This is a genomic window from Aquimarina sp. (assembly GCF_977115655.1).
In genome coordinates, this window is the sequence record NZ_CDSBKO010000012.1 from 1 (window position 1) to 57,671 (window position 57,671).

Sequence of the window (57,671 nt, forward strand, 5' to 3'; positions counted from 1 at the left end):
ATATAAAGTAAAGGTCACTCTAATTTCCAATATCATTATATAATAGAACTTTAAAAAAAGACCATATACAATGAATTACAAATGAGAAAATTATCTTATATTTTTAGTAAAATAGAATTAAAGAGGGAGCTAATTTTTTACCTAAACGGGAAAATATCAAACTTTTTCATTACTAATAATCAATTAGTTATCGATTTTAAGAAATATAACCTGATGAGGCAAAAATCGAATCAATTTACATATAACTAATTGATTTCAAGATAAATAAAAAGAGGTAAGTCTAATGCTTACCTCTTTTGTGACCGCGGAGGGATTCAAACCCCCAACCCTCAGAGCCGAAATCTGATGCGCTATTCAGTTGCGCCACGCGGCCATTTTGTTATTTTTATTTTTTTTATAATAGACCTCACAGGTTTTCGAAACCTGTGAGGTCTATTATAAAACTATGATAATTTATTTTTTACTATTGCAGATATCGTTTTTCCGTCTGCTTTCCCTGTTAATTCAGCATTTGCCATTCCCATTACTTTACCCATATCTTTCATTCCTTCTGCTCCTGTTGTTGCAATGATAGCAACTACTACTTTTTCGATATCTTCTTCGCTTAACTGTTCTGGCAAAAACTGCTCGATAACGGCTGCTTGCGCTAATTCTGGCTCTGCTAAATCATTACGCCCTTGTTCAGCAAAAATAGCTGCACTGTCTTTTCGTTGTTTAACTTGCTTTTGCAATAGTTTTAACTCCTGATCTTCTGTAAGTTCTTCTTTTGCACCGCTCTCTGTTTGAGCCAACAATATAGCTGATTTTATTGCACGTAGTGATGTTAATGCATTGGCATCTTTAGCTTTCATAGCTTCTTTCATTGCTGTCATCACCTTTTGCTCTAAACTCATGATAATTTATTTTTGATCTTTTGGTCTGCGAAGATAAAAATAAACTGGTAATCTACTCTAAGATTACCAGTTTAATTTTATTTCAACAAGAATTTTTAAGTTTTCTTGTTACAGTTATATAAAACTCCAAAAACAGATAATTTACATCTCTGTATTTAGTCTACATTGTCATGCAAAAAAGAATTATTTTTACGTAATTGGATATCATCATTACCATCTAGTCCTAAAGAAGTCCTGGATAATCCAGAATTACCGGGTCTGGTATCCACATCTATCCCTGCTCGTTTGTACGCTGGTTCTTTTTCTATTTCATCAATATTTGAACTATTTCTGAATTTATAATTAAATTCTTTCATCTTAGCTCTGCGTTCTGCAGCTCTGGCTTTTAACGTTTCAGAAATTGGCTGATCTACAGGATCTATATCTTCTGTACTTTCTGTTTGAGGGATCGAAACAATAGTTTTCTTTTCTAAAAGAATTTCTTTGTCTTCCTGTATGGTTTGCATTGGTTTTGCTTCGGTCAATCGTTTTTCCTCTTCCATATAATCTTCGAGACTATACCTGCGAACCCCTCCTTGTTTTGTCTCTCCAACAGGAACAACTTCTATTGGATCTTTAACTTCTAAATCTAAGATATCATCACTTAAATCAAAAACAACAGGTCCTTCTTCTTCTTCTTCTATTTTTGCAACAGGTTGTTTAAAAGATTTAATTTCTTTTTCTGGCTCTTCTTTATTTCCTTCAACCGGCATATCAAAAGCTAATGCAAATTGATCTTTTTTTTCTTGCTCTTCATTTATTTCTTTTTCATCGTTGACCTCGATTTGTTTAATTATATCTTGTGCATTAATAATCACAAAATCACTGTCTACAGAAAAAGGGTCTACTACTTCATAAGAAACGTCTATATTTTTTAATAAATTTGTAGTAGGTATAAGGTCTGTATCCTTATCTATTTCTTCGTCTTCTATAAGTTCATGCTTTATTATTTCCTCTTTTACAGGCAATGATGTACGTGTAGCTGTAGACTTAGGAGATAAATCTTGTACTGTAGCTCTTTGTTCATCTTCGAGAGTATGGATAATTTTTTTAGTTTCGGTATTTACAATTTCGTCTTGTTGTTCTACATTAAATCCTGTGGCAATAACTGTAACCGAGATAGAATCTTCTAAGGATTCGTCTTCTCCAACTCCCATAATGATATTAGCACTATGTCCTGCTTCCTGTTGGATGTGGTCGTTAATTTCTCCTATTTCGTCTATAGTAATTTCTTCTTTACCCGATACTATTAGTAAAAGTACATTTTTAGCGCCATTAATTTTATTATCATTAAGCAAAGGGGAGTCCAAAGCTTTTACTATAGCGTCATGAGCACGTTTATTACCAGAGGCATTAGCAGACCCCATAATTGCTGTACCACTATTGCTTAGTACTGTTTTAGCATCTCGTAAATCTATGTTTTGGGTATAATGATGTGTAATGACCTCTGCTATTCCTCTGGATGCTGTGGCCAGAACTTCATCTGCTTTAGAAAAACCGGCTTTAAACCCAAGATTACCATAAACTTCTCTAAGCTTATTGTTGTTTATTACAATTAGAGAGTCTACATGAGCACGTAGTTTTTCTACACCTAATTGGGCTTGCTCATTACGCATACGTCCTTCAAATTGAAAAGGGATCGTTACAATACCAACGGTCAAAATATCCAACTCTTTTGCCATTTTAGCTATAATTGGAGCTGCTCCGGTACCAGTTCCTCCTCCCATACCTGCAGTGATAAAAACCATTTTGGTATTGGTATCCAACATCCTTTTTATCTCTTCATAACTCTCTACAGCAGATTGCTCTCCTACTTCGGGGTTTGCCCCTGCTCCCAATCCTTCGGTCAATGAAACCCCTAATTGTATTTTATTTGGAATGGAGCTATTTTCTAACGCTTGGGCATCTGTATTACAGATTACAAAATCAACTCCTTTAATTCCTTGTTGAAACATGTGGTTAATAGCATTGCTACCACCTCCCCCTACTCCGATTACTTTGATCACATTAGATTGATTTTTGGGCAAATCAAACGAAATATTTTCGAATTCCTCGTTATTACTCATAATTGCTAATTTTCTGGTTCTCCTACTACTTTTATATATTTTTATTGCTTTGTTAAAAGCTGCTCTTTATTATTTTTCATTCTGCATTATCCAAAAATTCCTTAAATTTCTCTGTCCATTTTTCTAAAATATTCTTCCTTGGTTTTAGATTTACTTTTGGAATTTCCTCTTCGACAACTGTTTTATTTTCTACGATGTCTTGTTTTAATTCGACTACCGGTTCGTTGATTATGGTTTCTTTTTTATTTAATTTTTTTTGCCTTTTCATGTGCGTTAAACCATCCATTACCAATCCTACAGCGGTTGCATACATAGGACTTGTAGTTTCGGAATTACTGTTGCCTGCCAAATGCTCATTTGGGTATCCTATTCTGGTATCCATACCTGTAATATATTCTACCAATTGTTTTAGGTGTTTAAGCTGTGATCCTCCTCCTGTAAGCACAATCCCTGCTATTAGTTTTTTCTTTGGGGATTCGTGCCCATAGTTTTTTATTTCCAAAAAAACCTGTTCTATAATCTCTACTACCCTGGCATGAATAATTTTGGATAAATTTTTTAAAGTAATTTCTTTTGGTTCTCTGCCTCTAAGTCCCGGGATAGAAACAATTTCATTGTCTTTGTTTTCCCCGGGCCATGCGGATCCAAATTTTATTTTAAGCAGTTCTGCTTGTTTTTCAATAATAGAACATCCTTCTTTGATATCTTCTGTAATAACATTTCCTCCAAAAGGAATTACAGCGGTATGACGGATAATGCCATCTTTAAAAATAGCAAGATCTGTTGTTCCTCCTCCTATATCAATTAATGCTACCCCTGCTTCTTTTTCTTCCTGACTTAGTACTGCATTGGCAGATGCCAAGGGTTCGAGTGTTACATCAGACAGCTCTAATCCAGAGCTTTTAACACATCTTCCTATATTACGAATAGAGGTTACCTGCCCTACTACTACATGAAAATTAGCTTCTAACCTTCCTCCGTACATCCCTACCGGTTCTTTTATCTCGGCTTGACCATCTACTTTATATTCCTGAGGCAAAACGTGCAAAATTTCTTCGCCTGGCAACATAACCAATTTATGCACCTGATTGATTAATTTTTCTATATCATCTTCGTCTATAACTGCATCTGCATTTGGTCTGGTAATATAATCGCTATGTTGTAAACTACGAATATGCTGACCTGCTATACCAACAGTAACATTGCTGATTTTTGCTCCTGCCACACTTTCTGCCTCTTGTACTGCTTGTTGTATAGACTGGATTGTTTGGGTTATATTATTTACTACGCCACGATGTACCCCCAAGCTTTTAGATTTGCCAATACCCAATACTTCCATCTTGCCATACTCGTTGTATTTTCCTACCATAGCAACAATTTTTGTTGTCCCTATGTCTAATCCTACCGCTATTTCATTTATTTCTCGTTCCATACAGGTACTATTTTATTGTGCACACTACTTGATTACTAAATTGTAAACTAACTTTTTTATATGCATCAAGGCTTTTATCTTTTAATGCTTTTTGATAAAACGCTTTAAAATTTCTAATCTTACTATTTAAACTTTCTACTTTTCCCAGAACTAACTTAAATGTATATACCCGCAAGTCCAACTCATAATCTCCATCTGTATTAAGGTATACTCCTACAACATGTTTTTTTAAAAATTCATCTTCCTGAATTTTTTTTAACAATGGAAACACATTAGATATTTCTCGCTCTGAAACATTACTAACTATTGGCACATGTGCCGAATAGGTGTCTGACAAAGGCATTACATTTCCTGTAATATCAATATAAAAAGGAGTAACAGCATCCACCCTTGCGATTGGGGTACGCTGCTTTATTTTTGCCCTAAGTTCTCCATTTACAGTAAGATACACATCTGAATATTCCACCATTCTGTGTGCATCTAATTCTTTTTCTACAGTATTCAAAACTAAAATTTCTTTGCCCACGTTTGTTACCCTATTATGATTTTGTATTAACAATTTATTAACCGTTATTTCATTTATATAGGGATCTTGTTCTTCAATAAATTCTACGAGTACTTTATTAATTTTCCTTTGTTTATTACGTTTATTGGTAAAAGCAAAAAGAATAATTACAACCCCTAATAAGGCAATGAATTTCAGGTATGTGAAAATTTTCTTTTTCATGCTAAAAGAGCTTCTTTTATTTTGCCTACTTCTTCTCCAATATCTCCTGCCCCAATAGTTAAAATTACCTGAGCATCACTATTTACTATTTCTGCTATCAGGTTATCTTTTTTTACTATTTTTTTATCTACCATATCTACCATACTCAATAACCAGTCCGAATTTACACCTGCAATTGGCAGTTCTCTTGCCGGATATATATCCAAAAGCAATAATTGGTCGAATTGACTTAAGCTTTGAGCGAAGTCTGAAGCAAAGTCTCTGGTTCGGCTATACAAATGTGGTTGAAAAATTGCCAGTACTTTTTTATCCGGATGCATTTCTCTTACTGCCTGATATAATGCATTAATCTCTGTGGGGTGGTGTGCATAATCGTCTATATACACCATTTTTTCCTTTTTGATTTGATAACTAAATCTTCTTTGCACTCCTTTAAACGAAAATAAAGCCTTTGCTAAAGAGCTGGTCGGGGAGCCATAAAGCATCGCTATAGCAAAGGCTGTAACAGCATTTAACAAGTTGTGTTTACCTGGCAGGTTTAAATGCAAATCTTTAACAAATTCCTGAGGTGTTTTTAAATCAAAAATATATGCTCCATTATTGATTCTTATATTTTTAATACAGTAATCAGAATCGTCTTCGATACCAAATGTAATTCCTGAAAGTGGTAGGCCATTACGAACTAAAAGGTGGTCTTTTGCCCTTTGAGAAAACTCTACAAAAGACTCTTCTAATGCATTTGCTTTTTCATAAATATCTAAATGATCGGCATCCATAGAGGTTATTGCTACAATATCCGGGTATAGTTGCAAAAAAGATCTGTCAAACTCATCTGCTTCTACCACAATTACTTCATTGCCTTCCTGGATTAAATTAGAGTTATAATTTTCACTTATTCCTCCTAAAAAAGCGGTTATTTTTGCCCCGGATTCTTTTAGCAAATGCCCAAGGATAGCTGTAGTGGTAGTTTTGCCATGTGTACCTGCTACAGCAAGTGTATATACTCCTTTGGTAATAATTCCTAAAACTTCGGCTCTTTTCTTTATAAAAAAGCCTTTGTTTTTAGCATACACAAATTGTTTATGGTCTTTTGGAATTGCAGGAGTGTATATTATTAAGGTGTCTTCAATATTTAAAAATTCTTCAGGAATCTGATCTATTTTGTCCTCAAAATGAACGGGGATTCCTAAAGCTACTAAATCAGAGGTTATCTTGCCCGGAGTTTTGTCATATCCTGCCACATTTTTGTCAAGAGACTTAAAGTATCGTGCAAGAGCGCTCATGCCAATCCCTCCAATACCTATAAAATATATATTCTGTATGTTCTCTAAACTTTTATTCATCTACCTTTTAATTCTACTTAATTTTATTTTTCATTATCTCTTCAATTGCATCAACAATATCTATAGTTGCATTGGGCAATGCCAGTTCTTTTATTGCTTTTGACAATTTATCTTGCAACTCTTTTGATTCTAACATCTCTAAAATCGTGTACTGAAATTTGTCTTCAAGCTCACTTTCTTTTAACATCAAAGCTCCATCTTTATCCACAACAGCTTTTGCATTCTTAGTCTGATGATCTTCTGCTACATTTGGTGAGGGAATAAACAATGTTGGCTTTGCTACAATACATAATTCTGAAACAGAACTGGCTCCTGCTCTTGAGATAATTACATCTGCTGCTGCATACGCCAGATCCATAGTATCTATAAATTGAAGGACTTGTACATTTTTTTGATTGGTGTATTTTTTATATTCTGAATAATATAGTTTGCCACATTGCCATATTAGCTGAACGTCTTTTTTATTAAAAAAATCAAGTTCTTTTTCTATCAATTGATTGATTCTTCTTGCTCCTAAACTTCCTCCTATTACCAAAATTGTTTTCTTTTTTGGGTTTAGGTTATATTTTAAAATTGCCTGATCTCTCTTATCTTTGGTTTTTAACAGATCCTGACGAACCGGGTTTCCTGTTTTTATAATTTTATCTTTTGGAAAAAATTGCTCCATACCATCATACGCCACACAAATCTTGTTTACTCCTTTTGACAACCATTTATTAGTGATTCCGGGAAATGAGTTTTGCTCCTGAAGCACTGCTGGAATATTTTTGACATTAGCTACTTTCAATAAAGGTCCGCTTGCAAACCCACCGGTCCCTATAACTATATCGGGGTTAAATTTTTTAATAATCTTTCTTGATTTCCATAAACTACTTAATAATTTTAGAGGAAACATAAGATTGCTTAACGTAAGTTTTCTTTGAATACCACTTATCCAAAGGCCAACAATTTCATATCCTGCTTCTGGTACCTTTTGCATTTCCATTCGGTCTTTTGCCCCAACAAACAATACCGAAGCTTCCGGATGCCTTTTGCATATCTCGTTTGCAATAGCTATTGCAGGGTAGATATGCCCTCCTGTTCCTCCTCCGGATAATATGATTTTTAGCTTTTTGCTCATAAAACTTCACTCAAAACCTCTAATGGGTTTTCTTCTTTTTCTTTTATTTGTTCTTCTTCCAGAATTGCTTCTCTTTTGGCGCTAACACTTAATACTATACCTATTGCCAGACAAGTCATCCATATAGATGTTCCCCCACTACTAATGAGTGGCAATGTTTGTCCTGTTACCGGAAATAGTTCTACCGCAACTGCCATGTTTATTAATGCCTGAAAAACTATAGGGAGTCCTACTCCTATAACCAATAATTTTCCAAAAACGTCTACATTTTTATGTGCTACAATTACTAATCTTAGCAATAGCATTATATATAGCACCATTAAAAACACACCTCCTACAAACCCCCATTCTTCAATTATAATAGCATAAATAAAATCGGAAGAAGATTGCGGCAAAAAGTTTCTTTGTACACTTTTACCCGGGCCTGTACCAATAACTCCTCCTCTGGCAATTGCTATTTTTGCCCGCTCTATTTGATAGTCTTCTTGTGTGTCTTTATCATCTGCAAAATTTTCTATCCTGCTCACCCAGGTATCTACACGGTTTGGAAAAACCCCGGGAAATGCTTTGGCAAACAGAATAAAAAAAGTAAGTACCAGAAATCCTGTGCCTAAAATCACCGCAATATATTTTAATGGGTACCCTCCCAGAAATACCAAAACTATAACCATAGAAAACAGTATTGCTGTAGTTGAAAAGTTTGCTGGTAAAATCAAAATCAATATTATAAATACCGGTAGCCAAAGAGGTAGCAATGTTTCTTTAAACGAGATTGTCTTGTCTTTGATTTTTGAAAGATATCTTGCTACATAAGCCATTAAAACTACAGCTGCCAAAGTAGAGGTCTGAAAAGTAACTCCTACAAATGGCACACGAATCCATCTGCTTGCATTAGCTCCTTCTATAGTTGTGTTTTGCGCCATTGTAACCAGTAACAATATCACTACAACAGGTATCATAATAATAGAAAGTCCCTTGAAATAATGATGCGGTATTTTATGAACTCCATACATAATCAAAAAACCCAGAACCAAATGTGCAAAATGTTTAATCAGAAAAACAAAAGTATTACCATCTCCATATAGATATGCCAAATTACTACTAGCACTATATACGGGTAAAAATGAAAATAATGCCAACAAAGCTGAAACAGCCCAGATCATTTTATCTCCTTTTATATTTGCCAATAATTTAGTCATCTAATATTTTGTTATCTAAATTGTATTTTTATTTGCATTCCTCAACACCAATCTTGTGTTCCTACCTCCTCGAGTGCCTTAGAGGTCGGATATCAGCACTACTTTAATCCTTTATAATTCTCTTACTGCTTCTTTAAATTGTCTTCCTCTTTCTTCATAATTTTTAAAAAGATCAAAGCTTGCACAAGCTGGAGACAGTAATACATTTTCGTTTCTTTCGGCTATTTTATATGCTAATTCTACAGCTTCTTTCATGGATTGTGTTTCTATAATATTATCTACACAATTACCAAATGCATTAATAATTTTAGAGTTATCTACTCCTAAACAAATTATTGCTTTTACTTTTTCGTTCACCAAAGAATATAATTCTGAGTAATCATTTCCTTTGTCTACCCCGCCAACTATCCAAACAGTAGCTGATTTCATTGCATCCAAAGCATAAAATGTTGCGTTTACATTGGTTGCTTTAGAATCGTTTATATATTGTACGTTATTAATTTTCAAAACTTTTTCTAGTCTGTGCTCTACTCCATGAAAATTCTCTAAACTTTCTCTAATAGTGGCTTTTCTTATTCTTAATAAATGAGATACGGTAGAAGCCGCCATAGCATTTTTTACATTGTGATTTCCTTCTAAAGCTAAATCTGTTGTTGGCATAGTTATTTTATTGTTATCTATTGTTATTGTTATATTTCCATCTTCTAAATATGTTCCATTTTCAAATTTTTTAGTTAATGAAAATGGTAATAGCTTTGAACGAATGGGGTGCTTTATTAAATATTCTTCTATTATTTTATCATCTGCATCATAGATAAAATAGTCTTCTTCTGTTTGATTCATTGCTATTCTAAATTTTGATGCTATATAGTTTTCTAACTTATAGTCATACCGATCCAGATGATCTGGTGTAATATTGGTTAATACTGCAATATGCGGGGCGAATTTTATTATTCCGTCTAATTGAAAGCTACTTAGTTCCAGTACATAATACGAGGCTTCATTTTTTGCTACTTGTTTTGCAAAACTGTCCCCTATATTACCTGCCATATTCACTTTTAACCCACCTTGTTTGAGCACATGATACGTAAGCATCGTAGTAGTTGTCTTACCATTACTACCTGTAATACCTATGATTTGGGCATTGGTGTATCCTGCTGCAAATTCTATTTCGGAGATTACCGGAACTCCTTTTTCATGCAGTTTTTTTATTAATTCTGCTTTATCAGGAATCCCTGGGCTTTTCATAACCACATCGGCATTCAGAATTTTAGACTCTGTATGTTGCTGCTCTTCCCATTCTATTTCAAAATTTCTAAGAACTTCTTTATACTTTTCAGTGATTACTCCTTTATCAGAAACAAAAACATCAAATTCTTCTTTTTTACCCAGAATAGCAGTTCCCACTCCACTTTCACCGGCTCCCAAAACGACGAGGCGTTTTTTAATTTTTGAATTACGATCCACAATTTCCTTTACTGTTTAAACCTTACCTTACTTTTAATGTAATCACTGCAAGGATTGCCATAAAAATCCCTACAATCCAAAATCTTGTAACAATCTTACTTTCATGTATTCCTTTTTTTTGATAATGGTGATGTAAGGGTGACATTAAAAATATCCTTCGCCCTTCTCCATATTTTTTCTTGGTGTATTTAAACCAGCTTACCTGCATCATTACCGAAACTGTTTCTATAAAGAAAATACCGCATAAAATCGGAATAAGAAACTCTTTACGTATGGCAATAGCTATAACTGCAATGATACCTCCAATAGTCAAACTACCTGTGTCTCCCATAAATACCTGTGCCGGATATGTATTGTACCATAAAAACCCTACCAGAGCTCCTGCAAATGCTGTTATATAAATAGTCATTTCGCCAGAATTAGGGATATACATTACGTTTAGGTAATTTGAAAAAATGATGTTCCCAGATACCCACGCAAACAGAGCTAATGTTAAAACCATTATTGCAGAAGACCCTGCTGCCAGGCCATCAATTCCATCGGTAAGATTAGCTCCATTAGATACTGCTGTGATAATAAAAATCACAATAGGTATAAAAATTAACCATGCATATTTTGCCAACTCCGGACTAATCCAGGTAATTAAATCGGAGTAATCAAATTCGTTGTTTTTAAAAAATGGTATGGTAGTTTTTGTAGATTTTGTTGCGGGATTAAATCCGGATTCTTCTCCAACCTTTACAGATACTTGTTCTGTTTGTGTTTTTACTTTCTCTTCTTTTATAGTAATATCTTTATGTAAATACATAGTGCACCCTACGATAAGTCCCAAGCCTACCTGACCTATGATTTTAAATTTTCCTGCTAATCCTTCTTTATCTTTTCTTTTAATTTTTAAATAATCATCTGTAAACCCTATAGCTCCCATCCACAAGGTGGTAACGATCAGTAAGATGACATATATATTATCTAGTTTTGCAAATAGCAGCACAGGAATTAGTGTTGCCAGGATAATTATAACTCCTCCCATCGTTGGTGTTCCTGCTTTTTCGGCCTGCCCCTCTAATCCTAATTCGCGAATACTTTCTCCCATTTGTTTTTTTCTAAGAAAATTTATGATTCGTTTACCATAAATGGTAGAAATCAACAGAGATAGTATGATTGCCATTGCTGCCCTAAAGGTTATAAACTGAAACAGTGTTGCCCCGGGGAATTGGTATTCACTTTCTAAATATTCAAATAAATAATATAACATAAAATCACCTACCTTTTATTTCCTTTTCAAAAGAGGACAAAAGGGTTTATTTGTTTAATTTTTTCAGTTCTTTTTTTACAATTTCAAAATCGTTAAAATCGGTACGTTCACCATTTATTTCCTGATACGCCTCATGTCCTTTTCCTGCAATAAGTATGATATCGTTTGTATTAGCTAATTGACATGCTGTTTTTATTGCTTGTTTTCTATCTGTTATAGATAATGTTTTTTTGTAATGCTGTGGTTCTACTCCTTTTTCTATATCTTCAATAATTTTATTAGGGTTCTCGGTTCTGGGATTATCACTTGTAAAAATTGTTTTATTGCTAAGCTTTGCTGCAATATTACCCATTACCGGTCTTTTTGTTTTGTCTCTATCCCCGCCACAGCCTACAACTGTTATCAGGGTTTCATTGTTGGTCCTTATATTATTAATTGTTTCTAAAACATTTTTTAAAGCATCGGGAGTATGTGCATAATCTACTATTACTATAATTTTATGATCAGAAATCATATATTGAAATCTGCCACTTACACTGTGCAGATCACTTAATAGCTGAAGGGTTTCGATAGTTTCGAGTCCCAATAATTCTGCTGTTCCAAAAATTGCAAGTAAATTATATGCATTAAAAGTTCCTATTAGCTTTGCCCAAACTTCATGGTCATTTAATTTTAGCAATAGCCCACCTAAGCTGTTTTCTAAAATCTGCCCTCTGTAATCTGCATACGATTTTAAAGCATACGTATATTGTTTTGCTTTTGTGTTTTGAAGCATAAAGACTCCATTTTTATCATCTTTATTTACCAATGCAAATGCTTTTGGTGGTAAATTGTCAAAAAAGGTCTTTTTTACATCCCGATATTCTTTAAATGTATTGTGATAGTCCAAATGATCGTGGGATAAGTTGGTAAAAATACCTCCTGCAAATTTTAATCCTTCTGTACGTTTTTGATGAATCCCATGAGAACTTACTTCCATAAAACAGTATTCTACTCCTGTTTTATTCATTTGTTTGAGATAATAATTAATTACTAAAGAATCTGGTGTTGTGTGTGTTGCTTTATACTCTTCTTCATCTACCATAATTTTTACTGTCGACAACAACCCTACTTTAAAACCAGCTTTTTTAAAAAGCACATATAATAAAGTGGCTATAGTTGTTTTTCCATTTGTACCTGTAACACCTACCAGTTTTAGGTTTTCTGAGGGGGAACCATAATAGTTGGATGCCATTATTGCCAATGCAGATTGGGTATCTTGTACTTCTACATAAGTAACCCCTGTAACCAAAACATCAGGTACTTTTTCGCAAATCACTGCCAAAGCTCCTTGATTAACTGCTTTTTCAATAAAATCATGCCCATCTGAAACTGAACCCCGAATTGCCACAAACACATCGTCCTGACCTACTTTTCGGGAGTCAAATTCTATCTTATTAACGCTTGTAACGGTATTACCAACTACAGCATTAATAGCTACTTTGTATAATATATCCTTTAACTCTGTCACGATAATTCTAATCTTATAGTTTGGTTTGTTTGTACTTTAACTCCGGGTTCTATAGATTGTTTTTTTACTCTTCCCGATCCTTTCATTTCTACTTTTAACCCCATATTTTCTAATAGCGAAATAACATCCATTGCAGGCATTCCTGTTACATCCGGCATTATGGTTTTATATTTCTGAACATTGTGATAGTATTTATCATAGCTCTTTACAACAGGAACACTTTCTACAGCTGCATAAGACACTTCATCTATCACTGGTATATCGTTATATATTTTTGTGGCAATTGTTTTAAAAACAGGGGCTGCAACTTCACTACCGTAATATCCTCTTTCTTTATTTGGTCTGTGAATAACTACAATACATGAATAGATAGGTTTATCTGCGGGAAAATAGCCTGCAAAAGAAGATATGTACTCCCGTTCTTTATCTCTTCCGTAATTCCCCCAACACGTACCTGTTTTTCCTGCAATGTCAAAATTACTTGTTCGTATATTTTCTGCAGTTCCTCTTTTTACAACATTCTTCATCATCTCGCGGGCTATTCTTGCTGTTTGCTTAGAGCATATTGTAGGGTTCAACACCTCTTTATCAAATTTTTCTCTTATTTTGTCCCAGGTTTTTACTTCTTTAATAAACCTTGGTTTTACCATTTCGCCATCATTAGCTATTGCATTATAGAATGCCAATGTTTGCAAAGGAGTAATTGCCACACCGTACCCATGTGCCATCCACGGCAAAGTTGTACCATACCAATCTTTATCTCCGGGGTAAGGTATTTTGGGTTCTCCTTCTCCTTTGATGGACAACCCTAAAGTTTCTCCTAATCCCATATTAATTAAACGGTCTACAAATTTTCTGGGATTATCTTTATAATTTTCATCAATCATTTTTGCAAAAGCGGTATTTGAAGATAATTCAAATGCTTTTGCTACAGAGATTTTGCCATACCCTCCCCATTTGGAATCTTTTACAACCCTATCATAAAATTTTACACGACCATTTTCGGTATCAATAACGTAACTTGAATCAATTACTTTGTCTTCCAAAGCGGCAACCATTGTCATTAACTTAAATGTAGACCCCGGCTCGTGGGCTTCTCCAACAGCATAATTTAGTTTTTCATAATATTTTCCGATATCTGTACGTCCCAAATTAGAGATTGCTTTTATTTCTCCTGTTTTGGTTTCCATTACTACAACGGTACCATGTTCTGCATCAAATTTTTCTAATTGTGCCAATAATGCATGATGCGATATGTCCTGAATATTCACATCTATTGTTGAAACCACATCGTATCCATCCTGAGGCTCTACCTCATTGGAATCTCCAATAGGTTTCCATTGGTTTTTGGCTATTTTTTGTTTCTTTCTTTTTCCTTCTTTACCTCTCAAAAAAGGACCATAAGCCCCCTCTAGTCCTACTCTGGTATAGTACCCGTTTTCATCTCGTCTTTCATACCCTACTGTACGTTCTGCAATTTTACCTATAGGATGCTCTCTTACGGTACGTTGTTCTACAATTAAACCTCCTCTGTTTGTTCCTAACACAAACAAAGGAAAACTCTTAACCCTCATGTACTGAGAATATCCCAGATTTCTACTTATCAACAAATACCTGTTTTTATTACCTCTTGCTGTTCTTATTAACTTATCATAATAAGATACCGGTTTACCAAACTCTTTTGACAAGGACTCGCAAAGTGGTTTGATATGCGCTCTAAAATCTTTGTCTGTTACTGTAAGTGCATCAAATCTTATATCATATTTTGGAACCGAGGTTGCTAACAAATTCCCTTTACTATCGTATAAATTTCCTCGATTTGCAGGTATATCAAAAGTTTTAAAAACCCGTTCCTGAGCTTTTTTACGGTATGCGTCTCCTTCAACAAATTGTATATTTACCAGTTTTACCAATACTACAATTGCAAAAATGAACATACAAGCTGCTATAAAATACAACCGATTTAATATGTTTTTTTCTTTTGTTGCCAAAATAGTTTAGTTTTTTACTATTATTTTTCTTGGTGGTTTTGCCGGGCGTTTTAATCCTTTTTGCGTCATCTTTTTAATTATAGATGATTCCATTTTCAATCTCATTAACTCTGTTTTTCCGTCTACAAATTGTGTTCTTAGCTCTCTTACTTCATTGTTTAATTTTGCTATCTCATGTACTTTACTTTCGGCATTATGAGAACTTGCTATCATTATTATTGCTAAAAAAGAAAGAAACAATAACATTCGCCAATTTTTCATCGCATCGTCTGCGATAAGAAACTTTCCTTTTAATATGTCATAAATTTTTTGCTTCATATTTTTTGTTCTTCCTTGACACAGAAACAGCCTTTGCTTATTCTCTTATTTTTTCTGCTATCCTTAGTTTTGCGCTTCGAGCCCTGTTATTTTTTTTAATTTCATCATTTCCAGGAACAATCAATCCTCCTACTTTTTTAAAAGGCACATTTACATTACCATATAAATCTTTTTCTGGCTCTCCTTCAAACATTCCATTACGAATAAATCTTTTTACCAATCTGTCTTCCAGGGAGTGATAGGATATTAAACTAATCCTGCCTTTAGAATTAAGAAGTTCTTCTGTTTGTCTCAAAAATTCTTTAAGAGCCTCAATTTCTTGATTTACTTCTATACGAATTGCCTGATAAACCTGTGCCAATATTTTATGTTCTTTATGCTTTGGCAAAAATGGGCTTAGTACTTCTTTTAACTCTGTGCTCGTTTTTAAAGGCTCTTCTTTTCTGGAAGCTACTATCGCTCTTGCTAGTTTTGGAGCGTTTCTTAATTCTCCATATTCAAAAAACATAGTTCTTAAATCCGATTCGTCGTATTCATTAATTACATTATATGCCGATAACTCTCCATTTTGATTCATCCTCATATCCAAATCTGCATCAAACCGAGTAGAAAACCCTCTGTCTGCAACATCAAACTGATGAGAGGAAACACCAAAATCCCCAAGAATCCCATCTACTTTTTTTACTCCATGAAATCGCAAGAATCGTTTTATAAACCTAAAATTTTCATTTACCAAAGTAAATCTCTCATCCTTGATCGCATTATCCAACGCATCCAAATCCTGATCAAAAGCAAATAATCTGCCTTCTGGCCCCAATCGATTAAGTATTTCTTTAGAATGGCCACCACCGCCAAATGTAACATCTACATATATTCCATTTGGCTTAATGACCAACCCATCTACTGTTTCTTTAAGCAATACCGGATTATGATACTCCATCTGTTTTATTTCTTTTGTTTGTCTAAAATAGTGACAAGACTTTTTTACCTCCCTCTTATCCTTTACTATCTACTAATCAAGACTGATATCATCATCAAACCCCATTACTTCTTCTGCCAGATCTGCAAAATCATCTGCTACACCTTCAATTGCTTTTTCATATTGGTCTTTATCCCAAATTTCAACTATATTGACGGCCGAGGACAGTACCAAATCTTTTGTAATTGCGGCAAAGCTTATCAAATCCTTAGGTATTAACAAGCGTCCTGCTGTATCAATCTCTACTACTTTGACTCCTGCGGTAAATTTTCTGATAAAGTCATTGTTTTTCTTTTTAAAGCGATTAAGTTTATTCATTTTTTGCATCAAAAGATTCCATTCTGCCATAGGATACAACTCCAAACAAGGCTGAAAAACCGCTCTTTTTAAGACAAACCCATCTTCCAGTACTCCCGAGAGTTGCTTTTTAAAAGCAACAGGCATCATCAAACGTCCCTTAGCGTCTGCTTTGCACTCGTATGTACCAATTAGATTTACCACTTTACTTCCCTAAACGTTTAATAAGTCAAATATATTGAAAAAAATACCACTTTTTACCACAATCTACCACATTGTTAATAAGTTGTGTTTAAAAACAAGAAGTTTTTGTTACCCAAAACTTTAAGATTTTGTTTATCAATACACTACAAAAAGGCTTATGGATTCTTGGTTTTAATGAATTTGAAGTCAAAATAATCTGTGTTCAAAAAAATAAAAAAAATCATTCTGTAGTATTCATAAAAAAACTCGAAACTAATTATGAAAATGCTATATTTGCGTTTAATTCTTCTAAGAAGTATTAATGAAACACGAATTACAAAAAGACGGAAAATTTAGTTATCTAGATTTAGGGGAAGGCACACCAATTATCATCTTACATGGATTGATGGGCGGTTTGAGTAACTTTGAAGGTGTTAGTTCTTACTTTCCTCAGCATGGATATAAGGTATTAATTCCTGAATTACCTGTTTATACATTGTCTTTGCTAAAAACCAAAGTTGGTACATACGCTAAGTATCTTAAAGATTTTATAGATCATTTAGGCTATGGCGACAAAGAAGTAATTCTTCTTGGTAATTCTCTGGGAGGACACATAGCTCTTTTATGTGCTAAAATGTTTCCTGAAAAAGTAAGGGCACTTGTTATTACCGGAAGTTCTGGATTGTACGAAAGCGCTATGGGAGAAAGTTATCCTAAGCGTGGAGATTATGAATACATTAAAGCAAAGGCCGAAAATGTGTTTTATGACCCGACTATAGCTACCAAAGAAATTGTAGATGAAGTGTACTCTACAGTTAATGATCGAAATAAATTAATCAGAACTTTGGCTATAGCCAAAAGTGCTATCCGGCACAATATGGCAAAAGATTTACCAAAAATGAATATCCCATCCTGTATTATATGGGGTAAAAATGATAATGTGACTCCGCCAGAGGTAGCTGATGATTTTAACAGATTACTACCAGATTCTGACCTATACTGGATCGACAAATGCGGGCATGCCGCCATGATGGAACATCCTGAAGAATTTAACCGATTATTGCATAACTGGTTACAAGAACGCAACTTTTAACCTTAACTGAATATTATGAAGATTAGCAGCGCTGAATTTATAATGAGTAACAGCGACGTTGCCAAATGCCCAAAAGACAGACTCCCTGAATATGCATTTATTGGAAGATCCAATGTTGGAAAATCTTCTTTGATCAATATGCTTACCAATCGAAAAAGTCTTGCCAAAACATCGGGGAGACCCGGAAAAACGCAATTAATCAATCATTTTATCATTAACAAAAGCTGGTTTCTGGTTGATTTACCAGGATATGGATATGCAAAAGTATCTAAATCTTCAAAAAAAGTATTTCAAAAATTTATTACTGCTTATTTTTCTAAAAGAACTCAACTAGCTTGTGCTTTTGTATTGGTAGATAGCCGCCATGAGCCACAAAAAATAGATCTGGAGTTCATGCAATGGTTAGGTGAAAACCAAGTGCCATTTTCTATAATTTTCACCAAAGCAGATAAACTTACCAAGACCAAATTACCTGTTCAGATAAATAATTATATTGATGAAATGCTTAAGTATTGGGAAGAAATGCCTAATTATTTTATAACTTCTTCCTCTTCGGGATTAGGGCAGGAAGATCTTCTTAATTACATACAAGATATTAACGACCAGCTAGCTAAATCTTCTTAATTTTTTTTCTGCAAAAAACCAATTAATTGTTTTGTAGTTTGTATACTTGCTAATTTTTCTGCATCCAAAACTACCGTAAGATTTTTTGTGTACTTTTCAAAAACAACAGGAAACTTAAGGTTTTTGAATTTATCGGCAGGGTATGACTTGAAGAACTCATTTTTATACATAAACAAAAAATCAAGAGGTACATTTTTTCTAAAATCCCTCCATTCTTTCTTTTCAGAAAAACTATCATGTGTTAAGTTACAAAGATTGCAGGAATAGGTTTGCGGGCTTACTATTTTATGAATATTGTTCAAATATTTGCTCCACATATCAGATTTTGCATTATACACAAAAAGTAAAGTCTTTTTCAAAATTAAATTTTGACTGTTTAGTCACAATTAACTTAAAAACATTTCAATAAAACATGAATTACTTTTGTTCTAAATCTAATTTCTCTGCAAAATAATCGCAAAAATCTTTCATAGTAGCAGACATTTTTTCATCTTGGGTTGCTCTGTAAAAAGTATCACTCATGGCTACCAATGTTTGATGAAAAAAGATTTTCATTTCATCAACAGGCATATCTTTTGTCCACAAATCTATCCTAAGGCTTTCCTTACTTTTATTATCCCAAACAGATAAAAGCATTGCTTTGGTATCCTGATTTTCGACTCCCCCGTCTTTTGCTGTCCATTTTAACTTTTCAGGAATACGATTTTCATCTAATTCTATATCTATTTTGATTTCTGATTTATGCGCGCTTGCCATTATTTTTTGGGTTTATATTTTGATCTGTTAAAAATAGTTTCGGCATCTGCCAATATTAATTGGCGCAAAGATACGTTGTTATTTTTCATATACGAATCCACAATTTTCCATCCTACAAACTGGCCAATTCTATCCGGGGCTTCGTTATCTATTTCTTCTAAATAAAATTTTGAAAAAGGTGCCGGGTATAAAAATCTGGGCATTAAAGAACTATCTGTGCTATACAACAGTTTTTTATCTATAAAATACCTCCATATATGTTCTTCATTAGTCTCTGCCCAAGAGTATTGCTCTTCACTATACCCTATTTTTCTTGCACTGGAAAAATCAGGTAATAACAAATCTTTTATATACAATTCTTTTCCAAAAGATATCAGGTTCCCCAAAAATGTCCTGTCTCTAATCGGGCCTACCTGGTTTTTGGCATACATCGAAGCTACATCAGGAACCATATCTTTTTTTTCAAAATTTTGCCTTAGATATTTTTGTATTCCTTTATAAAAATGATGGTCTTTCCCCAAATATGTGTCTAAGGCAATAATTAACAATCCTTTTGAAAGCACTACTTTGTTTTTGTAATCTACATCATTGACAATGGTAACAACTTTTGGTGTTTTAATTTCCGGGAAGTAATATTTGATATGCTGAAAAAGTGAATACAGTTCTGTTTCTTCTTCAGACATATCCAAAAAAGCCTTTTTTACTTCTGTATTTACCTCTTGTTGTATTGTGTCCCGGGACCTTTTGATCCAAATACTGTCTGCATATTTTTCTGGAAACAAAAACGGGTATTGTTTTTTAAGTTCTGGAAGGGTTTCTGGAGTTACTACTGCAAATAAAGTATCAAAACGTTCTATTTTCAGGTCTATAGGGATTTTAGCAATTTCTTTCTCAACTTTATTTTTGTTTGAGCAAGAAATAAACATAAAAAAGACCAGAGTAAATTTTAAAAACTTAATAATACCCCTTTGTAAATTGTAATATCTATTTAAATAATTTCTATTCTTCCAGAACGCCATCTTTTTTTATTAATTTTATGATCGCAAAGATACTATATCCTTTTACGAAGTACAAAGCACAGGATAATCAAGTATCTGTTGAATTAAACTTATTTTTAGTTATATTATTTATAAATATAAAGTATGCAAACAGAAAAAGTAATTGATCATATTGTAAATTGGCTAAAAGACTATGCTGTAAACGCAAATATGGAAGGTTTTGTTGTTGGTGTTAGCGGAGGAATTGACAGTGCTGTTACTTCTTGTTTATGCGCAAAGACAGGTATGAAAACCCTTTGTGTTGAGATGCCTATCCATCAAGCACAAAGTCAGGTTACCAGAGCTCAAGAACTTATTGCTGAATTGAAAAAAAAACACTCTAATGTCTCTGACATCAGAGTTGACTTAACTCCTGTTTTTGAGGAATTAAAGTCTGTAGTCCCCAAATCTCCTGCCAGTGCACAATTAGATTTATCTCTTGCAAATACCAGAGCCCGATTAAGAATGTCTGCTTTATATTATTTTGCTGGTTTGCACAGATATCTGGTTGCGGGGACTGGTAATAAGGTCGAAGATTTTGGCGTGGGTTTTTATACTAAATATGGAGATGGAGGTGTTGACCTGAGCCCTATCGCTAATCTTTTAAAAAGTGAAGTTTATGCTATTGCCAAAGTTTTAAAAGTACCTGTTTCTATACAAAATGCTGCTCCAACCGATGGTTTGTTTGGTGACAGCAGAAGTGATGAGGATCAAATTGGAGCTAGTTATGATGAATTGGAATGGGCTATGAAAATGAAAGAAGAGGGCAAAAACAGCAATGATTTTAAAGGACGAAAGAAGGAGGTTTTTGAAATTTTTATACACTTAAATACCGTAAACCAACATAAAATGAACCCTATTCCTGTTTGTAATATACCCGTTGAACTGTTTTAATTATCTTTTTATCGATAAATTCATAAAAAAAAGTTTACGAGGGCTAGTTCTTAGTAATTTTGCACAAAGATTTAAAAATTACCCCTAGCCTAAAGATGTTAAACTCTTAAATTAAACTAAAACAATCGTAAACAAGAATGACTACCGTATTAATCGCAGATCATCATCCAATCACTAGGAAGGGGATCGTTTCTTTATTTCGCAACTCTGAGGATTATGAAATCATTGGCAAAGTAAGTAACGGAAACGAAATGTATGATGTTTTGAAATCTAACACTCCTGATGTTCTCATCATGGAGTTAGATTTACCACAAATCAATGGAATTATGGCATTGAGAACTATTAAAAAAGAATTTGCCGGAATAAAAGTAATTATTTTTAGTTCTCATCCTGAAGAAATGTATGCGTTAAGTGCTATTAAAGCAGGTGCTTCTGCTTATTTAGCAAAAACAGTTCCTACAAAAACCCTTAAAAAAGCAATTGAACGTGTTGCCAGAGGAGGTATTTATCTAAATGACAACCTTACCAAACAACTGGCCAATGGAAATGCCAGCGAAAATAATATGGTTGTAAAATACAAAAAACTGTCTTCCAGAGAAATAGAGGTTCTCAACTTATTATCTTCAGGAAAAAGGAATAAAGATATTGCAAGCACATTATCTATTAATGAAAAAACCGTAAGCACGTACAAAACACGATTATTAAAAAAATTAAAAGTAGACAACCTTGCAGATTTGATTCATCAATCAAGATTATTACATATTAGTTAAATCACCCGATTTAGTTTTCTGTATAATAATTTTTTGAGTGTTTGATAATCTCGAATATCTTCTAAAACACCTATGTTATTTTCAAAATTCTGGGCTTTCACTTCTTGTGAAAGCTCATTTATTTTTTGATCTATCAAAAACCCTCTCAAGCTTAATATAATATTATTTACATACTCTGCAACAGAGTCTTTTTTTTGCTTTACATGAATTTCTTTATCTACCCACCTATGAAGTTCATACCGTTCCTCGTTCATCATAATTTCTGTAATCTCTGAGGCTATTTCGGGTTGAATTTTATTTATAAAACTTTCAACTTTAAACTCACTTACCATATTTAGTTCTTCAATCAAAATCGTATATATGTCCTTAAATAGTTGATCTGTAAATTCTATTTCATCATCTTGCAAGTCCAGATATATTTTTTCAAAAACTTTTATTCTATGTATTTCCGGCTCTAAAATAAGTTCTCCCTCTTCATTTTCCTTCAATATCAAATCCTCAAAATCTGCATCGAGAGCACCATACATTAACAGAGCCTTTATTATATGGCGCTCCAACACATACTGCCTGTTGATTTTGGGTTGTTTTTGAGTTTCGCTTCTTACAATTTCAAGAGGTTTTTGTTGCTGGTCTTTTTGTTTATGCTGGCTTTTTATATCTGTATTATGTATTTGTGCCAAAGTATCAAACAGAACATCTTCTGAAACATCCATTATCCTTGAACACTCCTTAACATAAATCTCCTGCTTGATTACATCGGGTATTTTGGATATACTGGTTACCATATCCCTAACCAGTTCTGCTCTTTTTATAGGGTCATTTTTAGAATCCTGCAGTAATAAAGATGCTTTAAAGCTTATAAAATCCTGAGCATTTTCTTCTAGATATACGGTTAGCTCTTCTAATGTATTTTGTTTGGCAAAACTATCCGGATCTTCACCTTCTGGAAAACTACAGACCTTTACGTTCATTCCTTGCTCAAGAATAAGGTCTATACCTCTTAAAGATGCTCGCATTCCTGCTGCATCACTATCAAACAGTACCGTTATATTTTTAGTTAACCTGCTTATTAAGCGTATTTGGTCTGAAGTTAACGCTGTCCCCGAGGAAGAAACTACATTGGTAATCCCGGTTTGATTAAATTGGATAACATCTGTATATCCTTCTACCAAAAAACAGTTATCCTCTTTTGCTATTGTTTGTTTTGCATGATAAATACCATAAAGCACTTTGCTTTTATGATAGATTTCACTTTCTGGAGAGTTAAGGTACTTTGCTGCCTTTTTTTCATTAGTCAATATCCTGCCCCCAAAGCCTAATACCCTACCAGACATGGATTGTATTGGAAACATAACCCTGCCTTTAAAACGATCAAACTGTTTTTCTTCCTTGACTATAGTAAGCCCTGTTTTTTCCAGGTACTCTAACTTATATCCTTTTTTAATGGCTTCTGTAGTAAAAGCGTCCCAAGTATCGGGAGAGTATCCTAATCCAAACTTTTTTATAGTGTGTTCTGTAAATCCCCTTTCTTTAAAATAAGTTAATCCTATAGCTTTACCTTGTTCGGTTTTGAGTAGTGATTTTTGAAAAAAAACATTAGCAAATTCACTAACCAGATACATACTTTCTTTTTCATCTGCTTGTTGTTTTTGCTCGTCTGTTTGCTCGGTTTCCTCTACCTCTATATTATATTTTTTTGCTAAATATTTTATAGCTTCAGGATATGTAAAGTGCTCATGCTCCATCAAAAAAGCTACAACATTCCCTCCTTTTCCGCTAGAAAAATCTTTCCATATTTGTTTTACAGGAGATACCATAAAAGAAGGGCTTCTTTCATCGCTAAAAGGGCTCAACCCTTTAAAATTGCTTCCTGCTTTTTTTAATTGCACAAAATCTCCTATTACCTCTTCTAAACGGGCGGCTTCAAATACTGCATCTATAGTAGATTTATGGATCATAAAACAGATTATACTAATTTATATATTCAACAAAAATAATATAATTAAGCAAACGCAATCCTTTCTTCTAATTTTAATCCGCATTGTGGAGTTTAATCCTCTGAGGCTTTCCCCAAGGTAATTGTCCAAAAAAAGAAGGTTGTCCTGTTGGACAACCTTCTTAAAGTCTATAATTTTTTTACAAGAAATTATTTTTTAACCACAAAACTTCTTGTTACAATGGTCTCGTCTGCAGTGATTCTAACAAAATATGTTCCTTCTGAAAGATTACTTACATCTACTTGTTGTTTTGTTCCTTGGTTATTTTCACTGTGGATCAGCTGCCCAAACATTGAAAATATTTCTAAACTTTGGATAGATGTTTTGCCTACCGAAATATTTAAAACGCCACTTACCGGATTTGGATACAGTTTAAATCTTTCGTCATTTGCATTAACATCGGTCAATTCATGAGTATCTAATCTCATTCTTGCTCCTTGAGCACAGAATTCTGTGGCATCAGAACTTGTAAATTCTCCTCCTGATGCTATAGTACCGGCACTACTTGACAGGGTATATGCTCCATTACCATACTTACAGCACATACCATCTCCAAATGAATCTGATATTGTAAAAGTATATGCTCCTGAAGCCAAAGCATTAATGGTTTCTGTTACTGTAGAGCCATCTGCATTTGAAGATGAATAGCTTTTTGATGCTACTGTTGTTCCTGCAGCATCTTTCAACGTCCATGAAGTCTCTTCAGGGTAGTTGTCAAATGTTATTGTCAAAGTTAGCTCACCTGTAGCACAATCTCCTCCGGAAGAACCAGTTGTAAGAGATATTGCATCTATTGCTGCATCTGCCTGCCATGTGTTTCCTGTTAAACGATTAAATCTTAATTGTAGTCCAGAACCAAGATATGTTGCCAGATCTATAGTCGCAGTTCCCCAAGAGTTTCCTTGGTTTCCGCTTTTATTCCAAACACTAGTCCAGGTTACCCCGTCATCATTACTTGCTTCTACATCCAGAGAACCAAAATTAGCGGCTCCATACATGTGATATTTAAAAGAGAAAACTGCTGCTGTGGCATCATTAAGATCAAAACAAGGAGAATTAAGGATAGCTCGTTTATTGGGATATCCGGTACCGCTTCCTGATGCTTCTACAAATAAATAATTTGATCCGTCTGCTGCGCTTGCAGGTCCTGTTCCATTAGAGGGGGTTCCCCCTGATTTTCTTGTCCAATCCAGATCATCTCCCGATGCTTGAGTCCACGCACCTATGTTGCTTTCAAAGCTTTCATTGTAAGGTGCCACTAATCCATTTAAACACCCTGGGCCTGTAGTACTTTCTAACGTGGTTACACTTACTGTATTACTTGCTGAGGATTGATTTCCTGATGCATCTTTTGCTTTTACATAAAAAGAATATGTAGTAAGAGGAGTTAACCCATTAACAGTATGGCTGTTTGTAGCAGAATTAGCTACTACTGTACCATCTTGATATATATCATAACCTGTTACCCCAACATTATCTGTTGAAGCATCCCAACTTAGAGTAGTTTCTCTGGCCGTTGTTCCTGAAGCAGATAAATTTGCTGGTGTAGACGGAGCCTCATTATCGACTACTGCTGGTTCAATTTTAAAAGCTACTACATGACTCTTTCTAACATTAGGAGACGGTCCTTTCATATACTCACTGATATGCCAGAACGTTTTATCATCTAATGGGTCAATAGTTATTTGCCCATAATCTCCATATCTACCATCACTTCTGTTATTTTGGCTATCTCCGTTAGCCGAAACTTGTTCTGCAACCGTCATTGTACCTACCGGGTCACTTGCCAATCTACCAGTATATCTTAAAGAAGTATAAACACTGCTACTTACTACGGTATATGCTAATCCTATATTACCTTGAGAGTCCTGAGCAATACTTCCGCAAAATGCACTTAATCCATCTGGTTGTGTATATGTTCCTTCCTGATAGATTGTCCATGGCTGTCCATCTGCGGTTTGCCTAAGTTCGTACCAACGTATACCTGCCAAACTATCTGATCCATTAAGATCTACAACAAAGTTCATAACCACAGAGTTATGTGTACCAAAACGTCTGTAGTTAGTCATATACATCATGGTTGCCTGAAGTGCATCTATATCTGGCCCGTTGCCCGGTTCATCCAAATTCTGAAAAGATCCATTATCAAAGACACTATCAAAAGGTGCCGTTGTAATTTCTTGTGGTTGAGAAATTGTAGAGTTTGCCGGAGTAGTCCAATCTACGCTAGTAGTCCACACTTTTAAATGATCTGTTGAAATACCGGTCCAGCTATCATCTTGCATATATACTATAGAGCATCCTACACCTGCAGGAGGAAGCGTTGTTCCTGTTGCGTTAAACCCTCCCGGGCTATAGAAACCGCTTGTTTTTGCTCCTGGTAATGGGAAATTAATCATTTTAGCCGAAGCTGCTCCTGCAATCATTTCGTCTCTTTCTACTACAAATACTACATCATTGGTATCCGGAGCATTTTGATTTTTGTTTGCTGTGATATAGTACCCGTCATTCCAAATAGATAATTTTTCGTAATCCGGGAATGCATCGGTATTAAATCTATAAGTAGACCATCCATCATTTACCGGATCTGGCCCTTTACATACTGCTATTAAAAATCCGTTTGGAGAATTACTAAATTGCATTATAATAAATCTACCTGCAAAGTTGTCATAAACTACTACCGGATCCCCGAGTGATTCTCCCGGAAATAAGGTGGCTAACGATGCTTCTGCGAGTAAAACATTACCGGATCTGTCTAAGATCCCAAAACCAGAGTTAAATGCATACACATAGTGATTAGGTCCTATCGCTCCTGTTGCGTCATTTAAAACTGTTCCTACATGAGCATCAAAAGATGCCAATGGTGGGCTAATAGACATTTTATTAGCACTCTTTTGACGCTCAATAAGTGGATCATTTCCTTTAGGAAAACCTTTTCCAGGAACTACTGTGTTACTTCCTCTGTGTTTTGGGGGAGCATCCACCTCTAAACCTTTAGCAGAAATAATATTTTTCATTTGAGAAAAAGCAGGAATATCTTTTTTATAAATAGATTTACCTACAGAATTGGCTTTAACAGCTCCTCCTTTTTGTGCAAACAGCCCGAAGCTGCAAAACATGAATAATGTAAAATAAATAAAATTTGTTTTCATATAAGTGAAATTTGGTTAATTGTTCAATTTTATACCAGTTTTCAGCACAAGTAGTATCAACTACATTTTGAGGCAAAAAATGCAGAATCAATGTTCAATATTTGGGAAGAATTATTTCAATTATGACTTGGATAAATATAGAGTATTTAGTTAAGAAACAAAAAAATAAAATATCATAAAATATTTACAGTCAAATAGTTACGTTAAAACCACAATATAATTAAGGGTTTTATATTTACTTATATATTAAACACATATTATATTTAAGTAAATTATTTAACAAATCGAGAGCGCTTTAAGTATACTAATTTAATAGGATAATAACCCTACAGGGAGGTATAAATATAATCTGAGTATTACTTGGAGTAAAAAAACAAGACGGTATTTAAAAAGTTAAAACATCTTCAATTTTAACGGAGAATTTTTAATAAAACTACTCGAAAAACAAGTTTTTAACAAAATAATTGTATTTTCAAAGCTACCCATTAATAAATATCTAACTGATTTTTGCTAAAAAATCAGTTTTCGTAAACTTTTTTTGAATTGTTCTTTTATTTTTTTCGGTCAATAACATAATCAACCATCAACTCTAATGAAGATTTATAATCTGAGTCTGGATATTCTGATAAAATGGAAAGAGCATCGTTCTTAAATTGATGCATTATTTTAATGGCATACTCTAGCCCACCGTTTACTTTTACAAAATCTATAACTTCTTTAACCCTTCTTTTATCTTTATTATGATTCTTTACTGAGTTAATAAGCCATTTCTTTTTTTCATTAGTACAATTATTCAGGGTATAAATTAAAGGAAGTGTCATTTTTTGTTCTTTAATATCAATTCCTGTTGGTTTTCCTATGGTGGTATTTCCATAATCAAATAAATCATCTTTTATTTGAAAAGCCATCCCTATAAGTTCCCCAAATTTTCTCATTTTCTGGACGCTATCTGAATCAGGTTCTACAGAACAAGCTCCAAGGCTGCAACAGGCTGCAATTAGTGTGGCTGTTTTTTGGCGTATAATTTCATAATATACAGATTCTGTAATATCCAGATTTCTTGCTTTTTCAATCTGCAATAGTTCTCCTTCGCTCATTTCCCTAACTGCTACTGAAATAATCTTTAAAAGATCAAAATCCCCGTAGTCTATGGATAACAGCAGACCTTTTGATAGTAAATAATCGCCTACTAAAACAGCAATTTTATTTTTCCATAATGCATTAATAGAAAAAAAACCTCGTCTTTGATTAGAGTCATCTACTACATCATCATGAACCAGAGTTGCAGTATGTATTAGCTCTATAACTGAAGCTCCTCTGTATGTTCGTTCATTTACCTCTCCTCCTGACACCATTTTGGCTACTAAAAAGACAAACATAGGTCTCATTTGTTTACCTTTTCTATTCACAATGTAGTGAGTAATTCTATTAAGCAAGGCTACTTTAGAGGTCATTGATTGCGAAAACTTTTGTTCAAAAAGTTCCATTTCATCAACAATTGGTAATTTTATTTGTTCTACAACTTTCAATATACCGTAATTAGTTCTGTTTTCTTAACTTATGCGAATATAATGTAAATAGTTTTTTCTTTGAAACCGATATCCTTATATGTTGGTATTAATTCTAAATACATCATTATTTTTATCCAAACAAATAATTTCTTTATGATTTATTAGCTAATTGGCCGCAAGCCGCATCAATATCTTTTCCACGACTACGCCGAACATTTACAACGATACTTCGGGATTCTAAAGCATGGATATAATCATCTATTGCTGTTTTTGATGCTTGTTGAAAAACACCGTCATCAATAGGGTTATACTCTATCAAATTTACTTTACAAGGTACATAGGAACAAAATTTGATTAAGGCGTCTATATCTTCTGTTTTATCATTAATGCCATCCCAAACTACATATTCGTAAGTAATTCTACTTTTAGTTTTTTGATACCAATATTCTAAAGATTCTCTAAGTTCTTTTAATGGAAAAGTTTCATTAAAAGGCATTATTGATGTTCTCACCTCGTCTATTGCAGAATGTAAGGATACTGCCAGTTTAAAACGAACCTCATCATCTGCCATTTTTTTTATCATTTTTGGCACACCCGATGTAGACAGGGTGATTCTTTTTGGAGACATTGCCAACCCGTCTTCAGAAGTAATCTTATCGATAGCTGCCAATACATTATTATAATTCATTAAAGGTTCTCCCATCCCCATAAATACAATATTAGATAATGGTCTATTGTGATATAATCTACTCTCTTTATCAATAGCCATAACCTGGTCATATATCTCATCCGGATTAAGGTTTCTCATTCTTTTTAAACGAGCGGTAGCACAAAATTTACAATCCAGACTACAACCTACTTGTGATGATATACAAGCGGTTGTGCGTGTAGCTGTTGGGATCAATACCGATTCGACTATTAGACCATCATGCAACCTTACAGCATTTTTTATAGTACCATCTGTACTTCGCTGCATTTGATCCACTTTTATATGATTGATAACAAAGTTCTTTTCCAACATTTCTCGGGTTGTTTTAGAAATATTGGTCATATCATCAAAGTTATGAGCTCCTTTGTTCCATAACCATTCGTATACTTGGTTACCTCTAAAAGCTTTATCGTTATTATCCTCAAAGAAAACTCTTAATTGCTCTTTGCTTAACGCTCTTATATCTTTTTTCTTCGTATTCATAATATTTACAAAAGTAAAGGATAAAATGTTACTTTGCCTCATCATCACCTCTTTATTATAATGAACCAAAAAAACCCTGACAACTATATATCAGGGTCTTTTATATTATTTTTTTCACAAAACTAGTCTTCTATTCTTTTCCATTCATGGACTCCCCCTCCTCCTTTATACTTAACATAAAGTACATCTTTGTTATCTTCTTCTATCCAAATTTGGCAATCTGATACTTTACCGGTATTTATATCTGTAAATTTCCCATCTACATATCTATCTCCTTTGAGTTGTAAGTGTTTCAAAATGACTAATCCTTCAACGTTTTGATTTTTATCTGCTCCTTCGCATTCATAACAGATAGCATCTCTTTCGGATATACGCAACATTCTTTGTACAGAACCATACACTTTATCTTTTATGATATATAGTTGTACTATATTAATAGCTACTCCTGTTTTTTTATCATACGTTTTCCATCTTCCCAAGATAGGGTTTGGCTCATAAGATGCCAATAATCCTTCTTTCAATTCTGCATCTACAGGGTTTTCTCCTAACCAAATTTTAAATAATGCTTTTTTAAATTCTTTACTATTAATTGTGCCTAGTTCTTCTTTATTTTTAAATAAAGTTAATATTCCTCCTTTTACATAAAGGATTTTAAATATATCAAACCTGTTTATTTCACTTGGCAAAAGGCTTAGAAAATCACGTATTTGATTTTCGAGCAAATAGCTGTTCCCATCGGTAGCTCTTTCTAATCCATTTCTAATGATCTCTTTAAAATCACTGTCTGTTACAGAAGATGTTATTTTGATAGTCATTGCCATAGTAGCATCTTTTTCGGCCACCATTATCCCATCTTCTATCCCATCTACTTCAAAATCCAGATAAAGAGCCATTGCATATAATTTTTCTGTTTCCCCCGCTCCATTAAGCATCAATTCGGTATCTTTAAAAACATCTATATCATTAAAATGAACATCTCCCACTCTGGTTTGCGAAACAGAAAAAATAGCATTCAAAAATGCTAAATAATAAATTACTCTCTTCATATTTATAATCAGGTTTGTTATTCTTTTTATAATTTGTAACATACAAAAGAACAATACAAATCTATAAAAAGTACATTTATTAGCCCCAAATATTTTTTTTTTCGACGAAAATAGTTATTTATTATTTTCTAGTGTTTACAAAATTACGGTAATGCCGTAATTTCAAAGGCATCGAAAATAATACTTTTTATATAAAAAACATCATTTAACTTGTTAATTTATAATATTATACAAAAAACCCCTGCTAAACAAAGGTCTAGCGGGGGTTTCTATTTATTTATTTTTGAGATTAAATAATCAACATAGCATCACCATAAGAGTAAAATTTATATTTTTCTTTTACTGCTTGTTCATAAGCTTGCTTAAGAAAATCGTGTCCTGCAAATGCTGAAACCATCATCAACAATGTTGATTTGGGTGTATGAAAGTTTGTAATCATACAATTTGCAATACTAAAATCATAAGGAGGAAAGATAAATTTATTGGTCCACCCCCTAAATTCATTTAATGTTTTTTCTGACGACACAGAGCTTTCCAGAGCTCTCATTACTGTAGTTCCTACAGCACAAATTTTCTGTCTTTTTGCTATCCCACTATTTATTACATCAACGGCCTGAGTAGTAATATATGCCTCTTCACTATCCATTTTATGTTTAGACAAATCTTCTACTTCAACAGGATTAAATGTTCCAAGACCAACATGCAAAGTGATCTCTGCAAAATCAACCCCTTTTATCTCTAACCTTTTCATTAGGTGCTTAGAAAAATGAAGTCCTGCAGTAGGTGCTGCCACAGCTCCTTCGTTTTTAGCATAAATAGTCTGGTATCTTTCTTCATCTTCGGGTTCTGCTTCTCTTTTTATATATTTAGGAAGAGGGGTCTCTCCTAAGTCTGTAAGTTTTTGCCTAAACTCATCATAAGAACCATCATATAAAAATCGTAAAGTACGTCCTCTGGAAGTAGTATTATCTATTACCTCTGCTACCAAACTCTCATCATCACCAAAATACAATTTGTTTCCAATACGTATTTTTCTTGCCGGATCAACCAGCACATCCCACAGTCGGGTTTCTGAGTTTAATTCACGTAACAAAAACACTTCAATTCTAGCTCCGGTTTTTTCTTTATTTCCATATAACCTTGCAGGAAAAACCTTAGTATTATTAACAACCATTACATCGTTAGGATTAAAGTAATCTATAAGATCTTTAAACTGCCTGTGCTCTATGGTTTGTTCTTTTCTATTAAGAACCATTAGTCGGGATTCGTCTCTGTTTTCTGCAGGATATTCTGCTAATAATTCTTGCGGAAGGTTAAAATTGAAATGTGATAACTTCATTCTTATTTGTTTTTTTTTTGGAAGGTGCAAATATACAATCTTGAGATAGGCGTTGTCAAGTAAATCAGGATATATTTATTAGTTTTAAAAAGTTACCTTTTTTTTCTTAAATAAATGTATCTTGGTTATCTTTATAAATTATCACTTAAGTTTTCTAAATTTGTATTATACGTTTTTAACTTTGAAATAGCACTATTCAATTTATATACGCACGATTTAAAAGTTAAAATGGTATTATATTTCAGAAGTTCTGAAACCTAATTTTTCTAAATCCAGCCAAAAATCGGGATAGGATTTAGAAACGACATCAGCTTCGTTAATAAACAAGGATGTTTTAAGTGCCAAAGGAGCAAATGCCATAGCCATACGGTGGTCATTGTATGTTTCTAGATACACATCCTTTTTAATGGGTACAGAGACTGGTTCTAAATACAAAGAGTCTTCTGTTATCTTGACTTTACCTCCAAGTTTTTCTATCTCGACTTTAAGAGCTTCAAGCCTGTCTGTTTCTTTTATTTTTAGTGTATGCAATCCTGTTAAATAACACTCTACTCCTAATCCAAAACATGTTACTGCTATAGTTTGAGCTATATCGGGAGAATTAGACAAATCTAATGCTTCAGAAAATCCAGAAACATTGTTTGAGTTTTTTTTTATAGTGATTGCATTTTGGTTAAAAACAGTATCTACCCCAAGGTTTTTATATATCTCGACCAAAGAAGAGTCTCCTTGATAACTTTGTTTTTTATAACTACTTATCGTTACTGATGCATTATTTGACAAAGCCACTATGCTATAAAAATAAGATGCCGAACTCCAATCTGATTCTACAACTATATTTTTTGGCAAAATCTCTTTATGGCAATTTATTGTAATTGTATTATTTTTATAATTCCCCTCTATACCTGCTTCTTTTAACAAACTTAATGTCATATTAATGTATGGTACAGAGGTTACTTTTCCTTCTAGTGATATTTCGAGTCCATTAGGTAATGATGAGGCTATTAACATCAAAGCTGATATATACTGGCTACTAATATTTGCTTGTAAAGAAACTTTATTGGCTGTCAAGGTTTTGCCTTTAATCTTGATTGGCGGATATCCTTTTTCACCTTCATACATAATTTCACAACCCAATTGTTGTAATGCTTCGACCAATATCTTGATTGGTCTTTCTTTCATTCTTTTACTACCTGTTAATATAGTTTCTTTTCCTTCTTTTACCGCAAAATATGCGGTAAGAAATCGCATTGCTGTACCTGCATGATGAATATCCACAATAGTATCGACACTTTTTAATGCTTTTTGCATTAATTTTGAATCATCACTATTTGATACATTTTCGATACTTATATTTGGGTATAATGCTTGTAGGATAAGCAATCTGTTAGTTTCGCTTTTAGATCCTGTAATTTGCAGTGTTTTGTTTTCTATATTAGAAATATAATCTAGTTTCAAATTCATATTATCGATTTGATTTTCTTTTTCTTAATTCAAAGTAATATCCCATTACCATACCATACGCCAATCCTCCAACAAGTCTGGACAACACATATCTAATCCATTGTTTATTATGTATTCTTTGCTCTATAAAAGTTTCTAAAGTGCTTAATCCATATTGCATAAAATATTCTATAAGGCTAAATATAAAGACAAAGCCAAAACCTATAAAACATACAGATATCCAATACTTTTTTGATAAAATTATAGAGCTGAACATTATTTTAGTTTTTCATTATTATGGTGGCGATTATGATCTCGTTTTGTTTTGATATCCAATTTTTTATCAAAAGCTTCCTGAAGATCAACTCCTGTTTGGTTAGCCAGGCACAATACTACAAATAAAACATCGGCCAATTCTTCACCAAGGTCTTTATTTTTATCACTTTCTTTTTCACTCTGCTCTCCATAACGTCTTGCTATAATTCTAGCTACTTCGCCCACTTCTTCGGTAAGTTGAGCCATGTTGGTTAACTCATTAAAATATCGAACACCATGATTTTTGATCCAATCATCTACGGCTTGTTGTGCATTTTGAATATTCATTATTATATTTTTTTTAAAACTACTTGTTCTTTTTCTTTTTCAATGAGCTGCGTATAAAATTGTTTTAGAACAGGATAATATTCTGGCAGTAAAAAAGGAGTGTTAATAGTTTCGCTAACTATAACTTGTATCATTTGATTAGCAACTTTGGATCTAAAAGAAAAAGACCCTATGTTATCTGGTAATTTAAACATCTCTGATTTTGGAAATTCTAACACTTCATATCCTTCAGGAATTTTAACACTTATCATATATGTATTTGTATACCCATACCCAAAGTCTACGGGATATTCCCTTTCATTAGATTTAAAAATATTTTCTTTATCTCTCAAAAATAATAATGGAGAAAAATACATCTCACTTTCTATTAATTCTATCTGATTGTAGGATGTAAAATTAAAACTTTCGCTAACTCCTTTTCCGTATTCATTCACCCCCTTAACAGTATATTCTTCAATTTCATCTATATTGTATTTTTCTTTAAGCTGCTTACTTTTACTTTCATCGTCTTTTACCCCATTTGCTACTCTAAAATCATGTGCCTGATAATCTACATGACGTACATTAAACTTACCACTAACTATTCCTTCAGCATCAATTTCACATTGTATACTATACCTGTCCATAGAAGTTTTTACAGGTCTTAGATCAACGATTTGTGAAGTGTTATTTTTTGCTATCACCCTTCCCGATCCTTTAATCACCCTATCTGGCAAAATATTTGGCACTCCATATTTATCTGTAGCATCCATATATATGATATCATTATTTGGCAATTTAACCCTTGAAATCACATAGTTAAATCCGCTTAAGGTAGGAAACAAAGGAATGACCCTATCACTTGTACTTACTATAACCGGATTTGCATCGATACCTGCATAAGACAACATAGATGTTAGCATTAAATTAATTTCTGCAGAATTACCCATATTTTCTTTATATGCTTTTCTTACACCATCTCTTGTATATACAGATCGGTATTCATTCCATGTCATTTTATTTTTCACATAATTGTATATCAATTGAATCTTTTCTAAAGGAGTATTTATACCTTTAAGTAACTTGTCTATATCTTCTTCATAATAATTATTTTTATCTAATTCATTTCCAAAACTACTACTCTTATAGATAGTTTTTGCAACGTCTTCCCAAGTCGTAGAGTAACTCTTAACAGCCCCATTAGGGAATTTTGTAAATTGAAGTTCATAAATAATTGATGAGATATAATTTTTAGAATTCCCTGAATAAGGTTCTCTTTTAAAAGCAGGAACATGCACTGAATTTATAGAGTTAACAAAAATTCTATAATCCAAACTTCTCTGATTTGAACTACCAACTCTAGTTGCTACACTATGGGAAATACTACCATTTTTAATAGATTCTTTAAAATTAACAGGTAAATAACCTGTAGTAAATCTTTTAAAATTAAAATATTCAGGCATTTCCACCTTTACTTCTAATTTCTTTATTGGTATTTCATCCTGTAAACTAATCCTATTTATATTAAAAATAAAAGGAGATGTTATTTTGTATTTATATTCTACAACAGCCCCTTCTTTAAGAGAAGGCATAGTGAACTTTACTTGATCTAAGCTCTCTGAGTATTCGCTTTCAAAGACGCCTTCTTTTTTAAGCTTAGTCTCTATAATCTTATCATGCTCTAAAGTATAAGTAATAGCTTTTAAAGCACTTAATTTTTCTTTACTTCCTCCTTGATTATATAAGAGTAATTCATGACTACCATATTCAAACCCATTTTTATTATAAAACTTAACTCTCTTAAACACCTCAGTAACTAGCATAAAACCCTCTGAGTTATTATACTCAAAATGTACTCTTTTGTTCTCATAAAGAACTATTGCATTAGCAGTATTATCTAACTCATAACTAGTTTCTTCGAGTTCTTCTTTAGAAACTTTTCCAAATTCATAGTTTTGAGAAAAACTAGTAAGAGAACATAACAATACTATCTTAAATAGCATTTGTTTTTTAGAAAAAATATTCATTGTAAATTGATTATATTATTTATTGTTGTTTTAAGGCTATTCTGGATTTATCAATTTTCTGTATTTCAGATCTAAATTTTCTATAATCCTCGTATTGTTCTTTTGAAAAAGTCCCATCAATAATTTTAAGATATCGCTTAAATTTAATTTGACTTTCGTTTATTTTTTCTAATTCATACGTATACTCCCCAAAAATACTTTGTATTAACTTTTTTTCCGGAAGATCGGCTATCCCAAATCCCTTAGGCAAATTAACCATATATTCATCTGTATTAACATAACCTCTAGGGATAACAAACGACGTGGATCTTTCTTTATATTTAGGCAAGCTGCTTTTATCCCTATCAAAAATATTGAAACAAACCAACAACCTGTCCCCTACTTTTTTGGAATAAGAGGGACAGGAAACTTTTATATTTTCTATAAAATTTATTGCCTCTTTATCGTCTTTCAATTCTATTTTTTTTACTTCTAAGCCATTAATGTATCCCCAATGTTTTTTGTAATGCAGCGTTTGATCTTTTGGGGTTTCAAACTGCACATTATAGTTCCAATCATACTCCAATCCTTTTGACGTTCTTTCAATATCAGCTAGCAGAGATCCATTTTCACTAAGATTTACTATAGCAACAGTATGTTGTAAATTTTCTTCTGGCAGATATTTTTTCGTTTTTTTGATTTCACCTCCTTCCGGAGTTATTACCAAAACGTTTCTGTCATCTGTAAAACCGCCTATAAAATTAAATGGCATAGTCTGACTGGTACACTCCAACCAAATATCTTCATCTTTTTCATCAGGAATATTAAGGATAACATGATTGCCTTGCATAGCAACAAATTCGGTATCTATATTTCTTTTATTTCTATCTCCAAATACTATGGTATAATAGGATGTAATATTTTGGCTATCCAAAAGTGCTTTTGTATAATTAGTCAATGCTTTACAGTCTCCATACCCCAACCTATCTACATCTTCTGCCAAGAAAGGCATCCATCCTCCAATGCCTAATTGCACACTTATGTATCTTGTCTTTTTCTGCACATACTCATAGATCAATTTTGCTTTTTCTTTATTCGTTTTTGCGTTAGAAACCAATTCTTCAATTTGCTTAATGGTTGTGTCTGACAGTTTGCTTCGACCCAACAACAGGTTATTGTATTGCCATTTCCCGAATGATTTCCAATCTGTTGCAGAACCTTCAATCCCTTCAAGAGAAAAATCGTTTAACGCTACCCATACAGAGGGAACTATATCAGAAAAAGAAGGGCTATATACCTCTGGCAATCTTGCTTCTAAATTAGATATGGAATATAACACACCTGTATCGGTTTTATCATGACTTATGGGATATCCTTCAAAATTTTTCTCTTTAAACCTTAAAGCAATTTCATTGGGGTTTACTATTTCATAATTAGATTTTATAACACTTACCCTGTAAGAAGAAACAGGAAACCAAGGTTCTACAAAAGCTGTTGTAGAGCTTTGAACTTCACTTTCAAAAGCTAATGTATATGGGTATTTTAAAGGGGTATACTGTATATACTTTACTCTGTTATCTGTTGCTAAATCACCAGAACCTATTGCACTATGGTCTTCAAAATCTCCTTTTCTGTATTTTTTTATTTCTTCTCCTTCAGCATCATAAACTATTGCTTCTAATTTTTTTATTTTTGTTGAGGAATCGTATCTTTCATAAAAATCTGAATGTTTAACCCCATTTTTATTAAGTACTGTAACAATTCTTTTCGTTTTTACAACAATAGAATTAATAGAGTTAATTTCAATAATTACTTCTTCTGATCTAACAATAGCATCTGCATTTTTTGTAAGTAAAGAATCAATTTTAGAAGTCTGTAAGTCTGTTTTTTCTTGTGCAGATATTTTTAAATTTAATAAAGCTACCGCTACCAGAAACAAGTATATTCTTTTTTGCATATAAAAAATTTATCTTATGTGGGGTGGTTTATTCTTTGTTTTTAGTATCTATGATTATGGTAACTGGCCCATCATTAAGTAATGATATTTTCATATCCGCGCCAAATACACCAGTACCTACTTTTTTTTGCATATCTAATTCTAACTGATTTACAAAACTATGGTATATCGGAATAGCGATTTCGGGTTTCGCGGCATTAATATAGCTTGGTCTATTGCCTTTTTTAATACTGGCATGCAGAGTAAACTGACTTACAACTATAGCGTCTCCATATACCTCTAATACGCTTTTATTCATTACTCCATTCTCATCCTCAAATATCCTAAGCCGGGATATTTTTCCGGATAACCAAAGTATATCCTCCTTAGAGTCTGCCTCTTCTATTCCCACCAGAATAAGTAATCCTTGATGTATACTTGAAATAATCTTACCTTCTACAGTGACCGAGGCTCTGGAGACTCTTTGAATTACTGCTCTCATTTATTAATTAACTATTATTTATATAACCCAATTTTCACCAAGGACTTTATATAATTTTAAGTATCCTTAAATCTAAATTTATCTGGATCCATAGTTTTATAATGCAAGTATACGTTCTAAAAGTTTCGTTTTTCGGAACTTCGCGATTTTTTTTTATTTTTTTCAAGAAATTGACATCACCTTAGTTCTTTAATTACAATCAAAGACTATTCTTCATCATAATTATTCTTTCTATAATGCTCTTCTTCTCCTTCCAAAATCTGTAAATAGCTTTTATATCTGGACCATGCAATTTCTTCGGCATCCAAAGCTTCTTTTACTGCACACTTTGGTTCGTTGACATGTAAACAATTATTAAATTTACACTCTGGTTTGAGTTTAAAAAATTCTGGAAAATAATTCCCTAGCTCTTCTTTTTCTATGTCTACAATTCCGAAACCTTTTATACCTGGTGTATCTATAATTTTAGCGTCAAAACTTAAATCAAACATTTCGGCAAACGTTGTAGTATGTTGCCCTTGTTGGTGCTGGTCACTAATTTTTGCTGTTTTTAAAGATAGTTCTGGTGCAATAGCATTAACCAATGTAGATTTCCCCACTCCACTATGTCCGGAAAACATACTTACTTTTCCTTTCATAGCATCTTTTACCTTATCTATATTTTTACCAGATTTTGCAGAAATTCCAATACATTCATAACCGATTTTTCTATATAATGCGGCTAAGTATTTTACTTCTAAAAGCTCTTCTTCGTTATAAGTATCTATTTTATTAAAAAGTAAAACAGCCTTAATTCCGTATGCCTCTGCTGTAACCAAAAACCTATCGATAAATGTTGTGAATGTAGTTGGGTTATTTAAGGTGATTAACAAAAAAACTACATCTATGTTTGATGCTATAATATGTGTTTGTTTGGATAAGTTAACCGATTTGCGAATAATATAATTTTGTCTTTCGTGAATATTTTCAATAACTCCAGTTTCCTGGTCACTATTGGTATCTATTCTAAAATCCACTACATCTCCTACAGTTATAGGATTGGTACTTTTAATCCCTTTTATCCTAAACTTACCTTTTATTCGACATTCATATACTTTATTGTTATAGGTTTTAACCGTATACCAACTTCCTGTAGATTTATAAACAATACCTGTCATGAGTACAAAGATGCAAATATTAAAATTTTTGAAGCCATTATTTTTTTTCTTAATTAAAAAAACGCGATATAAACATATAATTTTCTGGTATGAATATTGAATTATCAGGCGATAATATTAATCTTACTTAATTATGAAACAAAAACTATTATTACTGACTTTGTTATTATTTGGCTTTCAATCTGCATTTGCCCAAGACATTTATGAATATCAAATTGTAACTGTTATTGAATCTATTGTCCCTAATGGATTAGGGCGATCCAGAATGCTTACTGCTAATGAAACCAGAGATTACAAAGATTTTACTTCTACCCGTACAGGAGAAGGTGACAAAAGAAACAAATCAGACCGTAGTGAAATTCGCGTAAAAGGGTTTGATGAAACCAAACTTTTAAACTTCTATAACTTAGGCGGAATTCGTTTTCAAAATATAGTTGCGAATGACGCGATAGTAATGTCAAAAATTAACACTATGGCTTCTGAAGGCTGGGATTTAGCTTTTGTTAACAGTGGTGTAGAAAGTTTTGGTGGTAAAGATGATGACAACGGAATCTATATTACTCGTTACACCTTTAAACGTAAAAAATAAACCTATACAATACACCTATAAACCTATCTGTCATTTTATCACAACAGATAGGTTTTTTTCTTAGCCTCTTGCTACTTTTTTTTGATGATTAATAGACTCTTGATGAATTGCTTTATAAATACGAAGTATAAATTCTTCGCTTAATCCATTTTCATTTCCTTCAAGGATCATTCTGCCAAGTATTTCATTCCATCTTTTGGATTGTAATATTGCAACATTTTGTTTTGCTTTTACTTGTCCTATTTCATCAGAAATCTTCATTCTTTTAGACAAAATTTCTAATAATTGATTATCTGCAATATCAATTTTTGCACGCAATTCGTTAAGTGCTTTTTGGTACGCTTCATCCACACCAATTTCTTTACGAATTTTCAAATCTTTCATATACTGAATTAATGTTTCTGGTGTTATCTGCTGCTTTGCATCACTCCATGCATTATCGGGATCATAATGTGTTTCTACAATTAACCCGTCAAAATTAAGATCTAATGCTGTTTGTGATAAATCAAAAATCAAGTCTCTCCTTCCTGCAATATGAGAAGGGTCTAAAATTAATGGCAAATCCGGAAACCGGTTTTGTAAATCAATCGGTATCTGCCATTCTGGTATATTACGATATTTAGTTTTTTCATACGTAGAAAACCCTCTATGGATAACTCCAAGGTTTTTTACATTTGCTGTATAAAAACGTTCTACAGCACCTAACCATAGTGACAAATCCGGATTAATAGGGTTTTTTATCAATACTGGATTATCAATTCCTTTACAAGCATCTGCTATATCTTGAACAATAAAAGGAGAAACGGTACTTCTTGCTCCTATCCATAAAACATCAACTCCATGCTTTAAGGCTAGTTCTACATGATGAGGGCTTGCTACTTCTGTGGCTATCTTCATTCCTGTTTCTTCTTTAGCTCGTTGCAACCATTTTAACCCCAAAACACCTACTCCTTCAAAATTTCCCGGTCTTGTTCTTGGTTTCCAGATACCTGCACGTAATACTGTGGCATCAGAGTCTTTAAGCTGGTGTGCTATTTTTACTACCTGATCTTCTGTTTCTGCACTACAAGGCCCCCCTATTACCAAAGGGTGATCTAAATTATAATCATCAAGCCAGTTTCTAAGTTCTTTCTTATTCTCCATGTTTAATTTTTATTTATTACGTTGTGTGTTTTATTATTATGCAATTCCTTTTAAAATTGTTTTTATATAATTGGTTTCTTCCATTTCTTTATGGACTGCCAGAAAATCATCATTTTCTATTAATTTCTTAAATTGTATAAGATTGGCTATGTACTCTTCCATGGTTTCCAATATATTTTCTTTATTTTGTTCAAAAATAGGTGTCCACATTGCTGGTGAGCTTTTTGCCAGACGAACTGTAGAAGCAAAACCACTCCCTGCCATATCAAAAATATCTCTTTCGTTTTTTTCTTTTTCTATTACTGTTTTACCTAGCATAAAAGAACTGATATGAGACAAGTGAGAAACATAGGCTATATGCTTGTCGTGTGATCCCGGATCCATATACCTAATCCGCATTCCTAATCTGGAAAAAATCTCCATCCCTCTTTCTTGTAGCTTAAATGCTGTTTTTTCTACTTCGCAAATAATATTGGTTTTACCTCTGTATAAATTTGCGATAGCTGCTTGTGGCCCGGAAAATTCTGTTCCCGCAATTGGATGCGCTGCCAAATAATTTCTTCTTTTATGATGGTTTCCGATTGTATCACACAGTTTTTTCTTTGTGGAACCAGCATCAAAAACCAAACAATCATCTCCAATTTTATCCAAAATAATTGGTAAAACCTCAACTGTTGCATCTACTGGTATTGCCACAATAACGACATCTGCTTTTTCTAAATCATTAAAACCTGACACATAGTCGACAAATCCTAATGACAATGCTTGTTCCAGATTTTCTTCATTTTTATCTACGCCATAAATTATTGATTCGTTAAAAGCTGCTTTAATATCTATCGCAAACGATCCTCCTATTAACCCTGTTCCTACTATAAATACATTCATTTATCTATTAGCTTTGATTTATCATAGTTAGATCATTTGTAAGCTGTACTTCTTTATTTTTTAATCTATCTATGGCTTCTTTTATATTTTCTTTAGTGATACATAATGAAAAACGTATATATCCTTTACCGTTGCTTCCAAAAATATCTCCGGGAGCAATAAAAATATCATTTTGATATAATATATTATCGATAAATTCTACTGCATTTATTCCATCACGAAGTTTAACCCAAACAAACATTCCTTTTGCTTTTTTATCATAGCTACCTCCCAACAGGCTTGCCAATTGCCATATTAGCTCTCTTCTTTCATTATAAATAAGATTCATCTTGTCGTACCAAGCATCCTTAATTTGTAATGCTGCAACAGCTCCTTTTTGAATCCCCAAAAACATCCCGCTATCCATATTACTTTTTACTTTAAGGATAGCTTCAATTTTATCCAGACTACCACTTACCATACCTACTCGCCATCCTGCCATATTAAACGTTTTGCTTAATGAATTAAGTTCCAGAGCTACATCTTTTGCTCCATCTATTGACAAAATGCTGATTGGGTTATCATTTAAAACAAAACTATAAGGATTATCATTTACTAATAGAATGCTATGTTTTTTAGCAAAATCAATTAGTTTTTTAAAAAGACTTATACTTCCAGAAGCTCCTGTTGGCATATTTGGATAGTTAACCCACATAACTTTTACCTTACTTAAATCCATTTTTGAAAGGCTATGAAAATCTGGTTCCCAGTTGTTATTTTCTATCAAATCATAAAATACTGGTTTTGCTCCAATCAAATTAGCTACCGCAGTATAGGTAGGATACCCAGGATTAGGAACCAGAACTTCATCTCCTTCATTTAGATACGCTAATGAGATATGCATAATACCTTCTTTAGACCCCATTAAAGGTAAAATTTCATTTTCGGGATTTAAAGAGACTTTATATTTTGCGTTATAAAAATCTGAAATTGCTTTGCGCAATTCGGGGATACCCTGATAGCTTTGGTATTTATGGGTTCCTTCTGCCAGTACTGCATCTTGCATTGCTTGTATTACTTCTGTTGGAGGGTTTAAATCCGGACTTCCTATTGCCATATTTAAAACTGGTTTTCCTGAAGCTACACGTTCTCTTACTTCTCTTAGTTTTTTTGAGAAATAATATTCTTCTATCGTTTCTAATCTTTTTGCAGTTGGTATTCTCATCCGTTCTGATTTTTATATTCTCCTAATATTTTAAGTTCTAATGCCATTATTTTTAAAATCGACATGGCTTTTTCATAATCTTTATATTCTGTAAATGTTACATCTACAAAAAAAGAGTATTTCCAGGGCATACTAATTACTGGCAAGGATTGTATTTTTGTTAAATTCAGTCCACAATCACTCATTACGTTAAGTACAGTTGCCAAGCTTCCTTTTTTATGATCTGTAAGAAACTTTAAGGATGCCTTGTTTATTTTTTCTTTTTCAACATTTACTTCTTTATTTTTATTTAAAATAAAAAAGCGGGTACTATTTGATTTTATAGTTTGAATTTCTCTTGCCAGAATATTAAGATTATACATATTTGCAGCTGTTTCGCCCGCTACAGCAGCTATTCCTTTTATTTGCTTTTCATAAATTCTTTTTGCCACATCTGCTGTATCTGCATCTTCTACCAATTTGATATGCGGTTGTTCCCTAAAAAAATCTTTGCATTGCAATAAAGCCATAGGGTGAGAATACACTTCTTTTATGTCTGATATTTTCTGATCTCCCAACGCCATAAGGCAATGATGAATAGGCTGAAAATATTCTCCTCTAATAGCCAGGTTATACTCATCGATATATGCGTAATTAGGGATGATAGATCCTGCTATCGAGTTTTCGATAGCCATTACTGCATCTGTACTTTTATCATTCTCCAGACTAAGTACTAATTCCTGAAAAGACATACATTCATTAACATCTACATTTTCTCCAAAATACGCTTGGGCAACTCCATGATGATAAGAGCCTTTTACTCCTTGTATCGCAACCTTTTGTTTCATTTTATTTATTATTTTTCAATAATTTTTAAACAATTCAGATATTATTAAATGGATCTGTTCCAAAAAAAAATCCCGATTTTTCATCGGGATTTTAGTTATATAAATTTTTGCTTATTTATTTACACAGCGATCCCGATCTTGCTTTTAAAATAAAAGAAGAAAAAATAAAATCGGTTCCAAGTAAATAAATTGCTCATTATTGTCTCATTATTACATTGCTAAATTAGCCAAAACTATTACGAATCAAAATAATTTTCATTTTTTTTAGCATATTCATCGTGATTATCATCAAATTTTAATATTTCGACTCCTATCTATGAACTATTTTAAATAAAATCATAACTATGCTGAGAATCTTCTACATTTTAAATTACTAACAAACGTTTGTGACTTATACTATATCAGGTCTTTACAAAAAAAAGAGCATTAATCTATTAGAATTAGCGTCAAAAAAAGGAGCCTGATTGGTTATAAATAAAAAGTTACCCTTGCCTGATAATATGCAGACAAGGGTAATTTTTATTTATATATTTTTTACTTTTTATAAAAGATATATGATTATATTACATTTAGCTCTTTACCTACTTTGGTAAATGCTTTTACTGCTTTTTCTAAATGCTGACGTTCATGCCCCGCAGACAATTGAACTCTAATTCTTGCTTTGCCTTGTGGAACTACAGGATAGAAAAAACCTATAACATAAATTCCTTCTTCTAGTAATCTGGCTGCAAATTCCTGAGCAAGTTTTGCATCGTATAGCATTACCGGGACTATTGGATGATCTCCTGGGATAATATCAAATCCTGCAGCAGTCATTTCTGATCTGAAATATTTTGTATTTTCTTCTAACTTATCGCGTAAGGCAGTTGATGAAGACAATATATCTAAAACCTTAATAGATGCCCCTACTATAGAGGGAGCAACTGTATTAGAAAACAAATAAGGTCTGGAACGTTGCCTTAACATTTCAACAATTTCTTTTCTGGCAGCCGTAAAGCCTCCAGATGCACCTCCTAGTGCTTTACCATAAGTACCTGTAATAATATCTATACGCCCCATTACATTACGATACTCATGAGTACCACGACCTGTTTTTCCTAAAAAACCTGTAGAATGACATTCATCAATCATAATCATTGCTCCGTATTTTTCTACCAGATCACATATTTTATCTAATTGCGCAATGGTACCATCCATAGAAAAAGAACCATCTGTTACCACAAGTACTCTTCGTGATCCTTCTGCTGCTTTTAACTGCTTTTCAAGATCTGCCATATTATTATGCTCATATCTAAAGCGTTTTGCTTTACATAACCTTACTCCATCTATAATTGAAGCGTGATTTAAGGCATCAGAAATAATAGCGTCTTCTGCTCCCAAAATAGGTTCAAACACCCCACCATTAGCATCAAACGCTGCTGCATACAAAATACAGTCTTCCATTCCTAAAAACTCGGCTGTTTTATGTTCTAACTCTTTATGGATATCCTGGGTACCACAAATAAACCGCACTGATGATAAACCATACCCATGAGAATCTATAGCTTGTTTACCTGCCTCAATAACCTCTGGATGTGAGGATAATCCTAAATAATTATTTGCACAAAAATTTAAAACATTCTTAGCATTTGTTGTATCAATTTGCGCTCCTTGCGGAGTTGTAATTATTCTTTCTGCCTTATATAAACCAGCAGCTTTAATTTCGTCCAGTTCTTTTTGTAAATCGTCTTTTATATTTGAGAACATAATTTCTTAACTATTTTATTATTTATGTGTTATTGCAAAAAACATATTAAATCAACTTGCTAATGCTTCTTGATTTTTAGATCCTGTTTTATATTTTTCTTTTAGTTTCTGGATCATAGTAACTGTTATCGATTCCAGATCAAATTTAGGTTTCCATCCCCAATCTTTGCTTGCGGCAGAATCATCTACAGAGTTTGGCCATCGAGAAGCAATTTCTTGCCTGAAATCAGGAGCATAAGCGACTTCAAAATCGGGGTATAATTTACGAATTTCTGCTACTACTTGTGCGGGAGAAAAACTAATTCCCGAAACATTATAAGAAGTCCTTATTTTAATATCTTCTTTTGGCGCATCCATCAACTCTAAAGTTGCCCGTATTGCATCTTCCATAAAGATCATGGGCAATGTTGCGTCTTCTTTTAAAAAGCAACTAAATTTTTCATTTAGCACCGCTTTATGATAAATGTCTACTGCATAATCTGTAGTTCCGCCCCCGGGCAATGATTGGTAGCCTATAACTCCCGGATATCTAATCGATCTAACATCTAATCCATATCGCATAAAATAATATTGTGCCCAGTTCTCTCCTGCTGCTTTACTAATGCCATATACTGTAGCTGGATCCAAATAAGCATTATTAGGGGTATTATCTAAAGGAGCGCCTTCTCCAAAAACTGCAATCGAGCTGGGATAAAACACTTTTTCAATATTATTTTTTCTGGAAACTTCCAGTACATTAAACAATGTTTGCATATTAATGTTCCAGGTTTGCAAAGGTGTTTCTTCTCCTTTGGCAGAAAGAATGGCGGCAAGGTGATATATCTGAGTTACTTTATATTGAGTAACTACTTCTTCTATTCTTTCTATACTGGTAGCATCTATTATTTCAAAATTACCAACATAACCTTCTCTGGGTCTTAAATCAGAAGCTATTACATTAAGATCGCCAAATTTTTCTTTAAGGGATTCTGTTAAAACGGATCCTAACTGACCATTTGCTCCTATTACTAAAACAACCGTTTTCATATTTTTAAAAACTTTTAATTAACTAAAGTCAAAAAATTAAAGTCTCAAAAATGTTGTAAAGCTATCTCTTCAAAACATTTTCTTCTCATTAATCATGACACATCACAGTATTATTTCCTTGCTAAAGTAGTAAATAAGGCTTTTACAGTTTCGTATTTAAAAAAATTAAGTAACAATCCCTTTATTCTAAAATAATATCAGCTATATTTACTTTTTATTAGGTTTTAACTATATTTTTAAAGTAATTTTTTTGAGACAAAATGGAAGAATTAGACCCAACAGACCTTACTATCCTTAGGATTTTACAGGAAGATTCTAAAAAAACAGCTAAAGAAATTGCCAATATTCTTAATTTAACTACGTCTCCTGTTTATGAACGAATACGAAGGTTAGAAAAGCAAGGTTTTATCAAAAAGTATGTTGCCATACTGGATAAAAAATTAATTGATCGTTCTATGACCACCATTTGTCAGGTTTCTATGCGATATCATAATGAAGCTTTTATAGAAAAGTTTGAAGAACAAATACAAAATTTGCAAGAAGTACAAGAATGTTACCACATGGCCGGTCAGGTTGATTTTGTTCTAAAAATACACACCAAAAGTCTTGAAGAGTATCACGATTTTATAAAAACCAAGCTTTCAAAAATTGAAAATATTGGTGTCTTAAACAGTACTTTTGTTCTTAAAGAAATAAAGCATACTTCTGAGTTTTATATATAATTTTCATTAGTGTCCAGTAAAGATTCTAGATCGCTATCTCTCCAAGAAACAAGAGCTTACACTAAACTTAAGATACTGATAACTATCAACTTAAAATAGTTTATATTAAAAACAGCATCCTTTTAATAAAAGTTGAAAAGCAACCTTTCAAATCATTAAAACCCTGAAAACTTAATCCTTTAGGGGGATTAAAGATGTTTTTCTATTTCAACTGAACGATACTGTTTAATTTTCAATATTAAAAAACAATATGGTCACAATAAAAACAACCATTTTATGTATCTGATATCCATTATTATCACTCCTCTAAATACTTTTTTAACCAAATTGCAGATTTTTTCATTTGTCTTTGCAAAGTATTTCTATCCAAACTAATTATTCCGAATTTAGGTAGATATCCTTCTGCCCATTCAAAATTATCGACCAAGGTCCATAGTAAGATCCCTTTTACATCTACTCCTTTACTAATTGCATTTTGTGTTAAATCAATTACTTTTTTATAATAATCAATTCTTTTCTGGTCATCTTCATTATGTGACAGAGCAATCCCGCACTCTGATAACCATAATGGTTTTTCCGGGTTATATTTAGAGAATCTTTCTAAAAAATACTGTGTTCCTTCAGGATACGTTTCCCATCCCATTACAGAGGTTTCTACACCTCTCTTTTCTGGTTTTACCTGTATTACCCTTAAATAAGGGATATACCATGCAGATTTAACAACTTGTTTGGTATATGTTTGTATTCCCCAAAAATCAAAATTGGTTTTTAAAGTTTCCAAATCCTCTTCTTTATAGTACTTTGCTATTCGTTTTAAAATCGGCAAATCGTCAACGGGGTAACCCATCCCCAAATGAGGTTCTATAAATAAGCGATTCATTAGTGCGTCTATTCTATTTACTGCTTTTTTATCTGCATTTGTATTTCTATAAGGTTCAATTTTAGTACAACTTAGTGCTGTCCCTACTTCAAGTCCTTTTATTTGTTTTAACACTTTAAAACCTTCGGCTTGTGCCAACAAAATATGGTGTACCCCCGAAATAAAGTTATCAATTCCTCTTTTACCAGGAGCGTGTACTCCCAAAAAATACCCTCCACCTATACAAACAACACCTTCGTTAATTAATATCCATTTTTTTACTTTATGCGCATAATTATCTCTTAATATAGTAACATAGGTGGTATACCAGTCTATAATTTCGCGATTGCACCAACCTCCTTTATCTTGTAATTTTTGTGGTAAGTCCCAATGATATGTAGTAACCCAGGGCTCAATTCCTGATTGCAAACAATAATCAATCACTTTGTTATAAAATTCAATCCCTTTTGGGTTTACCTTACCAGAGCCATCGGGCAATATTCTGGGCCAAGAAATAGAAAAACGAAATATTTGCAAACCTATATTTACTGCAAGATCAATATCTTTTTTATATCTGTGATAAAAATCTGTAGCTACCCTGGCATCTGATCTATCCTTTATTTTATGTTTTTTTTGTGTAAACGTATCCCAAATAGAGATACCTTTTCCATCTTTTTTATAAGCTCCCTCGGTTTGAGCAGCAGAAATTGTAACCCCCCATTTGAAGTCTTTATTTTTGTTCATCGATTGTAAAAAAACCAGAAAACACAGTTAGTATATTGACATAAAACTAGTGTTTAAACAATTCTTTTTTTAGGAATACCGAGATTACAAAAAAAACAACTTGCTGCACCCAACAAGTCAGTTTATGAAGCAGGTGATATATTGTTTGTTTTAACATAAAGGATTCTTATATCTATAAAAGTACCTCATAAAACACTGTATTACTTTATCTCAACATTATTTTAGTGTTAATCCCAAATTATCAATATCATTGCGTTGATCTCTATCTTTTTGATTGGTCAATTACCCCAGGGACAATCCCGCAATGCATTCAGCAAAAATTTTCTCTTTCTTTTCTCGGGGCAAGCCAGAAAAGGATTAAACTCTGCGATGTGGACTAAAATCATTAATTTAACGACATTATTAATTGCAGGTTACTATCTTTTTTCCTGTATTTATTATAAAATACAGTTGTTAAATATGTATTTTTGAGGGCAATCAGGTTTATATGTGATTTATATGTCGATAGTAGTATCAAATATTTCTAAATTTTATAGTACTCAAAAAGCTCTTAATTCTATTTCTTTTGAAATACAACCAGGAGAAATTGTCGGTTTTTTAGGTCCAAACGGGGCAGGAAAATCGACTATGATGAAAATTCTGACAACCTATATCGATCCTTCTGAGGGTACTGCTATGGTAAATGGTTTTGACACACAATCCAATCCTATTGATGTAAAAAAAAATATTGGGTATCTTCCTGAACATAATCCTTTGTACCTGGATATGTATGTACGAGAATATATGAAATTTAATTCTAGTATATACAAAATATCTAAATCAAGGATCGAGGATATCATTGCATTAACAGGACTAACGCCAGAGGCTAACAAAAAAATCGGTCAATTATCCAAAGGATACCGCCAAAGAGTTGGATTAGCTTGCGCGTTACTTCATGACCCTAAAGTTTTGATTCTGGACGAACCAACAACAGGTTTAGATCCAAATCAATTGGTAGAGATAAGGGAGCTTATTATATCTATAGGCAAGGAAAAAACTGTTTTTTTATCTACTCATATTATGCAGGAAGTAGAGGCTATGTGCGATCGTGTTATTATTATCAACAAAGGAGAAATTGTTGCTGACAAACGACTTAATGAAATAGCAGATAAAGCCAGACAAGTAATTGAAGTTGAATTTGATTACCGCATAGAAGAAGCTTTTTTACTAAACTTACCCCATGTTAGTAATGTAAAAAACACAGAGGGTTTTTATTATCAAATTACTTTTGATACTACAAAAGATATGCGCACTACCGTTTTTGATTTTGCACATGACAATCAATTAAAGATTTTACAACTAGCAAGAAAGAATAAAAATCTGGAAAGTTTGTTTAGGGAATTAACGGGTTCCTGATCGAGTGCATAAAGATCAACACTGATCTACTTTCTCTATATGTTTTAAAATTTCTTTGAGTTTTTCTACTGAAATTGGTTTAACAATATAATCACTTACATTATCAAAAGATTTGGCTCTTAAAATATCTTCGGGGTCTACTGATGATGAAACTACATAAATTATAATTTTCTTTTTACAAGGAACTTTAGTAAACTCTTCTAAAAATTGTATCCCGTCAAGTATTGGCATATTCAAATCCAGTAAAATCACATCTGGTAATTTTTCATTGGCAGAAATAATAGCTTTTATATTATTTAATGCTTCTTCTCCATTACGAAAAACCATAAAGTTTTTACAAAAACCAACAAGCTCCATTATTTTTTTAATCCCAAATACAAAAATTGGATCATCGTCAATAATACAGGCTATATCAATTTTTTTCATATTTCATATATATTTTAAAAACAGTTCCTTTATTTACTTTACTCTCCACTTCTATTTTCCCTCCCATTGCTTCTACCTGGTTTTTTGCTATAAACAAACCAATGCCCCTGGCTTCTTTATTATGATGAAAAGTTTTGTACATCCCAAATAGTTTTGCTCTGTGTTTTTTTAAATCTATACCCAATCCATTATCTGCAATGCTTAACACTACAAACCCCTCTTTTATACTACTGCTTAAAGTAACATAACTATCTCTTTGATTTGAGCTATATCGTATACCATTGGTAATAAAATTAAGCAAAATACTATCCAGGTATGCCGGTATCCCCAAAACCTTAATATCTGGCTGTACTTCGTTACTAATTTTTATTTTCTTTTCTTTTGCTATGGCCGAAACACTTTTGATCACTTTGCCTATTGTGTTATGCAAATTTAATCCTGCTAAATTTTCATCGACAGAAGAGTTCATTAAAACAACTTCACTTAAATGCGCTATGGTTTCGGTAAGGTTATCTGATGCTGTTCTAAAAAGCTGTATAATTTCATTATCTTCAACATCCGGGTTTTCCTGAATAAATAAATCCAGGAGCATCTGAAAATTTCCGGAATGTGACTTAAGGTTATGCGAAACTATATGTGCAAAGTTCTTAAGTCTATTATTTTGATCTTTGGCAAGTACCAACCATGATTTTAAATCTTTTTCTGCTTTTTTAATTTCGCTAATATCTACTGCTACCCCCAAGTACCCAGTAGTTATGTTGTTTTCTTTTATTGGTGACACTGTTACTTGAACAGGAAAACAGGTTCCGTCCTTTCTTACGTTTGTCCACTCCCTTACATCGTATTCTTGTCTGTTTAACAATGCTGTAAAAAACTCAAAACCTTTGATCTCCTTGCTTAGCAACAAGGATAGTTCTTTTCCTCTTTTTTCTACTTCTTCTTTTTGAAGAAATTTTAAAGGGGTTTCTTTTAATAGCACTTCCTCTTTGGCATATCCCAATAAGTTTTCTGCTCCTTTATTAAAAGTAGTTATTAAGCCATCTTTATCTGTACCTATTATAATTACCTGAGTAATATCATCTATTATACTTTTTAGTTTACCCAGTGTATTTTGTAATTTTTCTCTGGCTTCAATTTTATGGCTTATATCTGCAATTTGCGCAATAAAATAAGAAGGTATATCATTTTCGTTTTTAGCAACCGATACAGACATATCTACATGTATGATCTCTCTGTTTTTATGAAAACATCTCTTTTCGATCTGGTGGTATACTCTTTCTCCTGTAAAAAGCAATTGAAACATTTTTTCGCTGTTTTCCATATCATCCGGATGAATAATATCTTTAAAAGCTAATTTTGTTAGTTCTGTATCAGAATATCCCAAAATTTCACAAAGTTTATAATTTACTTTTGTAAAGTATCCATTTTCATCAAACATTAGCATCCCAATCGCAGCATTTTCAAAATTTCTTCTAAACATATCTTCACTAATTCGCAATCTAATTTCTGTTTCTTTTGCTTTGGTAATGTCTGATGTGTGCATTAAGATACCGCCTATTTTATTTTCATCGGTATACCATGGTCGCAGCTCCCAGGTAAGCCACTGTACAGACCCGTCTAATCTCTCAAAACGATCTTCTTCGCTTTTTAATATTTCTCCGTTAAGACATCTTCTATGATCGTCTTTCCATTTTTCTATAATTTCAGGAAAAATATCATAATGTGATTTTCCTATAATATTACTTTCTTTAATACTATAGTCTTGATACCATTTTTGAGAGACTGCCAAATAGCACATATTTGTATCTAACATAGCTATAGCGCTAGGTGCTTGTTGCACAAACAACTTACTTTTTTCTAAATCTTTTTTGGCTTTTGTTATTTCCTGGTATGAACCTATCATCCATTCGGGATTTCCGTTAGAATCCCAACTCACCACTTTGCCTCTGTCCAACACCCATATCCATTCTCCATTTTTATGTTTCATTCTGGCTTCACATTCATAAAAAGGTGTTTTTTTTGCAAAATGATCTTGTAAAAGCTGATTGGATTTTTCTAAATCTTTGGGGTGTGTATATTTTGTCCAGGTATCTATAGATAGTGGTTCTAATTCTGCCAGTGTATGTCCTGTAATACTAGCCCACCTTTCATTAAAAATGGCCTCTCCTGTTTTAACATTCCACTCCCACGTACCCAGATTTGTTCCTTCTATAATATGTTTGTATCGTTCTACTTGTCGTTGCAGCCTTAATTCTGCTTTTTTTAATTTGGTAACATCTATGTGCGTCCCCAACATTCGTTTAGGTTTTCCTTTATCATCTCTTATTACCAAACCTCTGCATTGAATCCATACGGTATGCCCTTTTTTATGCCTGTATCTTACAATTTGATCAAATGGATATGATGGATCTTTACAATGTTTGGCAAAATTACTGTATACTTGTTTTAGGTCTTCTTTATTAATAATATCTTGCCATGCCGAAGATTTATGAGACTTCTCTTTGGGATTATATCCTAATGTTGTCCAAAATTTAGGGTTCATCCATTCATTATCGGGGCTATCTAAATCCCAAAACCAAAGTCCGTCAAGACCTGCCTGTTGAATAAAATCAAAAATTAAATCATCTTTTTTGATAAGATCGTACAACTCCTTTTTAAGGTAATTTTCTTTTATATTCTCTACATTTTGGGAACTATTAATCCTTTCCATAATCCTTTATAAAAATTGCGGGGTAAAACATATTGGAGTTTTATAAAGTTAGATATTAATTCTTTATTAACAAGGATCGGAAATCCGCAAAGTTTTTATGGATATACCTTAACCCTGCTTTCTCTCTTCTTAGATATGTTTTTGTTTGATTTTTGGATGTGCCATTAACATCCCTCTATATCTCCCAAAGGGATACATTATAGGGATATTTTTTTAAATAGGATACGACTTTTACTTTCGTTACCTTTTGGCTGTATAAACCGCTGGCTTTTCTTTTCTAAAAGAAAACAACCCCAATTTAACACGTAAAAAAACGGTAGTATAAATGGAATAAACATTATTGAAATATAAGCTTGCCTGTAAAAAACTCTTCTACAGTTACAACCGGAGGTTTGTTAACCGAAATCACATCTCCTGTGCTTCGTATTTCTACTTTTATAGATTGCTGTGGGTTTACTATAACCTTATTGGTCCCCCTGTGATAAACCGAAACATTTTTGGCTACTAAACTTTCTCCTTCAAATCTTCCTGTGCCGGAAGCTATAGTAATATTTAAAGTTTCTGTTGCCCCTTTTACAAAAAAGGAAGCTATACTGTTGCCTACTGCGGATACCGATGTATTGTTTATCTGGATATTAAAGGTACCGTTTGTGTTTTTGGTATCTTCGCCAAAATCCTCTGACAGTAATGTCAATGAGGGGTATTGTAATACTCCGTCTGAAGAAATATCAAACTGAGTATTACTTCGTATTTCGGTAATATTGGGAGCTGTAACAAAAATTTTTGTTTGGTTAAAATCCCTAAAAAAGCCACAATCATTAGTATCACTAAGGATTAAACGATCTTCTTGTACCACGGCAGAAACATCATTTAAAAGATTATCCCCTGTTTCAATTATAACCGAAGTTTCTACTCCTTCTTTTAGAACAAGTTCTATATTTGGATTTACCAAAATTCGATTAAAACCAGAAACTACAATCTCTTTTTTTACTATAGTACCCGTTCTTTGAAAGCAATCGGAAGCGTTTTCAGAATCGCAACCAAATAAAAGCAATATTCCTAAAATTATTATAATTCTACTCACAGTATATTTTTAAAAAAGGCTTTGACAATACTACCTTTATATTTTTTGTTTGTACATAAAACCAGACCAAGATAACTTACCTGTGTTTTTATAACCTATATCCTATTGAAAACTCCATTGCTTCTGCTTTTGCTGCATGAGATCTAACAGTTAAGGATCCAAATATATTTTTAGTAAAATGATACCGTACTCCTGCTCTAAGGTATATTTGTCCTTCAAAATCATAAGGATAGTATACATAATACCCTAATTGTGTTACTACCGAAATTTTATTTACTCTTAATTCATGCCCAAAAAACACCCCTACTCTTTTAGAGTCTTCTTCTCCTGTTGTTCCATCATTAAATCCTCCTGCTGCCCTGTAATCAATATATCTTGCCAGGGCTTTAGAAAAAAACACTTCTGTACCCAGCTGTAATGCACTTTTTTTGCTTAATCGTTTATCTGCATAGGCCGTAAAAGTATAAAAAGGAAATCGTCCTGATCCTACTATATCGCTTTCATTAACCCCGCTCCTAAAAATAAAGCCATACCCTACAGGCTCCGCTCCTTTAACGGCGTCTTTTTCTTTTTCTATGTATTCTGGATTATCCTCTTTCAGGTTATAGGTAATTCCTGCATTTATAAACAAAGTGTTTGTACTTTTATTTGGAGCTTTAGAGTTTCCGTTAGAATAATGAACTACTCCCAGTCCTGCCTGTACTCCTAATCCTTTAAAAATATTTTCTTTTTTAAGGTTTAATAATGCATACGTAGCACTGGATAAATGGGTGCCGTGCGCTATATTTCGATAGTTTTTATCTTCATCATAAGGGTTTGTACTATACCCTGCCCCCTGGCCTATTCTTAGTGTTACGTATCGTTTTAAGAAATAAAAATTATAATGAACAAATAATCCCAAATGCGTTCCTAAAAATTCATTATCCATATCCTGATATATAAATGAAACCCCATAATCGGGATAGTTATATAATCGTTGCCAGTTTTCTTCTCCAAATGTTTTACGTTGAAAAGACACTATCATCCCATAAGGGTGTCCTGTAATTAAATGAGAAATTCCCGGGTTGTGGTTTAGTATAGTGCCATAAAAATTATTAGCATCCAGGGTATAGCTATTTTTAGAATCTATCTGGGCATAGATACCAAGATGTACTATACAAAAAAGTAAACAGATCTTTTTTATCATCCGGCAAAAGTATGGCAGACCTTTAAGGTTTGCAAGGTCTTAAAGATATTTTTAAAAAACAGCTTCTGCAATCTTTTTTATATTATCAGATTTCCCCATTGAATAGTAATGTAATACAGGCACCCCATACTCCATTAATTCTTTGGATTGCTGTATTGCAAATTCTATCCCTACCTCACGAACTTGTTGGTTAGAACTACATTTTTCTACTGCTCTAACCAATTCATCCGGCATATCTAATTTGAATACTTGTGGTAACAACTGCAAATGTCTTTTTACTGCTACTGGTTTTATTCCTGGTATAATAGGTACATTAATCCCTGCTTTTTTTGCTTTTTCTACAAAATCAAAATATCTTTTATTATCAAAAAACATTTGGGTCACTACATAATTTGCTCCTGCATCTACTTTATCTTTTAATCTTCTAATATCAGAATCCATAGAGGGGGCTTCTATATGTTTTTCGGGATACGCGGCTACACCAACACAAAAATCAGATTTATTTCCGGTTTCTATTACTTCATGAAGAAATTGCCCATTGTTCATATTTACAATTTGTTTTACCAACTCGTTAGCATACGCATGCCCTCCTTTTGCAGGTGTAAAATATTTTTCTTCCTTCATAGCATCTCCCCGTAGTGCCATTACATTGTCAATTCCCAGATAATGGCAATCTACCAACAGATATTCTGTTTCTTCTTTGGTAAACCCTCCACATAAAACATGTGGTATTGCATCTACATTATACTTGTGGGTGATCGATGCACAAATCCCAACTGTACCGGGTCTCATTCTTGTTAATTTTTTATCCAGCAGACCTTCTCTGTCTATATAAATAAATTCTTCTCTTGAAGTAGTTACATCTATAAAAGGAGGTTTAAAATCCATTAACGGATCTATATTATCGTATAGCTCTTGTATGCTTCTTCCTTTTTGTGGTGGTATTAATTCAAAAGAAAATAAGGTTTTTCCTTTTGCATTTTTTATGTGGTCTGTTACTTTCATTGTAATCTATTATTCTTAATTGGTATTTCTTTTAATGTTTAGAGTTGATATTAACCTGTTTTATTTTAATTGACTATAGGTCATATTTATTTGTCCTAAATGATATATATCATGTTGTAGTATCCCTCTAATCATATATTCGTTCTTATATACTTTTCCTGCAACTTCTTCATGTCTCCATTCCTCTGTTTTTTTCTTAAGCAATTCACATATTACATTTTGAGTTCCTACCAGTTCTTTAATAACCTCTTTCTTTTGCTTTTC

Annotated in this window: 50 protein-coding genes and 1 tRNA gene (1 of these 51 running past the window's edge); 7 read left to right on the forward strand and 44 right to left on the reverse strand. The window is 33.0% G+C overall.

Annotated features, from left to right (window positions below):
* Positions 1-299: 299 nt before the first annotated feature.
* The 15 genes from ACZIYX_RS06955 to mraZ form a co-directional block, all read right to left on the reverse strand.
* Positions 300-373, reverse strand: a tRNA-Arg gene (locus ACZIYX_RS06955).
* 70 nt (positions 374-443) lie between these two features.
* The gene (locus ACZIYX_RS06960; RefSeq protein ID WP_462681487.1) at positions 444-893 is read right to left on the reverse strand and encodes a GatB/YqeY domain-containing protein; all 450 of its coding nucleotides are present in this window, start codon (positions 891-893) and stop codon (positions 444-446) included.
* Positions 894-1,048: 155 nt separating this feature from the next.
* The gene (gene ftsZ / locus ACZIYX_RS06965; protein ID WP_462681488.1) at positions 1,049-2,998 is read right to left on the reverse strand and encodes a cell division protein FtsZ; all 1,950 of its coding nucleotides are present in this window, start codon (positions 2,996-2,998) and stop codon (positions 1,049-1,051) included.
* Positions 2,999-3,074: 76 nt separating this feature from the next.
* Positions 3,075-4,430 (reverse strand): cell division protein FtsA, encoded by a 1,356-nt coding sequence (gene ftsA / locus ACZIYX_RS06970; protein ID WP_462681489.1) that lies wholly within the window; start codon positions 4,428-4,430, stop codon positions 3,075-3,077.
* A 7-nt stretch (positions 4,431-4,437) separates the two neighbouring features.
* On the reverse strand, positions 4,438-5,157 hold the full coding sequence (locus tag ACZIYX_RS06975; RefSeq protein WP_462681490.1) for a cell division protein FtsQ/DivIB: 720 nt from the start codon (positions 5,155-5,157) through the stop codon (positions 4,438-4,440).
* Positions 5,154-6,500, reverse strand: coding sequence for a UDP-N-acetylmuramate--L-alanine ligase (gene murC, locus ACZIYX_RS06980; protein ID WP_462681491.1), 1,347 nt, complete (start codon positions 6,498-6,500; stop codon positions 5,154-5,156). Before murC ends, ACZIYX_RS06975 begins: the two co-directional genes overlap by 4 nt.
* Positions 6,501-6,513: 13 nt before the next feature.
* Entirely contained in the window at positions 6,514-7,620 is a 1,107-nt protein-coding gene (gene murG, locus ACZIYX_RS06985) for an undecaprenyldiphospho-muramoylpentapeptide beta-N-acetylglucosaminyltransferase (RefSeq protein ID WP_462681492.1), read from the reverse strand.
* Positions 7,617-8,819 carry an FtsW/RodA/SpoVE family cell cycle protein gene (locus ACZIYX_RS06990; protein ID WP_462681493.1) on the reverse strand — a complete coding sequence of 401 codons (1,203 nt, stop codon included), beginning with the start codon at positions 8,817-8,819 and terminating at the stop codon, positions 7,617-7,619. The genes murG and ACZIYX_RS06990 overlap by 4 nt, the downstream gene beginning before the upstream one ends.
* A 111-nt stretch (positions 8,820-8,930) precedes the next feature.
* A complete protein-coding gene (gene murD / locus ACZIYX_RS06995; RefSeq protein WP_462681494.1) occupies positions 8,931-10,286 on the reverse strand; it encodes a UDP-N-acetylmuramoyl-L-alanine--D-glutamate ligase in 1,356 nt (451 codons plus the stop codon).
* Between the two features lie 22 nt (positions 10,287-10,308).
* Positions 10,309-11,541 carry a phospho-N-acetylmuramoyl-pentapeptide-transferase gene (gene mraY / locus ACZIYX_RS07000; protein ID WP_462681495.1) on the reverse strand — a complete coding sequence of 411 codons (1,233 nt, stop codon included), beginning with the start codon at positions 11,539-11,541 and terminating at the stop codon, positions 10,309-10,311.
* A gap of 46 nt (positions 11,542-11,587) precedes the next feature.
* Positions 11,588-13,051, reverse strand: coding sequence for a UDP-N-acetylmuramoyl-L-alanyl-D-glutamate--2,6-diaminopimelate ligase (locus tag ACZIYX_RS07005; RefSeq protein WP_462681496.1), 1,464 nt, complete (start codon positions 13,049-13,051; stop codon positions 11,588-11,590).
* A complete protein-coding gene (locus tag ACZIYX_RS07010) occupies positions 13,048-15,042 on the reverse strand; it encodes a penicillin-binding protein (protein ID WP_462681497.1) in 1,995 nt (664 codons plus the stop codon). The genes ACZIYX_RS07005 and ACZIYX_RS07010 overlap by 4 nt, the downstream gene beginning before the upstream one ends.
* A 6-nt stretch (positions 15,043-15,048) precedes the next feature.
* A complete protein-coding gene (locus ACZIYX_RS07015; RefSeq protein WP_462681498.1) occupies positions 15,049-15,360 on the reverse strand; it encodes an FtsL-like putative cell division protein in 312 nt (103 codons plus the stop codon).
* 37 nt (positions 15,361-15,397) lie between these two features.
* Positions 15,398-16,300: a 16S rRNA (cytosine(1402)-N(4))-methyltransferase RsmH gene (gene rsmH, locus ACZIYX_RS07020; protein WP_462681499.1), complete on the reverse strand. Its 903-nt coding sequence runs from the start codon at positions 16,298-16,300 to the stop codon at positions 15,398-15,400.
* 72 nt (positions 16,301-16,372) lie between these two features.
* The gene (mraZ, locus tag ACZIYX_RS07025) at positions 16,373-16,840 is read right to left on the reverse strand and encodes a division/cell wall cluster transcriptional repressor MraZ (protein WP_462681500.1); all 468 of its coding nucleotides are present in this window, start codon (positions 16,838-16,840) and stop codon (positions 16,373-16,375) included.
* A 301-nt stretch (positions 16,841-17,141) separates the two neighbouring features.
* Here mraZ and ACZIYX_RS07030 point away from each other — a divergent pair, with 301 nt between their 5' ends.
* Positions 17,142-17,912 carry an alpha/beta fold hydrolase gene (locus tag ACZIYX_RS07030; protein WP_462681501.1) on the forward strand — a complete coding sequence of 257 codons (771 nt, stop codon included), beginning with the start codon at positions 17,142-17,144 and terminating at the stop codon, positions 17,910-17,912.
* A gap of 15 nt (positions 17,913-17,927) precedes the next feature.
* Positions 17,928-18,536, forward strand: a complete 609-nt coding sequence (gene yihA, locus ACZIYX_RS07035; protein WP_462681502.1) for a ribosome biogenesis GTP-binding protein YihA/YsxC — start codon at positions 17,928-17,930, stop codon at positions 18,534-18,536.
* Here the strand turns inward: yihA and ACZIYX_RS07040 are convergent.
* From ACZIYX_RS07040 to gldB, 3 genes are read right to left on the reverse strand one after another with little or no spacing between them, the layout of a single operon-like run.
* Complete coding sequence (locus ACZIYX_RS07040; protein ID WP_462681503.1) at positions 18,533-18,895, reverse strand: GTPase; 363 nt, start codon at positions 18,893-18,895, stop codon at positions 18,533-18,535. The two genes, yihA and ACZIYX_RS07040, sit on opposite strands and share 4 nt — an antisense overlap.
* Positions 18,896-18,953: 58 nt before the next feature.
* Positions 18,954-19,292, reverse strand: coding sequence for a gliding motility protein GldC (gldC, locus tag ACZIYX_RS07045; RefSeq protein ID WP_462681504.1), 339 nt, complete (start codon positions 19,290-19,292; stop codon positions 18,954-18,956).
* On the reverse strand, positions 19,292-20,218 hold the full coding sequence (gldB, locus tag ACZIYX_RS07050; RefSeq protein ID WP_462681572.1) for a gliding motility lipoprotein GldB: 927 nt from the start codon (positions 20,216-20,218) through the stop codon (positions 19,292-19,294). The genes gldC and gldB overlap by 1 nt, the downstream gene beginning before the upstream one ends.
* A 216-nt stretch (positions 20,219-20,434) precedes the next feature.
* On the opposite strand from gldB, the gene nadE reads away from it, so the two are divergent.
* Both nadE and ACZIYX_RS07060 read left to right on the forward strand, forming a co-directional pair.
* Positions 20,435-21,223, forward strand: coding sequence for an NAD(+) synthase (gene nadE, locus ACZIYX_RS07055; RefSeq protein ID WP_462681505.1), 789 nt, complete (start codon positions 20,435-20,437; stop codon positions 21,221-21,223).
* 137 nt (positions 21,224-21,360) lie between these two features.
* Positions 21,361-21,993, forward strand: a complete 633-nt coding sequence (locus ACZIYX_RS07060; protein WP_462681506.1) for a response regulator — start codon at positions 21,361-21,363, stop codon at positions 21,991-21,993.
* Here ACZIYX_RS07060 and dnaG read toward each other — a convergent pair.
* From dnaG to rsgA, 13 genes are all read right to left on the reverse strand, one after another.
* Complete coding sequence (dnaG, locus tag ACZIYX_RS07065) at positions 21,990-23,951, reverse strand: DNA primase (RefSeq protein WP_462681507.1); 1,962 nt, start codon at positions 23,949-23,951, stop codon at positions 21,990-21,992. The two genes, ACZIYX_RS07060 and dnaG, sit on opposite strands and share 4 nt — an antisense overlap.
* A gap of 188 nt (positions 23,952-24,139) precedes the next feature.
* Positions 24,140-27,142: a T9SS type A sorting domain-containing protein gene (locus ACZIYX_RS07070; RefSeq protein WP_462681508.1), complete on the reverse strand. Its 3,003-nt coding sequence runs from the start codon at positions 27,140-27,142 to the stop codon at positions 24,140-24,142.
* 551 nt (positions 27,143-27,693) lie between these two features.
* Positions 27,694-28,671, reverse strand: coding sequence for a polyprenyl synthetase family protein (locus tag ACZIYX_RS07075; RefSeq protein ID WP_462681509.1), 978 nt, complete (start codon positions 28,669-28,671; stop codon positions 27,694-27,696).
* A gap of 133 nt (positions 28,672-28,804) precedes the next feature.
* The gene (gene rlmN / locus ACZIYX_RS07080) at positions 28,805-29,845 is read right to left on the reverse strand and encodes a dual-specificity RNA methyltransferase RlmN (protein WP_462681510.1); all 1,041 of its coding nucleotides are present in this window, start codon (positions 29,843-29,845) and stop codon (positions 28,805-28,807) included.
* 122 nt (positions 29,846-29,967) lie between these two features.
* Positions 29,968-30,891 (reverse strand): chalcone isomerase family protein, encoded by a 924-nt coding sequence (locus tag ACZIYX_RS07085; RefSeq protein WP_462681511.1) that lies wholly within the window; start codon positions 30,889-30,891, stop codon positions 29,968-29,970.
* 289 nt (positions 30,892-31,180) lie between these two features.
* Positions 31,181-32,230, reverse strand: a complete 1,050-nt coding sequence (queA, locus tag ACZIYX_RS07090) for a tRNA preQ1(34) S-adenosylmethionine ribosyltransferase-isomerase QueA (protein ID WP_462681512.1) — start codon at positions 32,228-32,230, stop codon at positions 31,181-31,183.
* 234 nt (positions 32,231-32,464) lie between these two features.
* Complete coding sequence (gene aroA, locus ACZIYX_RS07095) at positions 32,465-33,694, reverse strand: 3-phosphoshikimate 1-carboxyvinyltransferase (RefSeq protein ID WP_462681513.1); 1,230 nt, start codon at positions 33,692-33,694, stop codon at positions 32,465-32,467.
* Position 33,695: 1 nt separating this feature from the next.
* A complete protein-coding gene (locus tag ACZIYX_RS07100; RefSeq protein ID WP_462681514.1) occupies positions 33,696-33,950 on the reverse strand; it encodes a hypothetical protein in 255 nt (84 codons plus the stop codon).
* Positions 33,950-34,276: a nucleotide pyrophosphohydrolase gene (locus ACZIYX_RS07105; protein WP_462681515.1), complete on the reverse strand. Its 327-nt coding sequence runs from the start codon at positions 34,274-34,276 to the stop codon at positions 33,950-33,952. Before ACZIYX_RS07105 ends, ACZIYX_RS07100 begins: the two co-directional genes overlap by 1 nt.
* A gap of 2 nt (positions 34,277-34,278) precedes the next feature.
* Positions 34,279-36,258: a DUF3857 domain-containing protein gene (locus ACZIYX_RS07110; protein ID WP_462681516.1), complete on the reverse strand. Its 1,980-nt coding sequence runs from the start codon at positions 36,256-36,258 to the stop codon at positions 34,279-34,281.
* 43 nt (positions 36,259-36,301) lie between these two features.
* Positions 36,302-38,218: a DUF3857 domain-containing protein gene (locus ACZIYX_RS07115; protein WP_462681517.1), complete on the reverse strand. Its 1,917-nt coding sequence runs from the start codon at positions 38,216-38,218 to the stop codon at positions 36,302-36,304.
* A gap of 28 nt (positions 38,219-38,246) precedes the next feature.
* Positions 38,247-38,699: a D-aminoacyl-tRNA deacylase gene (dtd, locus tag ACZIYX_RS07120; protein ID WP_462681518.1), complete on the reverse strand. Its 453-nt coding sequence runs from the start codon at positions 38,697-38,699 to the stop codon at positions 38,247-38,249.
* A 206-nt stretch (positions 38,700-38,905) separates the two neighbouring features.
* Positions 38,906-39,856, reverse strand: coding sequence for a ribosome small subunit-dependent GTPase A (rsgA, locus tag ACZIYX_RS07125; RefSeq protein ID WP_462681519.1), 951 nt, complete (start codon positions 39,854-39,856; stop codon positions 38,906-38,908).
* Positions 39,857-39,989: 133 nt separating this feature from the next.
* On the opposite strand from rsgA, the gene ACZIYX_RS07130 reads away from it, so the two are divergent.
* The gene (locus ACZIYX_RS07130; RefSeq protein WP_462681520.1) at positions 39,990-40,445 is read left to right on the forward strand and encodes a hypothetical protein; all 456 of its coding nucleotides are present in this window, start codon (positions 39,990-39,992) and stop codon (positions 40,443-40,445) included.
* 60 nt (positions 40,446-40,505) lie between these two features.
* Here the strand turns inward: ACZIYX_RS07130 and ACZIYX_RS07135 are convergent, their stop codons facing one another.
* The 6 genes from ACZIYX_RS07135 to ACZIYX_RS07160 form a co-directional block, all read right to left on the reverse strand.
* Entirely contained in the window at positions 40,506-41,588 is a 1,083-nt protein-coding gene (locus ACZIYX_RS07135; RefSeq protein ID WP_462681521.1) for a chorismate mutase, read from the reverse strand.
* Positions 41,589-41,624: 36 nt separating this feature from the next.
* Positions 41,625-42,473, reverse strand: a complete 849-nt coding sequence (locus ACZIYX_RS07140; RefSeq protein ID WP_462681522.1) for a prephenate dehydrogenase — start codon at positions 42,471-42,473, stop codon at positions 41,625-41,627.
* Between the two features lie 7 nt (positions 42,474-42,480).
* Entirely contained in the window at positions 42,481-43,677 is a 1,197-nt protein-coding gene (locus tag ACZIYX_RS07145; RefSeq protein ID WP_462681523.1) for a pyridoxal phosphate-dependent aminotransferase, read from the reverse strand.
* Positions 43,674-44,504: a prephenate dehydratase gene (locus ACZIYX_RS07150; protein ID WP_462681524.1), complete on the reverse strand. Its 831-nt coding sequence runs from the start codon at positions 44,502-44,504 to the stop codon at positions 43,674-43,676. Before ACZIYX_RS07150 ends, ACZIYX_RS07145 begins: the two co-directional genes overlap by 4 nt.
* Before the next feature lie 558 nt (positions 44,505-45,062).
* Entirely contained in the window at positions 45,063-46,250 is a 1,188-nt protein-coding gene (kbl, locus tag ACZIYX_RS07155) for a glycine C-acetyltransferase (protein ID WP_462681525.1), read from the reverse strand.
* Positions 46,251-46,301: 51 nt separating this feature from the next.
* Complete coding sequence (locus ACZIYX_RS07160) at positions 46,302-47,276, reverse strand: NAD-dependent epimerase/dehydratase family protein (RefSeq protein WP_462681526.1); 975 nt, start codon at positions 47,274-47,276, stop codon at positions 46,302-46,304.
* A gap of 260 nt (positions 47,277-47,536) precedes the next feature.
* Between ACZIYX_RS07160 and ACZIYX_RS07165 the strand changes: the two genes are divergently transcribed.
* A complete protein-coding gene (locus ACZIYX_RS07165; protein ID WP_462681527.1) occupies positions 47,537-47,998 on the forward strand; it encodes an Lrp/AsnC family transcriptional regulator in 462 nt (153 codons plus the stop codon).
* A gap of 298 nt (positions 47,999-48,296) precedes the next feature.
* Here the strand turns inward: ACZIYX_RS07165 and ACZIYX_RS07170 are convergent, their stop codons facing one another.
* Positions 48,297-49,601, reverse strand: coding sequence for a glycoside hydrolase family 1 protein (locus tag ACZIYX_RS07170; protein WP_462681528.1), 1,305 nt, complete (start codon positions 49,599-49,601; stop codon positions 48,297-48,299).
* 498 nt (positions 49,602-50,099) lie between these two features.
* Between ACZIYX_RS07170 and gldA the strand changes: the two genes are divergently transcribed.
* Complete coding sequence (gene gldA, locus ACZIYX_RS07175) at positions 50,100-50,996, forward strand: gliding motility-associated ABC transporter ATP-binding subunit GldA (protein ID WP_462681529.1); 897 nt, start codon at positions 50,100-50,102, stop codon at positions 50,994-50,996.
* A 15-nt stretch (positions 50,997-51,011) separates the two neighbouring features.
* Here gldA and ACZIYX_RS07180 read toward each other — a convergent pair whose 3' ends face one another.
* The 6 genes from ACZIYX_RS07180 to ACZIYX_RS07205 all read right to left on the reverse strand — a co-directional run.
* Positions 51,012-51,422, reverse strand: coding sequence for a response regulator (locus tag ACZIYX_RS07180; RefSeq protein WP_462681530.1), 411 nt, complete (start codon positions 51,420-51,422; stop codon positions 51,012-51,014).
* Positions 51,409-54,132: a PAS domain S-box protein gene (locus ACZIYX_RS07185; RefSeq protein WP_462681531.1), complete on the reverse strand. Its 2,724-nt coding sequence runs from the start codon at positions 54,130-54,132 to the stop codon at positions 51,409-51,411. Before ACZIYX_RS07185 ends, ACZIYX_RS07180 begins: the two co-directional genes overlap by 14 nt.
* 337 nt (positions 54,133-54,469) lie before the next feature.
* Entirely contained in the window at positions 54,470-55,216 is a 747-nt protein-coding gene (locus tag ACZIYX_RS07190; RefSeq protein ID WP_462681532.1) for a head GIN domain-containing protein, read from the reverse strand.
* 88 nt (positions 55,217-55,304) lie between these two features.
* Entirely contained in the window at positions 55,305-56,402 is a 1,098-nt protein-coding gene (locus tag ACZIYX_RS07195) for an acyloxyacyl hydrolase (protein WP_462681533.1), read from the reverse strand.
* Between the two features lie 51 nt (positions 56,403-56,453).
* Positions 56,454-57,407: a methylenetetrahydrofolate reductase [NAD(P)H] gene (gene metF / locus ACZIYX_RS07200; protein WP_462681534.1), complete on the reverse strand. Its 954-nt coding sequence runs from the start codon at positions 57,405-57,407 to the stop codon at positions 56,454-56,456.
* Between the two features lie 60 nt (positions 57,408-57,467).
* Positions 57,468-57,671 carry the 3' end of a DinB family protein gene (locus ACZIYX_RS07205; RefSeq protein WP_462681535.1) on the reverse strand. Its footprint extends 267 nt past the window's final position, so 204 of the gene's 471 nt are visible here — the last part of the coding sequence; the start codon falls outside the window, past its right edge — the gene reads right to left on this strand; its stop codon occupies positions 57,468-57,470.

Bases quoted from the DNA above. Each gene is read 5' to 3' on its own strand.
- ACZIYX_RS06960 (WP_462681487.1), bottom strand. From the start codon at position 893: ATGAGTTTAGAGCAAAAGGTGATGACAGCAATGAAAGAAGCTATGAAA.
- ftsZ (WP_462681488.1), bottom strand. From the start codon at position 2,998: ATGAGTAATAACGAGGAATTCGAAAATATTTCGTTTGATTTGCCCAAA.
- ftsA (WP_462681489.1), bottom strand. From the start codon at position 4,430: ATGGAACGAGAAATAAATGAAATAGCGGTAGGATTAGACATAGGGACA.
- ACZIYX_RS06975 (WP_462681490.1), bottom strand. From the start codon at position 5,157: ATGAAAAAGAAAATTTTCACATACCTGAAATTCATTGCCTTATTAGGG.
- murC (WP_462681491.1), bottom strand. From the start codon at position 6,500: ATGAATAAAAGTTTAGAGAACATACAGAATATATATTTTATAGGTATT.
- murG (WP_462681492.1), bottom strand. From the start codon at position 7,620: ATGAGCAAAAAGCTAAAAATCATATTATCCGGAGGAGGAACAGGAGGG.
- ACZIYX_RS06990 (WP_462681493.1), bottom strand. From the start codon at position 8,819: ATGACTAAATTATTGGCAAATATAAAAGGAGATAAAATGATCTGGGCT.
- mraY (WP_462681495.1), bottom strand. From the start codon at position 11,541: ATGTTATATTATTTATTTGAATATTTAGAAAGTGAATACCAATTCCCC.
- ACZIYX_RS07015 (WP_462681498.1), bottom strand. From the start codon at position 15,360: ATGAAGCAAAAAATTTATGACATATTAAAAGGAAAGTTTCTTATCGCA.
- rsmH (WP_462681499.1), bottom strand. From the start codon at position 16,300: ATGGAGTATCATAATCCGGTATTGCTTAAAGAAACAGTAGATGGGTTG.
- ACZIYX_RS07030 (WP_462681501.1), top strand. From the start codon at position 17,142: ATGAAACACGAATTACAAAAAGACGGAAAATTTAGTTATCTAGATTTA.
- yihA (WP_462681502.1), top strand. From the start codon at position 17,928: ATGAAGATTAGCAGCGCTGAATTTATAATGAGTAACAGCGACGTTGCC.
- gldC (WP_462681504.1), bottom strand. From the start codon at position 19,292: ATGGCAAGCGCGCATAAATCAGAAATCAAAATAGATATAGAATTAGAT.
- gldB (WP_462681572.1), bottom strand. From the start codon at position 20,218: ATGTTTATTTCTTGCTCAAACAAAAATAAAGTTGAGAAAGAAATTGCT.
- nadE (WP_462681505.1), top strand. From the start codon at position 20,435: ATGCAAACAGAAAAAGTAATTGATCATATTGTAAATTGGCTAAAAGAC.
- ACZIYX_RS07060 (WP_462681506.1), top strand. From the start codon at position 21,361: ATGACTACCGTATTAATCGCAGATCATCATCCAATCACTAGGAAGGGG.
- dnaG (WP_462681507.1), bottom strand. From the start codon at position 23,951: ATGATCCATAAATCTACTATAGATGCAGTATTTGAAGCCGCCCGTTTA.
- ACZIYX_RS07070 (WP_462681508.1), bottom strand. From the start codon at position 27,142: ATGAAAACAAATTTTATTTATTTTACATTATTCATGTTTTGCAGCTTC.
- rlmN (WP_462681510.1), bottom strand. From the start codon at position 29,845: ATGAATACGAAGAAAAAAGATATAAGAGCGTTAAGCAAAGAGCAATTA.
- ACZIYX_RS07085 (WP_462681511.1), bottom strand. From the start codon at position 30,891: ATGAAGAGAGTAATTTATTATTTAGCATTTTTGAATGCTATTTTTTCT.
- queA (WP_462681512.1), bottom strand. From the start codon at position 32,230: ATGAAGTTATCACATTTCAATTTTAACCTTCCGCAAGAATTATTAGCA.
- aroA (WP_462681513.1), bottom strand. From the start codon at position 33,694: ATGAATTTGAAACTAGATTATATTTCTAATATAGAAAACAAAACACTG.
- ACZIYX_RS07100 (WP_462681514.1), bottom strand. From the start codon at position 33,950: ATGTTCAGCTCTATAATTTTATCAAAAAAGTATTGGATATCTGTATGT.
- ACZIYX_RS07105 (WP_462681515.1), bottom strand. From the start codon at position 34,276: ATGAATATTCAAAATGCACAACAAGCCGTAGATGATTGGATCAAAAAT.
- ACZIYX_RS07110 (WP_462681516.1), bottom strand. From the start codon at position 36,258: ATGCTATTTAAGATAGTATTGTTATGTTCTCTTACTAGTTTTTCTCAA.
- ACZIYX_RS07115 (WP_462681517.1), bottom strand. From the start codon at position 38,218: ATGCAAAAAAGAATATACTTGTTTCTGGTAGCGGTAGCTTTATTAAAT.
- dtd (WP_462681518.1), bottom strand. From the start codon at position 38,699: ATGAGAGCAGTAATTCAAAGAGTCTCCAGAGCCTCGGTCACTGTAGAA.
- rsgA (WP_462681519.1), bottom strand. From the start codon at position 39,856: ATGACAGGTATTGTTTATAAATCTACAGGAAGTTGGTATACGGTTAAA.
- ACZIYX_RS07130 (WP_462681520.1), top strand. From the start codon at position 39,990: ATGAAACAAAAACTATTATTACTGACTTTGTTATTATTTGGCTTTCAA.
- ACZIYX_RS07135 (WP_462681521.1), bottom strand. From the start codon at position 41,588: ATGGAGAATAAGAAAGAACTTAGAAACTGGCTTGATGATTATAATTTA.
- ACZIYX_RS07140 (WP_462681522.1), bottom strand. From the start codon at position 42,473: ATGAATGTATTTATAGTAGGAACAGGGTTAATAGGAGGATCGTTTGCG.
- ACZIYX_RS07145 (WP_462681523.1), bottom strand. From the start codon at position 43,677: ATGAGAATACCAACTGCAAAAAGATTAGAAACGATAGAAGAATATTAT.
- ACZIYX_RS07150 (WP_462681524.1), bottom strand. From the start codon at position 44,504: ATGAAACAAAAGGTTGCGATACAAGGAGTAAAAGGCTCTTATCATCAT.
- kbl (WP_462681525.1), bottom strand. From the start codon at position 46,250: ATGTTCTCAAATATAAAAGACGATTTACAAAAAGAACTGGACGAAATT.
- ACZIYX_RS07160 (WP_462681526.1), bottom strand. From the start codon at position 47,276: ATGAAAACGGTTGTTTTAGTAATAGGAGCAAATGGTCAGTTAGGATCC.
- ACZIYX_RS07165 (WP_462681527.1), top strand. From the start codon at position 47,537: ATGGAAGAATTAGACCCAACAGACCTTACTATCCTTAGGATTTTACAG.
- ACZIYX_RS07170 (WP_462681528.1), bottom strand. From the start codon at position 49,601: ATGAACAAAAATAAAGACTTCAAATGGGGGGTTACAATTTCTGCTGCT.
- gldA (WP_462681529.1), top strand. From the start codon at position 50,100: ATGTCGATAGTAGTATCAAATATTTCTAAATTTTATAGTACTCAAAAA.
- ACZIYX_RS07180 (WP_462681530.1), bottom strand. From the start codon at position 51,422: ATGAAAAAAATTGATATAGCCTGTATTATTGACGATGATCCAATTTTT.
- ACZIYX_RS07185 (WP_462681531.1), bottom strand. From the start codon at position 54,132: ATGGAAAGGATTAATAGTTCCCAAAATGTAGAGAATATAAAAGAAAAT.
- ACZIYX_RS07195 (WP_462681533.1), bottom strand. From the start codon at position 56,402: ATGATAAAAAAGATCTGTTTACTTTTTTGTATAGTACATCTTGGTATC.
- metF (WP_462681534.1), bottom strand. From the start codon at position 57,407: ATGAAAGTAACAGACCACATAAAAAATGCAAAAGGAAAAACCTTATTT.